Here is a 56,292-nt window from a genome sequence, read left to right as displayed (position 1 = left end):
GAGCGACGCCCGGAGCGCCGCCGGGCTGACGGTCACCGCCATCAACGACGCCGCGGGCCAGGTGGCCGACCTGAACAAGTCGATCCGGGCGCTCACCGCGGCCGGCAGCAACGTGAACTCGCTGCTCGACCAGCGCGACACGGCGGTGACGAAGCTCGCCCAGCTGACGGGCGCGACGACCCGCCCCAACGCGGACGGCACCGTGGACGTCACCGTCGGCGGGAACCTGCTGGTGTCCGGCGTGACGACCCGCAAGGTCGAGCTGACGGGCGACGCGGCCTTCTCGACGACCTCGACGACGCCCGTCGCACTGCAGTGGGCGGACACGAAGACTCCGGTCTCGCTCGACGGCGGCGAGCTCGCCGCACGCATCGCCGCGCTGCAGCCCGCGAACGCCGACGGCACCGGCGGCGTGTACGCGGAGGCCGCGAAGACCTACGACGCCATCGCCTCCTCGATCGCGACCGCGGTCAACACCGCGTCGGCGACCGGGTACACGTCGAAGGGGCAGCCCGCGGGCGACTTCTTCTCCTTCACCTCGCCCGCCGGCTCGCCCGCGCTGAACCTCACGGTGAAGGCGGCGTCCGCGGCCGACATCGCGGTCGCCGGGAAGGACCTCGGGAACTCGGACGGCACCGTCGCCGACGCGATCTCGCAGCTCGGCTCCGCTCCCGACTCCCCGGACGCGCAGTGGGCCGGGTACGTCTCCCGCATCGGGTCGCAGTCCGCGACCGCGACCGCTCGCGCGTCGACGTCGCAGACGGCCGCCGCCGCGGCGACCGACGCGCAGACCTCGGCGAGCGGGGTCGACCTCGACGAGGAGACGTCGAACCTCGTGATCTACCAGCACGCCTACCAGGCGTCCGCCCGGGTGATCAGCACGATCAACGACATCCTCGACACCTTGATCAACATGGGGGCGCGATGAGCATCGGCCGCGTCACCACGAGCCAGCTCTGGACGAGCTCGGCGACGAACGTGCAGGCGAGCAAGGCGCGCCTGTCGCAGCTGTCCGACCAGGCGAGCACCGGGCTGCTCGTCACGAAGCCCTCCGACGACCCCGCGGCGTCCGCCGCGATCCTCAAGGTGCTGTCGCAGCAGAGCGCGAACACGCAGTACAAGACGAACATCGACGACGGCATCGGCTGGCTCAGTTCGGCCGACTCCACGATGACGACCGCGGAGAACCTGACCCGGCAGGCGAAGGACCTCGTGATCCAGGCGGCGAACAGCGGGACGTCGTCCGCCACCTCCCGCCAGGCGCTGGCCACGCAGCTGGAGGGGGTGCGCGACGACCTGCTCGGCGCCGCCAACACGCAGTACAACGGTCGGTCGATCTTCGCCGGGACCTCGGACTCGCCGGCGGCGTTCGACGCCGCGTACGCCTACCAGGGGCCCGAGAGGACGACGGCGAACCCCGACGGCACCACGACGACCACCGCGGTCGGCAGCGTCCAGCGGCGCATCGGCAGCGGGCCGGGCGACGTCGTCACGGTCTCCGCCGACGGCAGGGCGGCCTTCGGCACCGGTGACGACTCCGTCTTCGCGCAGATCTCGGCGGTCATCGCAGCGCTCCGCGACCCCGGCTACGACACGGACACCCCGGACGCGACGACCGGGGTGACGCCGAAGGACGCGATCACCGCCGGCATCGACCGGCTGGGGGCGGCCCTCACGAACATCTCGGCGCAGCATGCGATCGTCGGTGCGAACTACGCACGGATGACCGGTGCGAAGGCCCAGAACGCCACGACGGCGACGGCCCTGGAGACCCAGCGGTCCGGACTGCAGGATGCGGACACGACGAAGACCCTGCTCGACCTCAAGACGCAGGAGCTCGCCTACCAGACGGCACTCCAGGTGACCGCTCAAGTGATTCAACCGACCCTGATGAGCTTCCTCCGATGATCTCCGCACTCCCCACCTCACGCGACGGCCGCCTCACCTTCACGGCGCCGCCGCCCGGGTTCGCCCCGCTCACCGACTTCGACCTCGCGGCGGTTCCCGGCGCGCCGGGGCTGTACACGCTCCGCGACACCGCCGGCGCAGACCTGCGCCTCTTCCTGCTCGATCCCACGTTCTACGTGCCCGAGTACCTGCCGGACGTGGCGGACCAGGACCTCGTGGCCCTCGGCGCCTCCTCCGTCGGGGAGGTCGACGTGTACGTCGTCGCGAACATCAGCGACGGCGCACCGGTCGTGAACCTGCTCGCGCCGATCGTCGTCAACCCGCGCTCCGGCGCCGCGACGCAGCTGATCCTCGAGGACGACTGGCCGCTGCAGGCCGAGCTCGTCACCGAAGCCGCGTAGGCGGCAGGCATGCGAAGAGGCCCCGGGGGATCCACTCCCCCGGGGCCTCTCCTCGTGCAGCGCGGGTCGGGCGTCGGGCCACTCCTCCGTCGGCCTCGACCCGCGGGTCTTCGCGGGGCGGTCAGACGCCGCCCAGATCGGCGAGCAGCAGTGCGGCCATGTGCTGCACCTTCGGTTCGACGTAGGCGTCGAGCGCGCGGAGGATGTGCGCGTGCTGGCGCGCGACCCAGCTGACGGCCTCGCGGCGCAGCTGCTCGCGCAGCCCGTGGATGGCCTCATCGCTGAGGAACGGCTGCAGCGACACCGATCGGCGCACGTGCTCGGTGATGACGGCGTCGAGGGACGTCGTCAGGGCGTGGAGCGCCCCGTGCGGGACCTCCTCGAAGCCGAGCTCGACGGCCCAGCCGGGGCAGGCGACGCACGGCGACAGCCGGCGCCTGGCGGAGGCCGGGTCCCAGCGGGGCAGCCAGTCGAGCCATTGGGCGACCGCTCGGTCGAGCTCGCGCTCGAGGCGGTACGGACGGAGCATCAGCGGGCCTCGCGCGCGTCGGCGCGGACCGGAACGGGAGCGTGGGCGCGCTCGGGCAGGGGGAGAGACATGTTCACCGTGGGTCCGGTTACAGGGGGGCAGAGCCGCGTGGGTGCACGGCTGCCGGCTGGGTGACCGGCGTCCTCCAAACCTACGGAAGCGACTGCACGCCCTGTATCCCCCGTGCTGGGGGCTTTTCGTGTCGGAGGAGAGCAGGGCACGCCACCGTGGTCCTCCTCCGACGCGAAAACGGGCCGCCCCGGAAGGGACGGCCCGTTCTCACTGCGCTCGGATCAGTTGTAGGTGCCCGGGCTGTAGTCGTCGCTCGAGAACGAGTCGAAGTCCACGAACGACAGGTCGGCGTCGTTGAACATCGAGTCGTCGCCGAAGGACCGCAGCGGGTACCGCTCGGCCTTCGCCTCCTCCGTGGGCTCCACGGCCACGTCGCGGTAGCGCGACAGACCGGTGCCGGCAGGGATCAGCTTGCCGATGATGACGTTCTCCTTGAGGCCCAGCAGCGAGTCGGACTTGCCGTCCATCGCGGCCTGCGTGAGCACCCGGGTCGTCTCCTGGAAGGAGGCGGCGGACAGCCACGACTCCGTCGCGAGCGACGCCTTCGTGATGCCCATGACCTCCTGCCGCGCGGAAGCGGTCTTGCGACCCTCCGCCAGCGCGGCGCGGTTGACGTCCTGGTAGCGCGAGCGGTCCACGAGCTCACCGGGGAGCAGGTCGGTGTCGCCGTGGTCGACGACGGTGACCTTGCGCAGCATCTGCCGCACGATGACCTCGATGTGCTTGTCGTGGATCGGCACGCCCTGGCTGCGGTACACGCCCTGGACGCCGTCCACGAGGTGCAGCTGCACCGCGCGGACGCCCTTGACCCGCAGGACCTCCTTCGGGTCGATGGACCGACGTGGAACTGCTGGCCGAGCTCGACGTGCTGCCCGTCCTCGATGAGGAGGGTGGCGCGCTTGAGCACCGGGTAGGCGAACGGCTCGTCGCCGTTGTCCGGGGTCAGGATGATCTTCCGCTGACGGTCGGTGTCCTCGATCGTGACGACACCGGCGGCCTCGGCGATCGGCGACGCGCCCTTGGGGGTGCGCGCCTCGAACAGCTCCTGCACGCGGGGCAGACCCTGCGTGATGTCGTCCGCGGACGCCACACCACCCGTGTGGAAGGTGCGCATCGTCAGCTGCGTGCCGGGCTCACCGATCGACTGGGCCGCGATGATGCCGACGGCCTCGCCGATGTCGACGAGCAGACCGGTCGCGAGCGAGCGGCCGTAGCAGGCGGCGCAGACGCCGACCGCGGACTCGCAGGTCAGGACCGAGCGCACCTTGATGTGCTCGACACCCGCCTCGACGAGCTTCGCGATCAGCACGTCGCCGACGTCGTCACCGGCGTCCGCGAGCACCTCGCCCGCAGCGTTGACGACGGCCGTCGCCAGCGTGCGGCCGTAGACGGCGTTCTCGACGTTCTCGCTGGTGGAGAGGTCGAGGCCCCGGGAGGTGCCGCAGTCGTCCTCACGGATGATGACGTCCTGCGACACGTCGACGAGACGACGCGTCAGGTAGCCGGAGTCCGCCGTGCGGAGCGCCGTGTCGGCCAGCCCCTTGCGGGCACCGTGGGTCGAGATGAAGTACTCGGCCACGGTCAGGCCCTCGCGGTACGAGTGCACGATCGGGCGCGGGATGATCTCGCCCTTCGGGTTCGACACGAGGCCGCGCATGCCGGCGATCTGCCGCACCTGCATCCAGTTGCCTCGGGCGCCGGAGGAGACCATGCGGTTGATGTTGTTGTCGACCGGCATGTTGTCCTGCATGGCCGTGGCGACCTCGCTGGTGGCCTTGTTCCACAGCTCGATGAGCTCCTGGCGGCGCTCCTCGTCCGTGATCAGACCCGTGTCGTACTGCGTCTGGACCTTCGCGGCCCGCGACTCGGCGCCCTCGAGGATCTTGCCCTTCGACGGGGGCGTCAGCACGTCGGACAGCGACACCGTCACACCGGACCGGGTGGCCCAGTAGAAGCCGGCGTCCTTGATGCGGTCCAGCGTCGCCGCGACCTCCACCTTCGGGTAGCGCTCCGCGAGGTCGTTGACGATCCGCGAGATCTCGCCCTTGTCGGCGAGCTCCTCGACGAACGGGTAGTCCGTCGGCAGCGCCTCGTTGAAGATCGCCCGGCCCAGCGTGGTCTTGACGAGCACCGGCGAACCGGCGACGTAGTCCTCGGGGGTCTGGCTCGCCGGCGGCACGACGCCCGTGAGGCGCAGCGTCACGACGGCGTTCAGGTCCAGCGCACCCGCGTCCTTGGCCATGATCGCCTCGGCGACGGAGGAGAACACGCGGCCCTCGCCCTTCGCGCCCGGCTTGATCGTGGTCAGGTGGTGCAGGCCGATGATCATGTCCTGCGAGGGCAGGGTCACCGGGCGGCCGTCGGACGGCTTCAGGATGTTGTTCGACGCGAGCATCAGGATGCGCGCCTCGGCCTGGGCCTCGACGGACAGCGGCAGGTGGACGGCCATCTGGTCGCCGTCGAAGTCCGCGTTGAACGCGGCGCAGACGAGCGGGTGCAGCTGGATCGCCTTGCCCTCCACGAGCTGCGGCTCGAACGCCTGGATGCCCAGGCGGTGGAGCGTCGGCGCGCGGTTCAGCAGCACGGGGCGCTCGCGGATGATGTCCTCGAGCACGTCCCACACCTGCGGACGCGAGCGCTCGACCATGCGCTTCGCGGCCTTGATGTTCTGCGCGTGGCTCAGGTCGATGAGGCGCTTGATGACGAACGGCTTGAAGAGCTCCAGCGCCATCTGCTTGGGCAGACCGCACTGGTGCAGCTTCAGCTGCGGGCCGACGACGATGACCGAGCGGCCGGAGTAGTCGACGCGCTTGCCGAGCAGGTTCTGACGGAACCGGCCCTGCTTGCCCTTCAGCATGTCGGACAGGCTCTTCAGTGCGCGGTTGCCGGTGCCCGTGACCGGGCGGCCGCGGCGGCCGTTGTCGAAGAGCGCGTCGACCGCCTCCTGCAGCATCCGCTTCTCGTTGTTCACGATGATCTCCGGCGCGCCCAGGTCGAGCAGGCGGCGGAGGCGGTTGTTGCGGTTGATGACGCGGCGGTACAGGTCGTTCAGGTCGGAGGTCGCGAAGCGGCCGCCGTCCAGCTGGACCATCGGACGCAGCTCCGGCGGGATCACCGGCACGACGTCGAGCACCATCGCGGCCGGCGAGTTGCCGGTGGCGAGGAAGGAGCTGACGACGCGGAGGCGCTTGATCGCGCGGATCTTCTTCGCACCCTTGCCGTCGCGGATCTGCTCGTGGAGCAGGTCGCTCTCGGCCTGGAGGTCGAACGCCTCGAGGCGGCGCTTGATCGCCTCGGCGCCCATGTAGGCCTCGAAGTAGGTGCCGTAGCGGTCCATCAGCTCGTTGTAGATCGCGTCCTCGGGCTTGAGGTCGCCGACCTTCAGGTTGCGGAAGTCGTCCCAGACCCGCTCGAGCGTCGCCACCTGGTCGTCGAAGGAGCGGCGGATCTGCGCCATCTCCTTCTCGCCCACGTCGCGCGTCCGGCGCTTCTGGTCGCTCTTCGCGCCCTCCTGCTCGAGCGCGGCGAGGTCCGTCTCCAGACGGGCGAGACGCTCGTTGATGCGCGCGTCGCGCTGGTCCGTGAGGGCCTTCATCTCGAGGCGCAGCTCGTTCTCGAGCTCGGGGAGGTCGTCGTGACGGCCCTCCTCGTCGACCTCGATGATCATGTACGCCGCGAAGTAGATGACCTTCTCGAGGTCCTTCGGCGCCATGTCGAGGAGGTAGCCGAGCCGGCTCGGCACGCCCTTGAAGTACCAGATGTGCGTGACGGGCGCGGCGAGCTCGATGTGGCCCATGCGCTCGCGGCGGACGGAGGACTTGGTGACCTCCACGCCGCAGCGCTCGCAGACGATGCCCTTGAAGCGGACGCGCTTGTACTTGCCGCAGGAGCACTCCCAGTCGCGGGAGGGCCCGAAGATCTGCTCGCCGAAGAGGCCGTCCTTCTCCGGCTTCAGCGTGCGGTAGTTGATGGTCTCCGGCTTCTTGACCTCGCCGTAGGACCAGCGACGGATGTCGTCGCCGGTGGCCAGGCCGATACGGAGCTCATCGAACGTGGTGACGTCGAGCACTGAATCTCTTCTCTACTGAATTCTGTTTCGAGAACTGGTGTCGGGGTGCCGGATCAGATGTCGTCGATCGAGGACGACTCGAAGCGGGCCGAGATGTTGATGCCGAGCTCCTCCGCCGCGCGGAACACCTCTTCGTCGTTGTCCTTGAGGCTGACGATCTGACCGTCGGCCGAGAGGACCTCGACGTTCAGGCAGAGCGACTGCATCTCCTTGATCAACACCTTGAAGGACTCGGGGATGCCCGGCTCCTGGATGTTCTCGCCCTTGACGATGGCCTCGTACACCTTCACGCGGCCGAGGATGTCGTCGGACTTGATCGTCAGGAGCTCCTGCAGGGCGTAGGCGGCGCCGTAGGCCTCGAGGGCCCACACCTCCATCTCGCCGAAGCGCTGACCGCCGAACTGCGCCTTCCCACCCAGCGGCTGCTGCGTGATCATCGAGTACGGGCCGGTCGAGCGGGCGTGGATCTTGTCGTCGACCAGGTGGTGCAGCTTCAGGATGTACATGTAGCCGACGCTCACCGGGTCCGGGAACGGCTCACCCGAGCGGCCGTCGAACAGGCGCGTCTTGCCCGTCGAGTCGATCAGGCGCTCGCCGTCGCGGTTGAGCGTCGTCGAGTCGAGCAGACCGGCGATCTCCTCCTCCGCGGCGCCGTCGAACACCGGCGTCGCGAGCTTCGAGTTCGCGGGCGCGGAGAACGCGGCCTCGGGCAGGTGGTGCGCCCACTCCGGGTTCCCGTCGACCTTCCAGCCCTGCTTCGCGATCCACCCGAGGTGGATCTCGAGGACCTGGCCGAAGTTCATCCGGCCGGGGACGCCGAGCGGGTTCAGCACGACGTCGACCGGGGTGCCGTCCGCGAGGAACGGCATGTCCTCGACGGGCAGGATCTTGGAGATGACGCCCTTGTTGCCGTGACGACCGGCGAGCTTGTCGCCCTCGGTGATCTTGCGCTTCTGGGCGATGTAGACGATGACGCGCTGGTTCACGCCGGAGCCGAGCTCGTCGTCGTTCTCCGCGGAGAACTCCTTGACCGCGATGACCGTGCCCTGCTCGCCGTGAGGCACCTTCAGGGACGTGTCGCGGACCTCGCGGCTCTTCTCGTTGAAGATCGCGCGGAGCAGGCGCTCCTCGGCCGACAGCTCGGTCTCGCCCTTCGGCGTGACCTTGCCGACGAGGATGTCGCCGGGGCTGACCTCGGCGCCGATGCGGATGATGCCGCGCTCGTCGAGGTCGGCCAGCAGGTCCGGCGCGACGTTCGGGAGGTCGCGGGTGATCTCCTCCTTGCCGAGCTTGGTGTCGCGGGCGTCGACCTCGTACTCCTCGATGTGGATCGAGGAGAGGACGTCGTCCTTCACCAGGTTCTGGCTGAGGATGATCGCGTCCTCGTAGTTGTGGCCCTCCCACGGCATGAACGCGACGAGCAGGTTCTTGCCGAGCGCGAGCTCGCCGTCCTCGGTCGCGGGACCGTCGGCGAGCACCTGGCCCACCTCGATCCGCTGGCCGGCGTCGACGATCACGCGGTGGTTGTACGACGTGCCCTGGTTCGAGCGGTCGAACTTGCGCAGGAAGTAGGTCTCGCTCCCGCCCTCGTCGAGCTGGATCGTGACCGCGTCGGCCGAGACCTCGGAGACGATGCCCGCGCCGTGCGCGGTGACCACGTCACCGGCGTCGATGGCCGCGTAGCCCTCCATGCCGGTGCCGACGACCGGGCTCTCGGAGCGCAGCAGCGGCACGGCCTGGCGCTGCATGTTCGCACCCATGAGGGCGCGGTTCGCGTCGTCGTGCTCGAGGAACGGGATGAGGGAGGTCGCGACCGACACCATCTGGCGCGGGGAGACGTCCATGTAGTGCACGCGGTCCTTGGCCACGAGCTCCACCTCGCCGCCCTTGGGGCGGACGAGCACCTGGTCCTCCGCGAAGGAGAAGTCGGCGTTCAGCGGGGCGTTGGCCTGGGCGACGAGGTACTCGTCCTCCTCGCTCGCCGTGAGGTAGTGGATGTCGTCGGTGACGACACCGTTCTCCACGCGGCGGTACGGGGTCTCGATGAACCCGAAGGAGTTGATGCGCGCGAACGACGCGAGCGAGCCGATCAGGCCGATGTTCGGGCCCTCCGGGGTCTCGATCGGGCACATGCGGCCGTAGTGGCTCGGGTGCACGTCGCGGACCTCGACGCCGGCGCGCTCGCGGGACAGACCGCCGGGGCCCAGCGCCGAGAGGCGGCGCTTGTGGGTCAGGCCCGCGAGCGGGTTGTTCTGGTCCATGAACTGCGACAGCTGCGACGTGCCGAAGAACTCCTTGATCGCCGCCACGACGGGGCGGACGTTGATCAGGGTCTGCGGCGTGATCGCCTCGATGTCCTGCGTGGTCATGCGCTCGCGGACGACGCGCTCCATGCGCGACAGACCGGTGCGGACCTGGTTCTGGATCAGCTCGCCGACCGCGCGGATGCGGCGGTTGCCGAAGTGGTCGATGTCGTCCACGTCCAGGCGCACGTCGTGCGCGGCGCCGTCGCGGTTGCCCTCGAGCGCCCAGGTCTTCTCGCCGACCTGCTTCACCGCGGGGGCCGCGGTGTCGTGGAGGGCGACCAGGTACTTGATCGTCGCGATGATGTCGTCGACGGTCAGCACGCTGTCCGTCAGCGGCGCGTCGATGCCGAGCTTCCGGTTGATCTTGTAGCGGCCGACCTTCGCGAGGTCGTAGCGCTTGCTGTTGAAGTAGAAGTTGTCGAGGAGCGCGCGAGCGGCCTCGGCGGCGACCTGCTCGCCCGGGCGCAGCTTGCGGTAGATGTCCTTGAGCGCCTCCTCCTTCGTCAGGATGTTGTCCTTCTCGAGCGTCAGCTCGATGGACGCGAACCCGTTGAAGTGCTCCATGATCTCCTCGGTCGTGAGACCGAGGGCCTTGAGGAAGACGGTGACGGACTGCTTGCGCTTGCGGTCGATGCGCACGCCGACCTGGTCGCGCTTGTCGATCTCGAACTCGAGCCAGGCGCCGCGGCTCGGGATGATGCGCGCGGAGTAGACGTCCTTGTCGGAGGTCTTCTCCTGCTGGCGCTCGAAGTAGACGCCGGGCGAGCGGACGAGCTGCGACACGACGACGCGCTCGGTGCCGTTGATGATGAACGTGCCCTTGTCGGTCATGAGCGGGAAGTCGCCCATGAAGACCGTCTGCGTCTTGATCTCACCCGTGAGGTGGTTCATGAACTCGGCCTCGACGTACAGCGGGGCCGCGTACGTCTTGCCGCGCTCCTTGCACTCCTCGAGCGTGTACTTCTTCTCCTCCAGGAACGGGTTCGTGAAGGAGAGCTGCATCGTCTCCGAGAGGTCCTCGATCGGCGAGATCTCCTCGAAGATCTCCTCGAGGCCGCTCTGGGCGGGCAGATCGTTGCGGCCGGCGGCCTGCGCCTCCTCGACGCGGGTGCGCCAGGCGTCGCTGCCCACGAGCCAGTCGAAGCTCTCCGTCTGGAGGGCCAGGAGGTCGGGGACCGTCAGGGTGTCGGTGATCTTGGCGAAGGAGAGGCGGGACGCCCCTCGACCGTTGATCGGAGTGGTGGCGTCAGGCGCGGAAACCAAGGAGATGTGACCTTTCGGCGGGACCGCGCGTGAACGGGTGCGGTCCCGATTCCTGTCGTGTCGAGCAAGAGGACGTGTGGCGCGTGCCGAGCGCTCCCCCGGTGGCGTACCGTCTGCGGGGCAGGGGCACGCCGGACCGCCGACCGCAATATGAGGGCGAGAGGTTCGGCGGCGGTGCTTGCGGGCTTTGGGCTGCAGGCACGGCCCACCGATGAGCGCGAAGATTCAGAGTAACCCCTGGTGTGCCGTTTGTCCAGCGCGCTGCTTGACCCGCCGACGGATCGTCCGCTATAACCGCGCGCCGCGGGCGCCGTCCAGGTCGCGGGGGCCGCACCCCCGGCGCCCGCACCGGGCTCCTGCACGGTCGCGGCCCTAGGGTCGGGGCGTGGCCAAGTCCGATTCGGTGCTGCTCTCGGGCGGCCAGGTGGCGACCCTCGAGCCCGACCGCTGGAACGCCGCGCGGATCGAGCTCGTCGTCGACGGCACGCCGCAGTCGAGCGTCAACCTGTCCGACCCCTCCGACCTCGCGTTCGAGTACGTGGAGCGCATCGGGCACGTCATCGACCTGATCGGCGAGCCCCGCGCGCCCCTCACGGCCGTGCACTTCGGCGCCGGCGCGCTGACGATCCCGCGCTACGTCGAGTGGACCCGCCCCGGCTCGCGCCAGCAGGTGGTGGAGCTGGAGCCGGAGCTCGTCGACCTCGTGCGCGAGCGCCTGCCCCTCCCCCGCGGCGCGTCGATCCGCGTCCGCTACGGCGACGCGCGCGAGGTGGCGGAGAAGCTGCCGGGCGGCCTGCAGGGCGCCGCGGACCTCGTCGTCGTCGACGTCTTCGCGGGGGCGACGATCCCGGCGCCGGTGACGACCGTGGAGTTCTACCGGCTCGCAGCCGGCCTGCTCAACGACCGCGGCGTGCTGGCGGTCAACGTCGCCGACGGCGCCGGGCTCCCGTTCGCCCGCGGCCAGATGGCGACGATCGCGGCCGTGCTGCCCCACGTCGCGGTCGTGGCGGAGGCGCAGGTGATGAAGGGACGGCGGTTCGGCAACCTCGTCATCGTCGGCACCCGCGACGAGGGCATGCTCGACTGGCTGCCCCGGCTCGTGGCGGCGGGGCCGCACCCGGCCCAGGCGGTGTCGGGCGACGAGCTGCGGAAGGTCGTGCGCAACGCCTCGGTGGTCACCGACGCGACCGCGTCCCCCTCCCCCGACCCGGGCCGCGGGATCTTCTCGCTCTGAGCCTCCCCGCGGTGAGCGTCGTGGGCAGGCCCTAGCCTCCCGGCGTGCTCGCTGCAGACGTGACCCGGCTGGCGGAGGCGCTGCTGTCAGCCCACCTGCCGGGCCGCGGCTGGTCGTTCGGCTTCGACCGCGCCGTGCGCCGGGCGGGCGCCTGCCACCACGGCGAGCGGCGCATCACGGTCTCGCGCCACCTCGCCGAGCGGGCGGAGGAGGACGAGGTGCGGCAGGTCCTGCTGCACGAGGTCGCGCACGCCCTCGCCGGGCACCGCGCCGCGCACGGGCCGCGCTGGCGGGCGACGGCCGCGCGCATCGGCTACACCGGCTCGCGGCTGCACGACGGCCCGGTCGCCGAGGAGCGCGCGACCTGGGTGGGCAGCTGCCCCGCGGGCCACGAGCACCGGCGGTTCCGCCGGCCGACGCGCGAGGTGTCGTGCGGGCTCTGCTCGCACCGCTTCAGCCGCGCCGCGCTCATCACCTGGCGTCGCACGGCGGCCCTCCCGAACTGAAGGTGCTCCGGGTCCGTGCCGCGCTCCACGAGGGAGGCGGCACGGATCCGGAGCACGTCCGGCACGCGGTCCGGTCACTCGGTGACGCGGACCTCCTTCCAGAACGCGACGTAGTCGCTGAAGTCCTGGCCCACGCGCTTGATGCCGCCGTCGTACGGGTGCGGGTAGCTCCACGCGCGGTCCTGCAGGCGCTGCCCGTCGACGTCCACGGTGAAGTACTGGCACTCGCCCTTCCAGGGGCAGGTGTAGGGGGTGGGGCTCTTCTCGAGCAGCTCGCTCTTCACGCTCGACGGCGGGAAGTACCAGTTGCCCTCGATGGAGATGAGGTCCTCCTTCGGGGCCTCCGCGATCACGGTGTCGCCGACCACTGCCTTCATGGGTCCTCCTTCGGTCCTGAGGAGGGCAAGTGTGGCCCCGCGCCATCTGTTCCCGCTCGGCGCGACCGCGGCGGGCAGACTCGGGGCATGGCGGTGCGAGGGAGTCGACGACCGGAGTGGCCCGAGCTGCCCGCCGACCTGCGCGAGGAGGTCGAGGCGGCGCTCGGCTCCCCCGTGGTGGCGAGCGCGAGCCGCGCCGGCGGCTGGTCGCCGGGGTCGGCCGACGTCGTGGACCTGGCGGACGGCCGCCGCGCGTTCGTGAAGACCGCGGACGCCCGCGTGAACGCGCGCACGGTGGCGATGCACCGGCGCGAGGCGGCCGTGCTGCGGCTGCTGGACCGACGCGTCGCACCGGCGCTGCTCGCGGAGGTGGACCGGCCACCGTCCTACGGGCTGGTCGTCGAGGCGGTCGACGGCCGTCACCCCGATCCCGCGTCCGCCGCGGACACCGCCGCCGTGCTCGACGCCGTCGGCGCGCTGCCGGCCGCACCGGCGGGCGGGCTGCTGCGGCCGCTGGAGGAGGAGCTCGCGGAGGACGCCCGGGGCTGGCACCGCCTGCTGGCGGACGGCGCGGCGCCGCCGGAGGCGCGGAGTGCGAGCCTGCCGCGGCTCGCAGCGCTGGCGGAGGCGATGCCCGAGGCGCTGCACGGCGAGCGCGTGGTCCACTGCGACCTGCGCGTCGACAACGCGCTCGTCGACGGGCAGGGCCGCGGCCGGCTGATCGACTGGCCGTCCGCCGCGGTCGGCGCCCCGTGGATCGACGCGGTCACCTACGTGCTCGACGTGCGCCACCTCGGCGGCCCGACGGAGGAGGCGATGCGGCACCCGGTGCTGCGCGACGCCCCTGACGAGCACGTCGACGTGCTGCTCGCGGTGCTCGGCGCCTACTTCCTCGACACGGCCCGCACGGCCGAGCCGGCGGGCCTCCCGGGCATCCGCGCCTACCAGCGGGCGCAGGGCGCGACCGTGCTCGCCTGGCTGCTCGAGCGGCGGCCCGACCTCCGCTGAGCCGCGGCGGGGATACTGGCGCCATGCGGATGGTCGTGATGCTCAAGGAGCGGCTCGAGTGCGCGCCGGAGGCCGCGTGGCGCGCGCTCCAGTCGCCGACGGTGATGCGCGAGGTCGCCGGGCCCTGGATCGCCTACGCCTCGAAGGAGGACGGCGGGTTCCCCGCGCGCTGGGAGCCGGGCGACCACCCGGTGACGCTGCTCGCCGCCGGGGTGCTGCCGATGGGCGAGCAGGAGATCTCCATCGACCTCGACACCCGGACGCACGAGGGCGTGCGGATCGTGCGCGACGACGGCCGCGGGGTCGACGGCGTGCCCGGGCTGATCCGCTCCTGGTACCACCGCATGGCGGTGGCGCCCCACCCGGACGACCCGACGGCGACGCTGTACCGCGACCGGCTCGAGTTCGCCGCGGGACCGCTCAGCCCCGCGGTGTGGGCGGGGCTGTGGCCGCTGTGGCAGTGGCGCGGCCTGCGCCTGAAGCAGCTCGCGCCCGGCTTCGACGAGGAGCGCGCGCCCGCCGACGCCTGACCGGGTCCTCGCGGATCCGCAGGAACGAGGTGACACGCCGTGGCGGGAGGGCGCGCGGTCGGCGTGTCGGCCGAGAACTGCGGATCCGCGAAAGGGGTCAGCCGACCTTGAGGAATGCGATGACCGCCGCGGCGCCGCAGACGAGGGTCGCGACGATCGTCAGCCACAGCACGCCGCTCTTCCGGGCGTTCTTCACGAGCAGCTCCACGAGCAGCACGATCGTGAGGACCACCGACAGGTAGAGCACCGGGATCGACGTCGACACGTAGGTCTGCACGGGCCCGAAGACGCGGACGAGCAGCAGCAGCCCGATCACCAGGGCGAGGATCGCCAGAATCGCGTTGCCACCGGGCCGGCGGAACCGCAGCGCCGAGTCGACGACGGCGAGCACGCCGCCCGCGATGGTCACCGCCGACGCGAGCGAGACGGTGAAGGTGGGCGTGGCGGCAGCGGCGGTCGTCAACACGACATCGGACCGTAGTGGTCCGGCACCCGCCGCCCGCGGCGAACCGCGGGCGGCGGGTCGGCGCTCAGGTGAGGCGGCCGACGGAGGCGAGCGCGGCGCGCACGAGTCCGCCGCGGCCCCCCTCCATCTCCTGCGCGACGTTCGGCGCCGCGGCCTCCTCCGGCGTCATCCACGTCAGCTCGAGCGCGTCCTGCCGCGGGTCGCAGGTGCCGGTGACCGGCACGACGTAGGCGAGCGCGACGGCGTGCTGGCGCTCGTCGGTGTACTGGCTGGGGCTCGGGGTCGGGAAGTACTCGGCGACCGAGAAGGGCACGGGGCTCAGCGGCAGCTGCGGGAACGCCATCGGCCCGAGGTCCTTCTCGAGGTGGCGGAACAGCGCGTCGCGCAGCGTCTCGCCGTAGAGCACGCGGCCCGAGACGATGGTGCGGGCGATCGTGCCGCTCGAGCCCATGCGCATGAGCAGGCCGACCTCGGTGACCCGCCCGACGCCGTCCGTGCGCACCGGCACCGCCTCCACGTACAGCAGCGGGAGCCGCTGGCGGATGGAGGCGAGCTCCTCCTCGCCGAGCCATCCCGGGTTCGGATCGGGGGTGCGCACGCTGCTCATGCCCTATTTCTACCCGGCGCGCCGCGGTGCACGGGCAGGATGCGGGGATGACGGACGCATCGATCCCCCTCCACGCGGTCGCGATGCGCCCGATCGGACGCCTCGAGGGGCGCCGTCTGCTCGTGCTGCTGCACGGCTACGGTGCGGACGAGCAGGACCTGCTGGCGGTGGGCGAGGCCGTCCGGGGCGACGACGACGCGGTCGTCTCGCTGCGGGGCCCCGTGCCGGTGGGCGCCGGCGCCGGATGGTTCGACGGACCGCGCGAGGCGGTGCTCGCCGGGGCAGGCCTCGAGGCCGCAGCCACGGCCGTGCTCGCGACGCTGAACGCGCTCGCCGCCGCCGCCGGCGAGCCGGCCGCGGTGCGGCTGCTCGGCTTCTCGCAGGGCGGCGCGCTCGCCCTCGCCCTGCTGCACGCGGCGCCGCAGCGGTTCGACCGGGTCGCCGTGCTCGCCGGCTTCCTGCCCGCGACCCTGCCCGCGCCGCCGCCCGGGGCCGCGGTGCTGTGGGCGCGCGGCGACGCCGACGCGGTGATCCCGCCCGAGGCCGTCGCGCGGACGGCCGCCGCCCTCGAGGGCCGGTCGGCGACCTCGATCAGCGTGCACCCCGGCCTCGGCCACGGGATCGACGAGGCCGAGCTCGCGGAGGTCGCCGCCTTCCTGCGCTGACGGCCCGCCCCCTCCTTGCCGAGCAACGACCCGGGCGTCCGGATCCTCGCACCGGCGTGTCGGTGGCAGGGGGCAGAATCCACCGGACCATGTCCTCCGTCCTCGACGCCTTCGGCGCGGCCACCCGCGAGTGGTTCGTCGGCGCCTTCCGCGCCCCCACCGCGGCGCAGGAGGGGGCGTGGGCGGCCATCGCGAAGGGGCAGCACGCCCTCGTGGTGGCGCCGACGGGGTCCGGCAAGACGCTCGCCTCCTTCCTGTGGGCGATCGACCGGCTGGCGAACCGGCCCGCCGACGCGCCGGCGGGCACCCGGGTGCTCTACGTCTCGCCGCTGAAGGCGCTGGGCGTCGACGTCGAGCGCAACCTGCGCAGCCCGCTGGTCGGCGTGACGCAGACCGCGAAGCGGCTCGGGCAGACGCCGCCCCGCATCACGGTGGGCGTGCGCTCGGGCGACACGAGCCAGGCCGATCGCCGGGCGCTGTCGAAGGACCCGCCCGAGATCCTCATCACGACGCCCGAGTCGCTGTTCCTGATGCTCACCTCCGCGGCCCGGGAGTCGCTGCAGAACGTCGACACGGTGATCGTGGACGAGGTGCACGCGGTCGCGGCGACCAAGCGCGGCTCGCACCTCGCCCTCTCGCTCGAGCGGCTCGACGCGATGCTCGAGCGCCCCGCGCAGCGCATCGGCCTGTCGGCGACGGTGAAGCCCGTGGAGGAGGTCGCCCGGTTCCTCGGCGGCCGCTCGCCCGTGACGATCGTGGCCCCGAAGGCGCAGAAGACGTTCGACCTCACGGTCGTCGTGCCGGTCGAGGACATGTCCGACCCCGACCTCGGCAGCGGCTGGCCCGAGGCGGGCGCGGACGCGGAGCCGCACGAGGGGTCCGCCGCGCAGGACGTGTTCGACCCCGACGACCCGCTGCCCCAGCGGAACGGGTCGATCTGGCCGTACGTCGAGTCGACGATCACGGACCTCGTGCTCGAGCACCGGTCCTCGATCGTGTTCACGAACTCCCGCCGGCAGGCCGAGCGCCTGACCGCCCGGCTGAACGAGGAGTACCAGGAGCGCGTCGAGGCGCAGGAGGCGCGCGAGGCGGTCGCCGTCGAGCAGCCGGTGCTCGAGTCCGCGCTCGCCGGGCGCGGCACCCCGGCCCCCTCCGCGATCACGGCGGCCTCGGGCTCCACCCGCGGCGCGACCGAGGTGCTCGCCCGCGCCCACCACGGCTCCGTGTCCAAGGAGCAGCGCGGGCTCATCGAGGACGACCTCAAGTCGGGCCGGCTCCGCTGCGTCGTCGCGACGTCGAGCCTCGAGCTCGGCATCGACATGGGCGCCGTCGACCTCGTCGTGCAGGTGGGCGCCCCGCCGAGCGTCGCGAGCGGCCTGCAGCGCGTCGGGCGCGCGGGCCACCAGGTCGGCGAGATCAGCACGGGGGTCGTCTTCCCGGTGCACCAGGCCGACCTGATCCACGCGGCGGTCGCGACCGACCGGATGCTGAAGGGCGAGATCGAGGCGCTGCGGGTGCCCGCGAACCCCCTCGACGTGCTCGCGCAGCAGACGGTCGCGGCCTGCGCGCTCGAGGAGCTCGAGGTGGAGGCGTGGTTCGACACCGTGCGGCGCACGGCGCCGTTCGCAGCGCTGCCCCGCTCCGCCTACGAGGCCGTGCTCGACCTGCTGGCGGGCCGCTACCCCTCCGACGAGTTCGCGGAGCTGCGCCCCCGCATCGTCTGGGACCGCGACGCCGGCACCATCACGGGCCGGCCGGGCGCGCAGCGGCTCGCCGTGACCTCCGGCGGCACCATCCCCGACCGCGGGCTCTTCGGCGTCTTCCTCGTGTCCGGCAACGAGGGCGGCGGCAACCGGGTCGGCGAGCTCGACGAGGAGATGGTCTACGAGTCGCGCGTCGGCGACGTGTTCAGCCTCGGCGCGACGAGCTGGCGGATCCAGGAGATCACCCACGACCGCGTCCTCGTGCTGCCCGCCTTCGGCGAGCCCGGCCGCGTGCCGTTCTGGAAGGGCGACGGCCTCGGCCGGCCCGCCGAGCTCGGGCGGGCGGTCGGCGCGTTCCAGCGCGACCTCGCCGCCGCGAAGGACGACGAGGCGGCGACCATCGCGGAGCGCATCGGCCTCGACCGCCGCGCGGCGGCGAACCTGATGCGGTTCATCCGTGACCAGGCGGAGGCGACGGGCGCGGTGCCGTCCGATCGCACGCTCGTGCTCGAGCGGTTCCGCGACGAGCTCGGCGACTGGCGCATCGTGCTCCATTCCCCGTTCGGCATGCAGGTGCACGCGCCCTGGGCGCTCGCGGTGGGCGCCCGGCTCGCGGAGCGCTACGGCATCGAGAACGGCGCGATGGCGGCCGACGACGGCATCGTGCTGCGCGTGCCGGACACGGACTCGGAGCCCCCGGGGGCGGACCTGTTCCTGTTCGAGCCGGACGAGCTCGACCAGGTCGTGACGACCGAGGTCACGTCGTCGGCGATCTTCGCCTCCCGGTTCCGCGAGTGCGCGGCGCGGGCGCTGCTGCTGCCCCGCTACAACCCGGGCCGCCGGTCGCCGCTGTGGCAGCAGCGGCAGCGCGCCAGCCAGCTGCTCGACGTCGCGAAGAAGTTCCCGACCTTCCCGATCATCTTCGAGACCATCCGCGAGGTGCTGCAGGACGTCTACGACCTGCCCTCGCTGAAGGAGCTCGCCGCAGGGCTGGAGGCGCGGGCCGTCCGCGTCGTCGAGGTCGAGACCCCGACCGCCTCGCCGTTCGCCCGCAGCCTGCTGTTCAGCTACGTCGGCGCCTTCCTCTACGAGGGCGACAGCCCCCTCGCCGAGCGCAAGGCGCAGGCCCTCGCGCTCGACTCGACCCTGCTGTCCGAGCTGCTCGGCCGGGTGGAGCTGCGCGAGCTGCTCGACCCCGACGTCGTCGAGACGACCGAGCGCGAGCTGCAGCGGGTGGCGGCCGACCGCCGCCTGCGCGGCGTGGAGGGGGCGGCCGACCTGCTGCGCCTGCTCGGCCCGCTCACCGTCGACGAGCTCGCGGCCCGCCTCGAGGTCGCGGAGATCCCGGCGACGAGCGAGCAGGCGGCGCAGTTCGCGCGCGAGCTCGTGACGTCGCACCGCGCGATCGAGGCGTCGTGGGGCGGTGAGCAGTGGATCGCGGGCATCGAGGACGCGAGCCGGCTGCGCGACGCGCTCGGGGTGCCGCTGCCCATCGGGGTGCCGATCGCCTTCGTCGAGCCCGTCGCCGACCCGCTCGGGGACCTCGTCGGCCGCTACGCCCGCACGCACGGCCCCTTCACCGCCGCGGGCGCGGCGCTGCGCCTCGGACTGGGCGTCGCGGTGGTCACGGACACGCTGCGCCGCCTCGCCGACGAGCGCCGCGTCACCGAGGGCGAGTTCCGCCCGGGCGGCACCGGCACGGAGTGGTGCGACGTCGAGGTGCTGCGCCGGCTGCGGCGGCGGTCCCTCGCCGCGCTGCGCAAGGAGGTCGAGCCGGTCGAGCAGGCCGCGTTCGCGCGGTTCCTGCCCGAGTGGCAGCACGTGGGCCAGAAGGCGCTGCGCGGGGTCGACGGCGTCGCCTCCGTCATCGAGCAGCTCGCGGGCGTGCCCGTGCCCGCCTCCGCGTGGGAGTCGCTGATCCTCCCCTCCCGCGTCCGCGACTACTCCCCCTCGATGCTCGACGAGCTGACGGCGACGGGCGAGGTCGTCTGGTCCGGCACCGGGCGGCTCGCCGGCAACGACGGCTGGATCGCGCTGCACCTCGCGGACGCGCTGCCCGTCACGCTGCCGGCGCTCGAGGAGGGCGATCGCACCCCGCTCGAGCAGGAGGTGCTCGCCACCCTCGGCGGCGGCGGCGCGTTCTTCTTCCGGCAGCTCGCCGACACCGTGGGCGCGACGGACGACGTCGCGCTGACGACGGCGCTCTGGAACCTGGTGTGGGACGGGCTCGTGACGAACGACACGTTCGCGCCGGTCCGCGCGCTGACCGGCAGCGGCCACACCAGCCACCGCACGCAGCGCAAGGCGCCCCGCGCGCGGTCGTACCGCGGTCGTGGGCGGCCCGTGCTGCCCGTGCGCTCCGGACCGCCCGCCGCGGCGGGCCGCTGGGCGATCCTCCCCCTGCCCGAGACCGACCCGACGGTGCGGGCCGCCGCGACCGCCGAGGTGCTGCTCGACCGCTACGGCGTCGTGACCCGCGGCGCCGTGCAGGCGGAGCAGGTGCCGGGCGGCTTCGCGCTCGTCTACAAGACGCTGGCCGCCCTGGAGGAGGCCGGTCGCGCCCGGCGCGGCTACTTCGTGGAGCACCTCGGCGCCGCCCAGTTCTCCACCGCCGGCACGATCGACCGGCTGCGCACGCACACCAGGGAGGCGGGCACCGAGGCCGAGGAGCCGGCGGTGCTGACCCTGGCGGCCACCGATCCCGCGAACCCCTACGGCGCGGCGCTGCCGTGGCCGGAGGGCGAGGGGCACCGCCCCGGGCGCAAGGCGGGCGCGCTGGTGATCCTCGTGGACGGCGCCCTCATCGCCTACGTCGAGCGCGGTGGTCGCACGGTCCTGCTGTTCGGCGCGGACGAGCCGCTGCGGGCGCGCGCGGCGGCGGGCCTCGCGGCCGTCGTGCGCAGCGGCGGCGTGCCGCAGCTCGTCGTCGAGAAGGTGGACGGCGAGTTCGTGCTCGGCACCCCGTTCGGCAAGGCGCTGGAGGCGGCCGGCTTCGCCGCGACGCCCAAGGGCCTGCGGCTGCGCGCCTCGTGAGCGACCGCGGCACGAGGGGGCGCGACCGTGCCTGAGGGCGACACCGTCTACCGGACGGCGCACAACCTGCACGCGGCGCTGGCCGGCGAGGTGCTCACCTCCTGCGACGTCCGCGTGCCGAAGTACGCGACGATCGACCTCACCGGCGAGCGCGTGACCTCCGTCGGCAGCCGCGGCAAGCACCTGCTGCTGCGCACCGAGAGGGCGCTGATCCACTCCCATCTGAAGATGGAGGGGTCCTGGCACCTCTACCGCCCCGGCACCCGGTGGCGGCGGCCGGCCTTCGAGGCCCGCATCGTGCTCGGCACCGCGCCGTGGCAGGCGGTGGGCTTCGCGCTGGGCAAGCTCGAGGTGCTGCCGCTCACGCAGGAGGAGGACGTGGTCGGGTACCTCGGCCCCGACCTGCTCGGCCCCGACTGGGACGCGGCGGAGGCGCTCCGGCGCATCGAGGAGCAGCCGGAGCGCGCGATCGGCCTCGCGCTGCTCGACCAGCGGAACCTCGCGGGCGTGGGCAACGTGTACCGGAACGAGCTCTGCTTCCTCCGCGGCGTGCTGCCGACGCGGCCGGTCGACCAGGTGCCGGACCTGCCGCGCATGGTCGACCTCGCGAAGCGCACCCTCGAGGCGAACAAGAACCGCGTCGAGCGCACCCTGACGGGCGACACGCGGTCCGGCAGGCAGGACTGGGTCTACGGACGCACGGGCAAGCCCTGCCGCCGGTGCGGCACGAGGATCCTGGGCGGCACGCTCGGCGACCCCGTGCAGCCCGGCCGTGGCGCGATGGACCGCGAGATCTACTGGTGCCCGCGCTGCCAGAGCTGACCCGGCCGACACCGGGAAGAATCGCGGCATGACGAAGCGGGCCCCGACGACCCCGGCGACGCAGGCCCTCGACCGCCTGGGCCTGCCGTACACCGCGCACCCCTACGAGCACGACCGCGCAGTGGAGGGCTACGGCCTGGAAGCGGCGCGGGAGCTCGGCGCGGCGCCCGAGCAGGTCTTCAAGACGCTCGTCGTCGAGGCGGACGACCGGCTGACCGTGGCGGTGGTGCCCGTGTCGTCGATGCTCGACCTCAAGTCGCTCGCGGCGGCCGTGGGCGCGAAGCGCGCGGTCATGGCCGCGCCGGAGGCCGCGGAACGGCGCACGGGCTACGTCGTCGGCGGCATCAGCCCGTTCGGGCAGCGCACGCGCCTGCCGCTCGTGCTCGACCGCAGCGCGGAGGGCTTCCCCACGGTGTACGTCTCGGGCGGTCGGCGCGGCTTCGACCTCGAGGTGGCCCCGCAGGACCTGCTCGCGGCCACGGACGGCGTGCTCGCCCGGATCGCGGTGGCGAAGTGAGGCGGGGGCTCGTCGCCGCCGGTGTCGCGTCCGCCGGTCTGGCCGGGTACCTCGCCTGGCTCGCCCGCCATCGGGCAGCCTGGACGGTGCTGCTGACGAACCGGATCCCCGGCCACCACGTCTACTGGGGCGAGCGGGGGAAGGCGGACCCGGAGGCGCTGCTCTACGTCGCGCTCGGGGACTCGGCGGCGCTCGGCCTCGGCGCCTCCCAGCCCGAGCGCGGCTACGTCGGCATCGTCGCGGCCGAGATCGCGCGGGTGACCGGCCGGAAGGTGCGGGTGCGGAACCTCGCCATCGACGGCGCGACCTGCGCGGTGGTGCTGAGCGACGAGCTGCACCGCATCCCGAAGGCGCCCGCCGTCGTCTGCACGATCGACGTCGGGGCGAACGACGTCTGGTCCTTCGAGCCCGAGCGGTTCCGCGACGAGTTCGACCGCGTCTGCGCGGCGCTGCCGCCGGGCTCGATCGTGGCCGACCTGCCGAGCTTCAGCCCGGTGCCGATCGCGGGGCGGATCCGCACGGCGAACCGGATCGTGCACGAGGTCGTCGCGGCGCGGGGCCACGTGCTCGCACCGCTCAACACGGTGACGCGGCGAGGCGGACCGGTGATCGCGATCCGCAACGCCGCGGGCGACCTGTTCCACCCCAACGACCGCGGCCACCGGGTGTGGGCGGAGGCGTTCCTGCCCGCCGTGCGGGCGCGGCTGGCCGAGCTGCCCGAGCGGACGGGCTGAGCCGAGCGCCGGTCAGAGCATCGAGGGGGCGGCGAGTCCGCCGGACGGTCCGGGCCGCCGGTGCCGCACGGCGCCGACCAGCGCGATCAGCAGCCAGGCGGTCGCGCCGCCGAGCGCGCCGGTCGCCCCGTCGACGAGGGCGCGGGGTGAGGACGGTACGACGGGAGCGACGGCCGGCTGGATCGCGGTCAGCGCGGTGCCCTGCCGCACGGCCGGGGCGAGCGCGCCGCCGGTGCGCGCGAGCCGGTCCTGCACCCCGTTCGCGATGCGGGAGGCCTGGGCGGCCGAGGGGTCGGTGACGGCGATGCGCAGCAGCACCGTGTCCTGGACGGTCCGTGCGCTGATGCGCTGCGCGAGCGCCTCCGGCGTCGCGGTCAGGTGCAGATCCTCGACGACGTCGGCCAGCACCGGCGTGCTCGTCGCGAGCGCCGCGTAGAGGCGCCCGGCCCTCAGCGCGGCGGACGCGCCCTGCTGCAGGCTCCCCACGGACGACGGCCGGCCGACGGAGACGAAGGACGTCGCGGACGCCGTGTACATCGGGCGCGCCGTCGCCGCCACGAGCAGCCCGGCGACCGCACCCGCCGCCACGAGCGCGGCGAGGAGCACCTGGGGGCGGCGGCGCCGGTGCTCCGTCGCCCCGCTCACGGCGCGGCGGTAGCCCCGCCGGGGCGCGGAGGAAAGGCCTCAGCCCTCCGCCGCGGGCTCCCAGCCGAGCAGCCACGTGAGCCCGTACCGGTCGCGGACCTGGCCGTCCCACGCGTGCCACGGCCGCTCGGCGAGCGGGTCGACGATCCTGCCGCCCTCCGCGAGCGCGGCGAACCAGGTGCGGAGCACTTCGGGCGAGGCGGCGCCGAGCAGGGAGAACAGCAGCCCGGTGCTGCTGAAGGCGTCCTCGTCGGGTCCGGCGTCGGCGCCGTACACGGTGACCGGTCCGTCGAGCGTGCCGTGCGCGATCGCGTCCGCGGGGCCGTCGGACCGGCCGAAGTCGCCGTAGGTGTGCAGCGCGAGGTCACCGCCGAAGATCTGCTGGTACCCCGTCAGCGCCTCCCGCGCCAGGCCGGGGAACAGGATGTACGGCTTCGGCTCGGGTCCGGGCATGTCGGCAGCGTAGGACGGCGGACCGGGCAGCGGGAGGGGCGGGAGCGCTCACGACGCCCCTTCCGGAGCGCGCAGCCCCCGATCGAGGAAGTCGACCATCCATCGGAAGCTCTCGTCGACGTCCGTGCCGTACTGGAAGCCGCCCGCGGCCTCCAGCGTCGCGAAGCCGTGCAGGACGCTGCGCAGCATGCGCAACGCGTGGATCTCCTGGGCCGGGTCCAGGCCGTATCCCCGCAGGGCGGCGGCGAAGGAGGCGAGGGTGCGCTCGAGCGCGACGGCCAGCGGGTCGTCCGGACCGGTCGGGCGGATGCCGACCGTGGCCGTGTAGCGCCCCGGGTGCTGCTGCACGTAGGCGCGGACGGTCTGCGCGGCGGCGGCGAGCGCGTCCCCGCCGGCCCGCCCCTGCATCGCGTCGCGCAGGTCGTCGCCGAGCTCGGTCGCCGCGAGGATCGCGATGCGGCGGTGCAGGTCCGGCAGCGAGTCGACGTGCTTGTAGAGGGAGGGCGCCTTCACGCCGAGCCGCTCGGCGACGACGCTCATGCTCAGCTGCGCCAGGCCGATCTCGTCGGCGAGCGCCGCGGCGGCCTCGGTGACCACCGCGGCGTCGAGACCCGCTCTAGGCATCGGTGGCCGTGCCGGTCGTCGTGAGCGTGCGGGCCAGGAACGGCTGCAGCAGCGCGACCACCCGGTCGGGCGCCTCCGCATGCGGGTAGTGCCCGACGCCGTCGAGCACCGTCAGCTCGCCGTTCCCGGCCGGCAGGTCGGCGAGGATCCGCAGCCCCTCGGCGCGCGGGTCGGCCCAGTCGGGGTCGGCGTCGCCCTCGACCACGAGCACAGGGCAGCGCACGTCCGCGAGCCGGGCGCCGGCGTCCGCCGGCGAGGTCCTCGTCATCGCGCGCAGGACCGCCATGCGCTCGGGGCGGCGCAGCGCGGTCTCGATGCGGCGGCGCTCCGCCGCCCAGTCCGCGGGCTTCGCGGGGATCGCGACGTCCAGGTAGGACAGCCAGCCCTGCACGCTGCCGGCCGCCATGACCCGGATCAGCTGCAGCGAGCCGGCGCGGTGCGCGTTCTTCAGCAACCCGACGAGGTCGACGGACTGGGCGCGGGTGAAGGGCGCGAGCTCGACGACTCCGGCGACCAGCTCCGGTGCGGACGCCGCGGCGATGGTCGCCGCGCCGCCGCTGATGGACTGCCCGACGATCACCGCGGGGCCGCCAAGGTGGCGCACCAGCGCGACGAGGTCGCGAGCCATGTCGGCGCGCTCATAGCTCCGCCAGTCGGTGCTCGAGTCGCCGCATCCGCGGATGTCGAGGTTCGCCACCCGGTAGCCGGCGGCGACCAGCTGCGGCACGACGAAGCGGTAGGAGTGCCGGCTGTCGCCCATCCCGTGCGCGAGGACCACCAGGGGTCCGCTGCCCTCGAGGTCGTAGGCGAGGGTCCCCTCGTCCGTGTGCAGCTGCTCGGTCATGTCGTCCTCCACCTGGCTAATGCGTGTAGCCAGAAGCTACGAGTATTAGCTGAGCGTGTCAACAGCACCTGTCGAGGGACGACTGCGCGCAGCATGCCTCCGAGGAGCGCTGCGCGCAGTCGAGCAGATCGGCGTCGCTCGCCTCCGTCGACGGTCGAGACTCGTGGCGCGGTGGCCCGGAACGAGCTGAGGGCCCCCGATCCGCGGATCGGGGGCCCTCAGCTGCTGGCGGTGGCGGTGGGATTTGAACCCACGGATGGTTTGAGCCATCACATGTTTTCGAGACATGCTCCTTCGGCCGCTCGGACACGCCACCGCGGACGAGTGTACGGGACGAGCGGCGCCTCCGACTCGCGCAGGGCGCGTGCCGCCCGTGGAGCCCGCGTCAGACGTCGGAGCGATCCCCGTGCTGGGGGTCGACGTGCTGCAGGATCCGCTGCCACGCCGGCGCGATGACCATGTGGCCGGCGCGCGGCAGCACGGCGAGCGTCGGCGACGCGTTCCGCAGGCGGCGCTTGAACCAGCGGCCGTGCGTGCTCGGCACGATCGGGTCCTTCGCGCCGTAGACGAGCAGCGTCGGCGCCGTCACCGCGTCGAGGTCGAAGCCCCAGTCGTCGTCGAGCGAGGACAGCAGGTCGTCCGCGAGACCGATGCTCCCCTGCTCGGCGGCGTGCTGCAGCATCCGCTCCGTGCGGCTGCGCAGACCGGGACGCTCGAGCACGTGCTGATCGGCCGCGCCGCGCGCGAGCTGTTCGATGCCGCCGGGCCCGTGCTCCTGCAGCCACTGCTGCAGCCGGCGCTTGGACTCCGGCACGGTCATGCCGGACAGCTCGCGGGCCAGCTCCTTGAACGGCCGGGAGACCCACGGCACCTCGGAGTCGGGCGCGGGCGTCGCTACGAGCGCGACCCGGTCGATGAGGCCGGGGTGCTTCGCCGCGAGGCCAGCGCGGTGCGCCCCCCGGTCCCCCAGCCGACGACGCCGAGCTTGTGCAGCGGCGTGCGACCGGTCTCGCGCGCCTGCTCGATCACGAGCTCGAGGTACTCCGCGAGGTCCTCGGCCCACAGCGAGACGGAGCCGCGCTGGAAGTCGGGCAGCGGACTGGACGAGCCGTACCCGGGCCGGTCGATCGAGACGACGTGCACGCCCCAGGACGAGGTCACCGGAGGGTCGGGGTCGAAGCCGCCCGCGCCCGGCGCGGGATGGCACAGCACGACGACGCGCTCGACGGCCGGATCGCCGAACACGGTCAGGCCGAGCCGGCGCCCGTCGCGCATCGTCACCAGTCGGTCCGCCACGGCCACTCCCTGTCGTCGCGCCCGATCCTGCCGCACCCTTCCCGAGCGTGTCTCCTGTGCGTGTCGGAGCCCGCACATATCTTCGACACATGGCCGTCGCCCGCTCCCGCCCCACCCCCGCCGGCTACCGCTGCGCGGAGTGCGGCTGGCGCACGGCGAAGTGGGTCGGCCGGTGCCCGGAGTGCCAGGCCTGGGGCTCGGTGCAGGAGGCGGAGCCCGCAGCCGGGCGCGTGCAGGCCGTCGCCGTGCCCGCGTCCCGGCAGGCCAAGCCCATCGGCGAGGTGCCCATGGACACGGTGCAGCGCCGGCGCACCGGCGAGAGCGAGCTGGACCGGGTGCTCGGGGGCGGCGTCGTGCCCGGGTCGGTGATCCTGCTCTCCGGCGAGCCCGGCGTGGGCAAGAGCACCCTGCTGCTCGCCGTCGCGTCGCACGTCGCGGCGATGGGCGCGCGCGTGCTCTACGTCAGCGCGGAGGAGTCGCTCGGCCAGGTGCGGATGCGCGCGGAGCGCACCGGCACGCTCAGCCCGAACCTGTGGCTGTCGGCGGAGACCGACCTCGCCGTGGTGCTCGGGCAGATCGACCAGGTCGAGCCGCAGCTGGTCATCGTCGACTCCGTGCAGACGGTCTCGACCGCCGACGCCACCGGCATCGCGGGCGGCCCCGGGCAGGTGCGCGAGGTGGCCGCCTCCCTCACCCGCGTCGCCAAGGAGCGGGACCTGCCGATCCTGCTCGTCGGGCACGTCACGAAGGACGGCCAGATCGCGGGCCCCCGCGTGCTCGAGCACCTCGTCGACGTCGTCTGCCACTTCGAGGGCGACCGCGGCACCGCACTCCGGTTCGTGCGCGCCGTGAAGAACCGGTTCGGGCCGACCGACGAGGTCGGCTGCTTCGAGATGACCGGCGAGGGCATCGCCGGGGTCACCGACCCGAGCGGCCTGTTCCTGTCGCGCTCCATCGGCACCGAGCCCGGCACCTGCGTGACCATCGCGCTCGAGGGCCGGCGGGCGATCCCGGTGGAGGTGCAGGCCCTCGTCGTGAAGTCGAGCTCGCCCCACCCGCGCCTCGTGGTGAACGGTGTCGACTCCGCGCGCGTCTCGATGCTCATCGCGGTGCTGCAGAAGCACGGCGGGCTCAAGAACATCGGCGACTCCGACGTCTACGTCTCCACCGTCGGCGGCGTGCGCCTCACCGAGCCCGCGGTCGACCTCGCGATCGCGCTCGCGCTGGGCTCGGCGGTGACCGGCATGCCGATCCGGGGCGACGTCGCCGTCAGCGGCGAGATCAGCCTCGCCGGCGAGATCCGGCCCGCGAACCAGGCCGCGCGGCGGGAGGCGGAGGCGAAGCGCCTCGGCTACACGACACTGCTCGGGCCCGACCTCGCCAGGCTGCGCGACGCGATCGTCGCGGCCGTCAGCAGCTGAGCCCGGCCGGGTCCCGATCGCCTCGCGGCGGTCGGGACCCGGCGGCGCTCACGGCTGGGACTCGACGTCCGGCGCGTCCCAGTCCGGCATCGTCGGAATGCTCGCGGTGAGCAGCGAGCCGTCGTCCCGGCGGGTCTCCGCCCACTGCTGGGTCGTCGGGCGCCCTTGCAGCAGCGGCCCCTGGCCGTGCAGCCGCACGCGGAGCACGGACCCGGCCTGCGCCGTGTGCTTCTCGCCCCGCACCGACAGCTCGACGTCGCCGCCCGACTGCACCGCGATCGTCAGCTCCGTGCGCGTCAGCGTCACGAGCAGGCGGCTGCCCTGCCAGCGGAGGCGGAACCGCAGGTTCGTCCAGGCGGCGGGCAGCCGCGGGTCGAACGTGAGGTGGCCGCCGGAGTCGCGCAGGCCGCCGAAGCCGTAGGCCAGCGCGCTCCACACCCCGCCCGTCGAGGCGACGTGCACGCCGTCGCTCGCGTTGTTGTGCAGGTCGTCGAGGTCGACGAACAGCGAGTGCTCGAAGTACTCCATCGCGAGGTCGCGGTAGCCGATCTCGGCCGCGATGATCGACTGGACCACGGCCGACAGCGTCGAGTCGCCCGTCGTCAGCGGGTCGTAGTAGTCGAAGTCCGCGCGCTTCATCTCATCGGAGAACTCGTCGGCGAGCAGGAACAGCGCCAGCACCACGTCCGCCTGCTTCAGCACCTGGAAGCGGTAGATCACGAGCGGGTGGTAGTGCAGCAGCAGCGGCAGCTTGTCCGGGGGCGTGTTCTCCAGGTCCCAGACCTCGCGGTCGAGGAAGTGCGCGTCCTGCGGGTGGATGGTGAAGGCCTTCGAGTAGGGGATCACCATCGCCTCGGCGGCACGCTCCCACTCCCCGATCTCCGACTCGTCGAAGCCGACGCGGTCGACCATCCGGGCGTACGCCTCCGGGAACTGGTCCGCGACCACGCGCACGCTCTCGGCGGCGTACCGGAGGTTGAAGCGCGCCATCACGTTCGTGAACAGGTTGTCGTTGACGACCGTCGTGTACTCGTCGGGCCCCGTCACGCCGTGGATGTGGAACGAGCTGCCCTCGGTGTGGCGCCAGAAGCCCAGCGTCGTCCAGAGGCGGGCGGTCTCCACGACCATGTCGATCGCGCCGCGGGCCAGGAAGTCCGCGTCGCCCGTCGCGCGCACGTACTTCGCGATGGCGTAGGTCACGTCGGCGTTGATGTGGTACTGCGCGGTGCCGGCCGCGTAGTAGGCCGACGCCTCCTCGCCGCTGATCGTGCGCCAGGGGAACAGCGCGCCGCCCTCGTTCAGCTGGCGCGCCCGCTTCCGGGCGGCGGGCAGCATCCGCTCGCGCATCTTCAACGCGTTGCGGGCGAAGAGCGGGCTCGTGTACGTGAGGAAGGGCATCACGTAGATCTCGGTGTCCCAGAAGTAGTGGCCGCTGTAGCCGCTGCCCGTGAGGCCCTTCGCCGGGATGCCGCTCGAGTCCGCGCGGGCCGACGCCTGCGCGAGCTGGAACAGGTTCCACCGCACCGCCTGCTGGATCGCCGGCTGGTCGGCGATCTCGACGTCGCTGCGCTCCCAGAACGCGTCGAGCCACTCGCGCTGGAGCTGGCGCTGCTCGTCCGCCCCGGACTCGATGACGCGGTCCAGCAGACGCTGGCCGCGGTCGATGAGCTCGCGCGGAGGCACGCTGCGGGAGGTGTGGTACGCCACGAACTTCGTGAGCTTGACCGGCACGCCCGCCTTGGCGCGCACCTGGTAGACGTTCTTCGCGATGTCGGGCGCGATCGAGGGGCGCATCTGCACCTCGTTCTCCGTCTCGATCACGTGGTCCGTGACGACGGAGAGCGTCATGTGCGAGTGCGTGACCCGGTAGCTGAGCACGCTGCGGTCGTCCTGCTGCCAGTACTCGACGGGCTGCAGCACGCGCTCGGCGAGCCGCTCCGCGCGGCGCGGGTCGAAGCCGGCCCCGCCCTCCTCCGTCGGCAGGGTGCGGCCGAACTCGTCCTCGCCGTCCTGCCGGTTGAGGCTCTGGCTCGACAGCACGACGGTGGCGTCGGCGTTCTCGACCGTGACCTCGAAGGACATCACCGCCAGGTGGCGCTCGACGAACGACACCATGCGGTCCGAGCGCACGCGCACGCGCTTGCCGGAGGGGGTGAGCCACAGCAGGTCGCGGCGCAGCACGCCGGCGCGGAAGTCGAGCGCCCGCTCGAAGGTCAGCAGCTCCGCGACGTCGAGCACGAGCGGCTCGTCGTCGACGTACAGCCGGATGATCTTCGTGTCCGGCACGTTCACGATGGTCTGGCCGACCTCCGCGAAGCCGTACGCCTGCTCGGCGTGACGGATCGGCCACACCTCGTGGAACCCGTTGATGAAGGTGCCGTGCTCGTGGGCGTCGCGCCCCTCCGAGCTGTTGCCCCGCATGCCGAGGTAGCCGTTGGCGACGGTGAAGATGGTCTCCCCGAGGCCCATCCGGTCCTCGGACCAGATGCGTTCGACGAGCTGCCACTCGTCGATGGGGAAGCGGTCGCGGTCGATCACTGCGGAGCGCCCTTCTGCTCGGCGAGCAGGTCGGCGAGGTCGCCGACCACGAGATCGGCGCCCGCATCGCGGAGCGCCGCCGACCCGACGCCGCGGTCGACGCCGACCACGAGTCCGAACCCGCCGGCCGCACCGGCTGCGACGCCCGAGACGGCGTCCTCAACGACCACGGCGTTCGCCGGGTCGACCTGCAGCCGGGCGGCGCCGGCCAGGAAGATGTCCGGCCGCGGCTTGCCGGGCAGGCCCTCGTCGTGGGCGACGACGCCGTCGACGATCACCGGGAAGCGGTCGCCGAGGTGCGCGGCGGCCAGCACCGGCACGGCGTTCTTCGAGCTGGACACCACGGCCGCGGGGATGCCGAGCGCCGCGAGCCGGTCGAGCACCGCGAGGGAGCCGGGGTAGGCGGCGATGCCCTCCGCCTCGAGCAGCGAGGAGAAGTAGCCGTTCTTCCGGTTGCCGATGCCGCAGACCGTGTCGGCGTCGTCGGGGTCGCTCGGGTCGCCCCAGGGCACCTCGATGCCGCGGGAGGCGAGCAGCGCGGCCACGCCGTCGTAGCGGGGGCGGCCGTCGAGGTGCCGGAAGTAGTCCTGGTCCGTGTACGGCGGCTGCACGCCCCGGTCGCGGAAGAGCTGCTCGAACATGCGCGCCCAGGCCCGCATGTGGACCTCGGCGGTCGGCGTGATCACGCCGTCGAGGTCGAACAGCACGGCTGCGGCGCCGAAGAACGTGAGGCGCTCGCTGCTCAACGCACTCCCCAGGGTCGGCGCGATTCCGTCAGGGTGAGCGCGAGGTCCGTCCGCGCTCCGGACCGCGGGGCAAGCCTAGACGTGCGGAGGGCCGGGGATCGCGGGTCCCAGCACCTTGAGCATCCGAGTGTTGCCGAGGGTGTTCGGCTTCACGCGCGCGAGGTCGAGGAACTCGGCCACGCCCTCGTCGCCGGAGCGCGCCAGCTCGAAGACGACGTCGGGTCCGACGATGCCCTCGCCGACGGGTGCGTACCCGTGCGCGGCGAAGAAGTCGACCTCGAAGGTGAGGCAGAAGAGCTTGTTCACGCCGAGCTCCTCGGCGTCCTCCTCGAGGCGCTCGACGAGCGCGTGCCCGACCCGGCGGCGACGCCACCCCGGGTCCACCGCGAGCGTGCGCACCTCCGCGAGGTCGTCCCACATCACGTGCAGCGCGCCGCAGCCGACGACGGCGCCGGTGTCGGCGTCCTCCGCGATCCGGAACTCCTGCACGGCGCCGTAGAACACGGCGGAGTCCTTGCCGAGCAGGATGCGCTGCTCGACGAGCGGGCCGACGAGGCGCTGGATCTCCGGCACGTCCTTCACGCGGGCACGCCGGACGAAGAAGGAGGGCTCGGGCACGTCCTCGATCCTTCCACGCCCCCTCTTTCATCTCTCCGGAGTTCTGGCAGCGGCGGAGCCGCGCCAGGACTCCGTGAGGATGAAACGACGAAGGGCGCCCCACCCTGAGGTGGAGCGCCCTTCGTCGTGACTGCGCCTGCGCGCGGGGAGTGCTACTCCGCGGCGGTGTCGCTGCCGTCGGTGATCGCACCGGCGGCCGCGCCGACCAGCTCGCCGCGCTTGCTCGTCGCGAAGACGAACTGCCCGTCCTGGTAGTCGACGTGCACGTGGTCGCCCGCGTTGAGCTCGCCGTGCAGGATCTTCTCGCTCAGCTTGTCCTCGACCTCGTGCTGCACCGCGCGGCGCAGCGGGCGGGCGCCGAGGGCCGGGTCGAACCCGACCTCGATCAGCCGCTCCTTGGCCGGGATGGTGAGCTCGACCGTGAGGTCGCGGTCCAGCATCCGGTCGCTGAGGCGCTTGATGAACAGGTCGACGATCTGCAGCAGCTCGGGCTTGGTGAGCTGCGGGAAGACGATCATCTCGTCGACGCGGTTCAGGAACTCGGGCTTGAAGTGGCGCTTCAGCTCCTCGTTCACCTTGGAGCGCATGCGGTCGTAGTCGGTGGCCGTGTCGCCCGCGGCGACGAAGCCGACCGGACCGCCCGAGATCTGGGCGGTGCCGAGGTTCGTCGTCATGATGATCACGGTGTTCTTGAAGTCGACGACGCGACCCTGACCGTCCGTCAACCGGCCCTCCTCCAGGATCTGGAGGAGCGAGTTGAAGATGTCCGGGTGGGCCTTCTCGATCTCGTCGAACAGGACCACGGAGAACGGCTTGCGGCGCACCTTCTCGGTGAGCTGCCCGCCCTCCTCGAACCCGACGAACCCGGGAGGGGCACCGAACAGGCGCGACACGGTGTGCTTCTCGCCGTACTCGCTCATGTCGAGGGAGATCAGCGCGTTCTCGTCGTCGAACAGGAACTCCGCGAGGGCCTTGGCCAGCTCCGTCTTCCCGACGCCGGTGGGGCCGGCGAAGATGAACGAGCCGGAGGGGCGCTTCGGGTCCTTCAGACCGGCGCGGGTGCGGCGGATGGTCTTGGCGAGGACCGAGATGGCCTCCTCCTGACCCACGACGCGCTCGTGCAGCGCCTTCTCCATGAAGATGAGCCGGCTCGACTCCTCCTCCGTGAGCTTGAACACCGGGATGCCGGTCGCCTGGGCGAGCACCTCGGCGATCAGGCCCTCGTCGACCTCGGCCGTCGTCTTCACGTCGCCGGAGCGCCACTGCTTCTCGAGGCGCAGCCGCTCGCCGAGGAGGTTCTTCTCCTCGTCGCGCAGGCCGGCGGCCTTCTCGAAGTCCTGGTCCTCGATCGCGGCCTCCTTGGCCGCGCGGACCAGCGCGATCTTCTCGTCGAACTCCCGCAGCTCCGGCGGCGCCGACAGGATCGACAGGCGCAGGCGGGCGCCGGCCTCGTCGATCAGGTCGATGGCCTTGTCCGGCAGGAACCGGTCGGAGATGTAGCGGTCGGCGAGGTTCGCCGCGGCGACGATCGCGCCGTCGGTGATGGACACCTTGTGGTGCGCCTCGTAGCGGTCGCGCAGCCCCTTGAGGATGTTGATCGCGTGGGGCAGCGACGGCTCCTGCACCTGGATCGGCTGGAAGCGGCGCTCGAGCGCGGCGTCCTTCTCGAAGTGCTTGCGGTACTCGTCGAGCGTGGTCGCGCCGATGGTCTGCAGCTCACCGCGGGCGAGCAGCGGCTTGAGGATCGACGCGGCGTCGATGGCCCCCTCCGCCGCACCGGCGCCGACGAGGGTGTGGATCTCGTCGATGAAGGTGATGATGTCGCCGCGGGTGCGGATCTCCTTGGTGACCTTCTTCAGGCGCTCCTCGAAGTCGCCGCGGTAGCGGGAACCGGCGATGAGCGAGCCGAGGTCGAGCGTGTAGAGCTGCTTGTCCTTCAGCGTCTCCGGCACGTCGCCGCGCACGATCGCCTGGGCGAGGCCCTCGACGACGGCGGTCTTGCCGACGCCGGGCTCGCCGATGAGGACCGGGTTGTTCTTCGAGCGGCGCGACAGGATCTGCATCACGCGCTCGATCTCCTTCTCGCGCCCGATGACCGGGTCGAGCTTGCCGTCGCGCGCGGCCTGGGTGAGGTTGCGGCCGAACTGGTCGAGGATCTGCGACCCCTGCGCCTGCTGCTGCGCCTCGCCGCCGACGGCGACCTGCTCCTTGCCCTGGTAGCCGGAGAGCAGCTGGATGACCTGCTGCCGCACGCGGTTCAGGTCCGCACCGAGCTTGACGAGCACCTGCGCGGCGACGCCCTCGCCCTCGCGGATGAGGCCGAGCAGGATGTGCTCGGTCCCGATGTAGTTGTGGCCGAGCTGCAGCGCCTCGCGGAGGGACAGCTCGAGGACCTTCTTCGCGCGGGGCGTGAAGGGGATGTGGCCGGTCGGCTGCTGCTGACCCTGGCCGATGATGTCCTGGACCTGCTCGCGCACGGCGTCCAGGGAGATGCCGAGGGACTCGAGCGCCTTCGCGGCGACTCCCTCGCCCTCGTGGATCAGGCCGAGCAGGATGTGCTCGGTCCCGATGTAGTTGTGGTTGAGCATCTTGGCCTCTTCCTGGGCCAGGACGACGACTCGGCGGGCTCGATCGGTGAAGCGCTCGAACATGCTGTGGCTCCTCGCTTGCCCGGACACCCGGGCGACGTCTGGACGCCAAGACGGTGTCCCGCCGGCGTCACAACGAGGCTACGGCGCACCCCGCCGGTGCCAGGCGCCTGTTCGCCTGGGGCTTACCCCGCGTCGCGGCCGCACCGCGGGCACCGGCCGGGCGCGTCACAGGATCGGGTGCCGCAGCACGAGGTGCGCGTTGTCGATCCACCCGGTGCGCCCCGCGATGCGGACGAGGTACCGCGTGCGCCTGCTGTCGATCACCTCCACCTTCGTGCCGGCGCGGTAGGTGCCGAGCACGCGGGAGGACCGGGACGCCGCGACGGTGAGCACCAGCCTCCCCGTCGCCCGCATCTGCTGCCGGTCGTACACGAAGGGCGCGCGGCCCGCGCCCTCGAGCTCCCGGTAGACCGCCTTCGAGATCCGGGTGATGGCGTGCGTCGTCGCGCCGTTCGACCCCATCACGACGAGCACGTACCGGCTGCGCGGGCCCCACACGACCGCGGAGTCGGTCTGCACGATCCCCGTCCTCGTCCAGAGCGTGCCCGGCTTCGACGCCTGGCGCACGCCGTCCGGCAGCCCGGGCGGGATCGCCTCCCGCCACACCTGCGTCTCGAGCAGGCGCAGGAACCGCGCGCTCGACGCCTTCGACACGAGCTGCCCGCGGGCGAGCCGGGTCAGCACCCGCGCGACGTCGGCGGTCGTCGTGGTCTTCGTGCGGTGCCCGTCGTACCAGAAGGTGGTGCCGGTGAAGCCGTGGCCGTGCAGCAGCCGGTTCAGCCATGCGGTGCCGACGCGCTGCCGCAGGTCGGTCGCGCAGTAGTTGTCCGACGGCTCGATCATCGCGCGGAGGCAGGCGCGCACCGTGAGGCCGGAGGCGAGCCGGCTGTCGTAGGAGAGCGTGCCCTGGTCGATGCGCGTGAAGACGCCGTAGGCGACGAAGAGCTTGAAGATCGAGGCCGGCTCGCGGTGCTCCGCCGCATCGATCCGCACGAGGCGGGCGCCGCCGTCGAGCTCGCGCGCCTCGACGGTGTAGCGGCCGGGCAGCCGCTTCAGCAGCGCGGCGAGCGACGCGCGGAGGCGCCGCTCGGAGGTCGCGCCGGGCTGCACGGTCGCGGGCTCCGATGCCGCAACGACCTGCTGGCCGCCGACCGTCGCGCTGACCGTCGCGGTCACGCGGTGCCCCACGTCGGACGCGGCGAGGCGCAGCCGCTCGTCCGTGCCGCCGGCGATCGTCCTGCCGTCGCGCATCCACTGCACCGAGGCGCCGGAGGCGGTGCCGCCCCAGTCGATCCGGCCCGCGTCGATGCGCAGCGTCGCGCCGTCCCGGTACGTGCCCTGCACCGCGATCGGAGCGGGCGCCGTCGAGCCCGCTCCGACCGCCTGTGCCGGTGCGACCCCGCCGAGCGTCAGCGCCACGGCGAGGACCCCACCTGTCAGCGCGATGCGCATCGTGTCCCCCGTCGGCCGCCGGGTTCCCCCGAACCGGCTGCCGAGAAGGAGCATGCCGCCTGGCGCATGCGGCCGCACCGAGCGACATCAGCCCAGTCCGGGTGAGCCCCGACCGGGTGCCCGGGGCCTCGTCGGCGGGTCAGGCGACGCGGCGGAGGAGGGTGCCGGAGCCGCCGAAGACCAGCAGCCAGCTCAGGTAGGCGTTGAAGACGGCCTTGCGCACGATGTCCCCTTCCGGCCGCTCACCCCGCGCGGCGGCCATGGAACGAGCATCGCGGCCGGCGGCGGGGGACGCACGATCCCAGTCGAGGTGCGACGCGAGGGGGTGCGACGCCGTGGGGTGCCGCTCGACGGGGTGACGCCCGAAGGAGGAGGAGCGCCGCGGAGGGGCGGGTCAGCCCCGGTGGGCGTCGCGCTCGGCCTCGGCGAGGAGGCGGGCGTCCTCCTGGGCCTCGATGCGGGCCTGCGCCTCGCGCTCGGTGCGGTCGGAGCGCAGGATCGCGCGCATCACGAACCAGAACACCAGCGAGACGGCGATGGTGGGCACGATCGCCCACAGGCCCTCGTCCCAGCCGCCGATCGCTCCCACACGGCGAGGGTACGCCCCCGGCGGGGAGCCGCCGTGCGGAGCGGCGCCCTACTTGACGAGCGGGAACAGGATCGTCTCGCGGATGCCCTCGCCCGTGAGGGCCATCAGCAGCCGGTCGACGCCCATGCCCAGCCCGCCGGTCGGCGGCATGCCGAACTCGAGGGCGCGGAGGAAGTCCTCGTCGAGCCGCATCGCCTCCGGGTCGCCGCCGGAGGCGAGCAGCGCCTGCTCGACGAAGCGCTGCCGCTGGATGATCGGGTCGGTGAGCTCGGAGTAGCCGGTCGCGAGCTCGAAGCCGCGCACGTACAGGTCGAACTTCTCGACGACGCCGGGGATCGTGCGGTGGTCGCGCACGAGCGGCGAGGTGTCGACGGGGAAGTCCATGACGAACGTGGGCCGCTGCAGGCCCGGCTTCACGAAGTGCTCCCAGAGCTCCTCGACGTACTTGCCGCGGATCGGGTGCGCGACCTCGATCTCGAGGCGGTCCGCGAGGGCGACGAGCTCCTCCGTGGGCGTCTCCGGCGTGATCTCCACGCCGGCGGCCGCCGACAGCGACGGGTACATCGAGATGCGGTCCCACTGCCCGCCGAGGTCGAACTCGGTGCCGTCGGTCCAGGTCACGGTCGTCGAGCCGCCGACCGCGAGCGCGGCGTGCTGCACGAGGTCCTGCACCAGGTCGGCGATGCCGTGGTAGTCGGAGTAGGTCTCGTAGGACTCGAGCATCGCGAACTCGGGCGAGTGCGTGGAGTCCGCGCCCTCGTTGCGGAAGTTGCGGTTGATCTCGAAGACCCGCTCGAGGCCGCCGACGACCGCGCGCTTCAGGAACAGCTCCGGTGCGATGCGGAGGAACAGGTCGGTGTCGAACGCGTTCGAGTGCGTCACGAACGGGCGGGCGGAGGCGCCGCCGTGCTGCGTCTGCAGCATCGGGGTCTCCAGCTCGATGTAGCCGCGCTCGGCGAACGTGGCGCGCATGGAGGCGACGGCGGCGGCGCGCGTGAGCACCATGCGCCGGGCCGCGGGGCGGGCGATGAGGTCGAGGTAGCGGCTGCGGACCCGCGTCTCCTCCGACAGCTCGGTGTGCAGGTTCGGCAGGGGCAGCAGCGCCTTGGCGGCGACGCGCCATTCGTGCACCATGACCGAGAGCTCGCCGCGGCGGGAGGTGATGACCTCGCCCCGCACGAACAGCTGGTCGCCGAGGTCCACGACGCCCTTCCAGTCGGCGAGGGACTCCTCCCCCACCTGCGCCAGGCTCACCATGGCCTGGATCCGGCTGCCGTCGCCGGCCTGCAGCGCCGCGAAGCAGAGCTTGCCCGTGTTGCGGAGGTGCACGATGCGGCCGGCCAGGCCGACGGTCTCGCCGGTCGCGACGTCCGTCTCGAGGTCGGCGAAGCGCTCGCGGACCGCGGCGATCGTGTCGGTCACGGGCACGCCGACCGGGTAGGCCTGCTCGCCGCGCTCGATCAGCCGGGCGCGCTTCGCGAGCCGGACCTCGCGCTGCTCGTTCGTGTCGTCGGCGGTGCGGTCATCGCCATCGGCGTCGGCCATGCGGTGCTCCAGGATCGGTCGCGGTCGCCCGTCAGCCGAGATGGACGAAGCGATTGTCGATCAGACGCGTTCCGCCGACCCGGGCGGCGACGAGCACGAGGGCACGGCCACGATACCCGTCGTCGACCGGCCGGAACGTGGCGGGGTCGACCACCGCGAGGTACTCGAGATCCGCGCCGTCCTCGCCCGCGAGCGCGCCCTGGGCGGCCGCGACCATGGCGTCGACGTCCTGGTCGGCCGACGACTCCGCGGCGTCGAGCGCCGCCGGTACCGCGCGGGCGAGCACGCGCTCGCCGGGCGCCAGGTAGGCGTTGCGGCTGGACCGCGCGAGCCCGTCGGCCTCGCGCACCGTGGCCACCACGTCGAGCGCCACGGGCACGTCGAGGTCGCGGATCATCTGCGCCACGAGGAACACCTGCTGCGCGTCCTTCTGCCCGAACACCGCCGTGTCCGGGCCGACCGCGTTGAGCAGCTTGAGCACGATCGTCAGCACGCCGTCGAAGTGCCCGGGCCGGATCCGCCCCTCCAGCGTCCCGCCGACGGGGCCGGCGACGACGCGCGTGCTCGTGCGTCCTTCCGGCAGCAGCTCCGCGGCGTCGGGCGCGAACAGCACGTCGGCACCGGCCGCGTCGAGCAGCGCGAGGTCCGCGTCGAGGTCCCGCGGGTAGCGGGCGAAGTCCTCCTTCGGCCCGAACTGCAGCGGGTTCACGAACACGGAGACGACGACGAGGTCCGCGACCTCTCGGGCCCGCGCGACGAGCGCGAGGTGCCCGTCGTGGAGGGCGCCCATGGTGGGCACGAGCGCGACGCGCCTCCCCTCCGCCTTCGCGGCCGCGACCGTGCGCCGCACCCCGTCGATGGTGGTGATGGTGCTGGTCACGGCTCGTCTCCTCGTCCAGGGCGACGGGCGCGCAGCAGCGCCCGCTCGAGCGCCGAGCGGGCGACCGGCCCGAGCACGGCGTCGGGGTCGTCGACGCCCAGGCGCACGAGCCGCGCCGCGGCGGCCCGCATCGCGCGGTCGAGGGGCTCGATCGCGTCGTCGAGCGCCGCGGCCCACGCCGCCCGGTCCTCCTCCGCGACGACGACGGGCTCGCAGCCCATCTCGACCGCCAGCGCCTGCCCGATCGGCAGCACCGGGGCCGGCGCGGTGACGGCGCAGCGGGCCTCCCGGAGGCGGACCAGGTCGACGCTCGTGCCGGTGAAGGCCATCGCCGGGGCGAGCGACACGGGGATCGCCCCGCGGCGCACGGCGGGCAGCAGCACCTCGGTGCCGTACCGGGGCGACGTGTGCACGACGAGCTGCCCGGCGACCCAGACCCCCGCCTCCGCGAGCCCCTCCACGAGCCCCGGCAGCTCGGCGTCCGGCACCGCGACGACCACGAGCTCGCTGCGCTCCACGAGGTCGGGGATCGCGAGCACCGGCACGCCGGGCAGCATCGCGTCCGCGCGGTCGCGGCTCTCCTGCGAGACCGCGGTGATGCCGACGAGCGCGTGCCCGGCCCCGGCGAGGGCCGCGCCGATCACGGGTCCGACGCGCCCCGCGCCGATCACGCCGACGCCGAGGCGGCCGGCGGGCCTCACGGGCGGGGCTCCACGTCGCCCCAGCGGTGGGAGACGTCGGTGCGGCGGGCCCCGACGCCCACGAGCGCCAGCTCCGTGAACAGCTGCTCCGCGCGGTCGACGTCGATCAGCCCGAGCCGCGTGTTCACGGGCCCGGTGACGACGTGCGGGTGCACGGTCGCGACGCGCAGCAGGCGCTGCAGCGGTCCCTGCCGGAGGGAGACGCTCTGCATCCGGGCGTCGGGCACCACCACGAGCTCGCGGTGCAGCCAGCCCGAACGCGCGAGCACCGACGCGTCGGTCATGCGGAAGCCGGTCCGGCGCCAGGCGAGCGGGCGCAGCCAGCGGGCCCGCTTCGGCGCCGTGGTGAAGTCCTCCCCGTCGCCCCGCCCGACGAGGCCCGCGAGCACCAGCTCGCGGCGGTCGCCGAGGTCGGGCACGAGCAGCGGCAGCAGCGCGAGCACCTCCGCGGTGGTGGCGACGGGAGCGAGAGAGCGCTCGGCCTCCGCGTTGCGGCGGCCGGCGGCGTGGCCCGCGCGGTTCACCGACACGCGCCACCAGCCGGCGGGGCGCCAGAGCAGCGGCTGCTCGATGCGCAGCGCGTGCACCCGGCCCGGCGGCAGCGCCTCCGTGCTGGTGCTGACGAGGCCGCTCGCGATGCGCACGCCGTCGGGGGTCGACACGACGGCGAAGCGGAGGTTCCGGCCGATGCGGCGGACCAGCACGGTGATCGAACCGATCATCAGCGGCACGAAGGAGGCGGTCGCGGGGACGCCGGCGCCGAGCGCGACGGAGACCGGCAGCACGACCGCGGCCAGCACGACGAGCACCACCACCGTCTCCGACAGCAGCACGGACCCGATGGCCCGGCCGGGGGTGACCGTGAGCACCGGCGTGCCCGTCTCGGTCAGCACGGCCACCTCCGCGGTCGGCGGCTCCCCCTCCCGCTCGCGGCGACCGGAGGCGAGCAGCAGCACGTCGCGCCGGAGGTCCTCGGCGGCGGCGTTCGCCAGGTACTCGAGGCGGACGTTGGCGTTCTGGCCCGCGACGTCGAGCTCGACCCGGGCTGCGCCGAGGATGCGCGCGAGCAGCGGGCGGGCGATCGTGACCCCCTGCACCCGGTCCAGCTGGGCCGTGCGGGTGCGGCGCAGCAGCACGCCGTACTTCACCGTGACGGCGGAGCCGTCGATGCGGAACTCGCTGGTGCGCCAGGACAACCAGAACAGGCCGACGCCGATGAGCAGCACGGCGAGCACGATCAGGGTCGCCGGGCCGACCAGGTGGTGCCGGCCGATCTCGTCGACCGGGTCGCCGCCCACGTCGGGCAGGCCGAACAGCAGACCGACCAGCCGCTCGCGGAACGTGCTGGCGACGTAGAGCAGCACGGCGACGAGGCCGATGCCGCCCCGCAGCAGCGGGGTCGCCGGGTGGAGGCGGTGCCACAGCCCGTCGACGTAGCGGCTCCGCGGCGGCGCGGCCGGGGTCGTCATGGACCTACAGTCCCACGCGGCGCTCCTCCGCCCGCGCCACGAGCGCGTCGCGGAGCTCGGCCGCCTCCTGCTCCGGCAGCCCGGGCAGCGTCACGTCGGAGGTGGCCGCCGCGGTCACGAGCCGCAGCTCGGCGAGGCCGAGGAGGCGGGCGACCGGTCCGCGGTTCACGTCGACCAGCTGCATGCGGCCGTAGGGCACCGCGACCAGCCGGGACAGCAGGATCCCCCGGCGGACGACGAGGTCGTCCTCCCGCAGGATCCAGCCGATCGCGCGGACCCGCCGGGGCGCGATCACGAGTCGGACGACCGTCGACACCACCACCACCGCGAGCACCACCGCCCCGAGCCAGTACCCGGGGACGAGCAGCAGCAGCACGACGCCGACGACGGCGCCGAACAGCGCGGACATCAGCACGGCGGCGACGTCCACCCAGACGAGCCGGTGCGAGACCCCGCGCCAGCCCGCGATGCCTGCGTCGAGCGCCCGGGGCGGCAGGACGGTCATCGCGTCTCCACCGAGCGGCCGGGCTGCTCGGCGCGGTCCTCGGGCGGGATGCGGCACCAGGACTCGACGATCAGGCCGGCGACGCCGAGCACCAGCGCACCGACGCCGGTCAGCACGTCCGGCCAGAACCCGGGCGTCGCGACCCCGGTGACGCGGGTGACGGTCCAGACGACCAGGGCGGCCGCGGCGCCGACGAGCAGCGCCCCGGTGAGGCTCGAGGCCTTGGCGAGCACGAGCACGCGCATCGCGAAGAACGGATCGACCCGACGCCGCGCCGTGCCGCGCACGAGGCGCCGCACGGGCCGCCCGAGCAGCAGCAGGCCGAAGGCGAGGATGAAGAGCACCGAGTACAGCGTCGCGGGCGGGATGAGGGACGGCGAGCCGCCGGCGACGAGGCCGACCTGCAGCAGCCATCCGATCACCGCGCCCGCCACCGCGATGCCCACGAGCGCGAGGGGGCTGGTCCGCTTCACGGCCGCTCAGCCCCCGGTGCCGGGCTCGAGGGCCGCGCCCGGCACCGCCATCAGGCGGTGGCGGGACGCGGCTTGATGCGCGGGCTGCGCTTGCGCGCCGGGGCCCCGCTGCCGTCCGAGTCGATGCCGCCGTCGACCGCTCCGGGGTCGATCGGCGCCTGCGGCTTCGGCATCGCGACCGCGGGCAGGTCGGACACGGGTCGGCGGTCGCTCGACAGCCACTGCGGACGCGGCGGCAGCTTGTTCACGTCCTTGAAGATCTCGGCGAGCTCGTTCTGGTCGAGCGTCTCCTTCTCCAGCAGGGCCGTGGCGAGCCGGTCGAGGACCGCGCGGTTCTCGAGCACGAGCTGGTACGCCTCGTCGTGCGCCGCCTCGATGAGGTTGCGCACCTCCTTGTCGACCTGCTCGGCGAGCTCGTCGGAGTAGTCGCGGCTGTGGCCCATGTCGCGGCCGAGGAACATCTCCCCGGAGGCGGCGCCGAGCTTGACCGAGCCGATGAGGGCGCTCATGCCGAACTCGGTGACCATGCGCTTCGCGGTGGCGGTCGCCTTCTCGATGTCGTTCGAGGCGCCGGAGGTGGGGTCGTGGAACACGACCTCCTCCGCCACGCGGCCCCCCATCGCGTAGGCGAGCTGGTCGAGCAGCTCGTTGCGGGTGACGGAGTACTTGTCCTCGAGGGGCAGCACCATCGTGTAGCCGAGCGCGCGGCCGCGGGGCAGGATCGTGACCTTCGTCACCGGGTCCGTGTGGTTCAGGCTCGCCGCCACCAGGGCGTGGCCGCCCTCGTGGTACGCGGTGATGAGCTTCTCCTGGTCCTTCATCACCCGGCTGCGGCGCTGCGGACCCCCGATGACGCGGTCCACGGCCTCGTCGAGCGCGCGGTTGTCGATCAGCTGCGCGTTGCTGCGCGCGGTGAGCAGCGCGGCCTCGTTGAGCACGTTCGCCAGGTCGGCACCGGTGAAGCCCGGCGTCTTGCGGGCGAGGATCTCCAGGTCGACGCCGGCGGCGAGGGGCTTGCCCTTGGAGTGCACGGTGAGGATCTGCTGGCGGCCCTTGAGGTCCGGGGCGTCGACGCCGATCTGCCGGTCGAAGCGGCCCGGGCGCAGCAGCGCCGGGTCGAGGATGTCGGGGCGGTTCGTCGCGGCGATCAGGATGACGTTCGTCTTGACGTCGAAGCCGTCCATCTCGACCAGCAGCTGGTTCAGCGTCTGCTCGCGCTCGTCGTGCCCGCCGCCCATGCCGGCGCCGCGGTGACGGCCGACCGCGTCGATCTCGTCGACGAAGATGATGGCCGGCGCGTTCTGCTTGGCCTGGTCGAACAGGTCGCGGACGCGGGAGGCGCCGACGCCGACGAACATCTCCACGAAGTCCGAGCCGGAGATCGAGTAGAACGGCACGCCCGCCTCACCCGCGACCGCGCGGGCGAGCAGGGTCTTGCCGGTCCCCGGAGGGCCGTACAGCAGCACGCCCTTCGGGATGCGGGCGCCGACGGCCTGGAACTTCGCCGGCTCCTTCAGGAAGTCCTTGATCTCGCCGAGCTCCTCGATGGCCTCGTCGGACCCGGCCACGTCGTTGAACGTGACCTTCGGGGTCTCCTTCGACACGAGCTTCGCGCGGGACTTGCCGAACTGCATCACCCGGTTGCCGCCGCCCTGCATGGACGACATGAGGAACCAGAAGATGATGCCGATGATGAGGAACGGCAGCAGGATCGAGCCGATCGACAGCAGCCAGTTGGGCTGCGGGACCTCGTCGGTCCACTCCGTGCCCTTGTTGCCGGCCGCGTTGACCGCGTCCACGATCTGCTCGCCGCGGGCGGTCACGAAGTTGAACTGCACCTGCGTGCCGTTGTTGTCGGCCGCCTTGTTCAGCACGAGGTCGACGCGGTTGTCCGTGTCGACGATCTTCGCGGTCTTGACGGCGCCGTCGTTGAGGTACTTGAGACCCTGCTCGGTCGACACGGAACGGAACCCGGTACCGGTGAGCAGGCTGCTGCCCACCCACACGACCACGATCGCGATGACGATGTAGACGAGGGGACCGCGGAAGATGCGCTTGAGGTCCATAGTCCGCTCAGGGTAACGCCCTGATGCGGGGCCTCAGGCGGCTGTTCGCCGCAGGGGGACGCTGCGATCCCTGCGCTCAGGACCCTCTTGGCCCGGGCACAGGCTGCGGGGGCCGGATCGCCCTCGCGGCGCCCTACTCGTACACGTGCGGGGCGAGCACCGCGACGTCGCGCAGGTTGCGGTACCGCTCGGCGTAGTCGAGGCCGTAGCCGATGACGAACTCGTTCGGGATGTCGAAGCCGCAGTACTGCACGTCGACGCGGATCTTCACCGCCTCCGGCTTGCGCAGGAGGGTGCACACCTCGACGCTCGCCGGCCCGCGGGAGCGCAGGTTCTCGACCAGCCAGGACAGGGTGAGGCCCGAGTCGAGGATGTCCTCGACGATCAGCACGCGCCGCCCCGCCAGCTCGGTGTCGAGGTCCTTGAGGATGCGCACGACGCCCGAGGAACGCGTGCTGGAGCCGTAGGAGCTGACGGCCATCCAGTCCATCTGCACGGGGACGCGCAGCTCGCGAGCCAGGTCCGCCATGACCATGACGGCGCCCTTCAGCACGCCCACGAGCAGCAGCGGCGTGCCGTCGGAGGCCGCGGCGTCGGCGGCCTCGATCTCGCGGCACAGCTCGGCGATGCGCTCGCGGATCCGCTGCTCGGGCAGCAGGACCTTCGCGAGGTCTCCCCGGATGTCGTCGGAATCCACGGCGGCCCTCCCCCTCAGGCGCCGGTGAACTCCAGCCGGCCGCCGGCGCGGACCACCCTAACGCCGGGCAGGTCGACGCCTCCCTGCCCGTGCCAGTCGAAGACCAGGCGGGCGACCGCCAGCGTCTGCGCCCGGCTGAGCGTGCGGCCGAACTCGTCCTCGACCGCCAGGCGGATCAGCCGGTGCACGACGGCGGGCGGGTTGGCGGCGAGCGCGGCCACCGGCAGCGCGATCCCGCCCTCGGCCAGCTCCGCCAGATCGGGCGCCAGCTCGGCGGCGAGCGCGTCGAGCGCCTCCGCGTCCTCCTGCACCTGGTCGGCCGTGCGGGCGAGCGCCTCCGCGACCCCCGGGCCGATCGCCGCCTCGAGCGCGGGCAGCGCCGTGGTGCGCAGCCGCACCCGGGGATGCCGGTCGACGGCGTTCATCGGGTCGTGCCAGGGCTCGAGGCCCTGGTCGGCGCAGGCGGCGACCGTCTCGGCCCGGCGCAGGGCGAGGAGGGGGCGGAGGTAGGGCGGCGCGTCCCGGCGCATCCCCGCGATCGCGTCGGGCCCCGATCCCCGGCCCAGGCCCAGCAGCACGGTCTCGGCCTGGTCGTCGAGCGTGTGCCCGAGCAGCACGCGTGCGGCGCCGGTCTCCCGCATCGCCTCCGCGAACGCGGCGTACCGGGCGGTGCGCGCGGCCGCCTCCGGCCCGCCGGGCCCCTCCACCCGCACGCGGCGGACCAGCACCGGGTCGAGCCCGAGCGCCCGCGCCGCTGCGGCGGCCCGGTCGGCGACCCCGGCCGACCCCTCCTGCATGCCGTGGTCGACGACGACCGCGCCGATGCGGACGCCCGCCCGGGAGCCCTCGAACGCCGCCGCCGCCGCGAGCGCCAGGGAGTCCGGGCCGCCGGAGAGCCCGACGAGCGCCGGTGCGCCGCCGAGCAGGGGCAGCGCGTCCCGCACCGCGCTGCGGGTCGCGGCGACGGCCGGCGTCAGGCGTGGCCGATCGGGCATTCGCTAACGTTATGGCCGCTTCAGCCAGAGAGGACGAGCGCACATGGCCGCGTACGACGTGATCATCGAGATCCCCAAGGGGAGCCGCAACAAGTACGAGGTCGACCACGTGACGGGCCGGGTGTACCTGGACCGCGTGCTCTTCACCTCCTTCGTCTACCCGACGGACTACGGCTTCTTCGAGAACACCCTCGGCCTCGACGGCGACCCGGTGGACGCCCTCGTGCTGCTCGAGTACCCCGCCTTCCCCGGCGTCGGCGTGAAGGTCCGCCCCGTCGGCGTGCTGAACATGAGCGACGAGGCCGGCTCGGACGCGAAGGTCGTCGTGGTCCCGCACAAGGACCCGCGCTGGCAGCACATCCAGGACATCGCCGACGTGCCGGAGCAGACCCGGAACGAGATCGAGCACTTCTTCCGCCGCTACAAGGACCTCGAGCCCGGCAAGTTCGTGAACATCGAGGGCTGGGGCGACGCCGCCGAGGCCGAGCAGATCGTCAAGGACGGCTTCACCCGCCTGCAGGACGCGGGCGCCGACCACTCCTGATCTCCATCCCGGAGGGGGATCAGGCCGCCGCCGGCAGCCGGATCCCCTCCGGGAGCGGATCAGGAGGCGGTGGCGGTCGGGCGCGCGACCTGCGACACGCGGTCGCCCGCCCGCACGGGCACCTCGCGCACCGGGACGCCCGGGTAGGGCGCCTCGATCATCATGCCGCCGCCGGAGTAGAGCGCGACGTGGTACATGTCGCCGCCGCCGTCCGTGTAGAAGATCAGGTCGCCGACGCGCACCTGCGCGTACGGGACGAGCTTGCCCTGCGACCGCGCCAGCGCGTACTGAGCGGTCGCGGAGTGCCCGCCGATGCCGATGCCGACCGACGAGTAGGCCTGCATCGTCAGCCCGCTGCAGTCCCAGCTGTCGGGGCCCGCGCCGGCGAACCGGTAGGGGTCGCCGATCTGGTCGCGGGCGAAGGCGACCGCGCTGGCCGCCTGCGCCGAGTTCGGCTCGCCGACGGGACGCGGCGCGGGTGCGGGCCGCGCCGGCTCGACCGGGGCCGGCGCTGCGCTCGGCGGCGACGCGGCCGGCGGGCGGGGCGACGCGGAGGGCGTCGGGCGCGACGAGGAGGTCGGGCGGGACGGAGGAGGCGCGGCGGCCGGAGCGCTGCTCGAGCCGCCTCCTGAGGCCGTCGTCGGCGCCGCTGGCTCCTGCGGCTCGCCCGGGCCGGCGTCGGCCGCCCGGCCCTGCGCCTGCTCCGCCCGGACGCCCGCCGCGTACTGCGCCGCCACGCGCTTGGAGGTGCCGCGCAGCTCCGCCAGCTGGGACACGAGCCGGTCGGCGTGCTGCTGCTCGGCGCCCACCGCGGTCGCCGCGACGGCGGCCGCCTGCTGGGCCCCGTCCAGCGCGGTCTTCGCCGCCGCCGCGCTGCGCGCGAGGAGGTCCGCAGCGGCGTCCGCCTGCTCGCCGAGGGCCGTCGCCTCGTTCTGGTCGGCCAGCGCCCGTCGCGTGATCTCCTGCGACTGCGCGGACAGCTGCGACACGGTCGCGAGCCGGTGCAGGAAGTCGGTCGCGCCGCCGGCGTCGAGCATCAGCTGCAGGTCCGTGCCGCCGCCGCGGGCCACGGAGGCGGCGAGGAGGCCTGCCCGCATGCGGGAGGTGCGCGCCGTCGCGGCGGCGGTGTCCGCCTGCGCGGCGAGCGCGCGGTGCCGGTCGCGCGCGGCGTCCTCGGCGAGCTTCGCGCGATGGAAGCGCTCCGCGGCGATCGCCGCCGTGCGACCGGCCGCGTCCGCCTTGTCCTGCAGGCCGCCGAGCAGGGCGGTGATGCGCGCCGACTCCGTCTCGGCCGCCGAGCGGTCCGCCTTCGCGCGCTGCACGTCGCCCCAGCTCGGGTACTGCGGGTCGTCCGCCACGGCGGGCGCGGCGACGAGCGTGGCGGTGACGGCGCCGAGCGTCACGGCGCCGACCAGCCGCGCGCCGTCCCGCCGCCGCCGAGGCGTGTCAGCCACCGAGGACGATCCCCCTCGCGGCCATGAACGGCTGCGCGTTCACCGCGACCTCGTGGAGGCGGACCTCGAAGTGCAGGTGCGGGCCGGTCGCGGCGCCGGTCGAGCCGACGGACGCGATGTTCTGCCCCGCGCTCACGCGCTGGCCGACCCGGACGAAGATGCCGCCCGGCCGGATGTGCGCGTAGCCGGTCTGGATTCCGTCGCCGTCGTCGATCTCGATCCAGTACCCGTAGGTGCCGAACCAGCCCGCGTAGGACACGGTGCCCGCGTGCGCGGCGTAGATCGGGGTGCCGAACCCGGCGGCGATGTCGGTGCCGCGGTGGAAGAGGTTCGCACCGGCGGGCTGGTCGGGGCGCGGACCGAACACGCCGGTGATCGGCCCCGGCCCGCACGGCCGCGACCACCCGGCGCCGTTGACCGACGCCGCGCCGCCCGCCGAGGTCTGCGCGGCCTTCCGCGCGGCGACGCCGGCCTGGAAGCGGCGCGCGACGGAGTCGGAGGTCGCCTGCAGCGCGTCGAGCCGCGCCTGCAGCTCCACCTGCTGGGCCTGCTCGCGCTGCACCTGCGCGTTCGCCTGCTCGCTCGCCTGCACCGCGGCCTGGAGGGCGATGCGCGCCTTCTCCTTGAGCCCGACGAGCTGGTCCTTCACCTCCTGCATCTGGGCCTGCGTGGCGGCGGCGGCGTTCTTCGCCGCGGCCGCCTCGTCGGCGATCGCGCCGTTCGACTCGGTGAGCTTCGAGAGCCGGCCGAGGCGGGCGAGGAAGTCGGAGGCGCTCGCGTCCGTGCCCGACAGCAGCAGGCTCGTCTCGACGTCCGCCCCGCCGGTGCGGGAGAGCTGCGCCGCGAGCTGGCCCGCCCGCTGCTTCGCCTGCGCGGCGCGCTCCTCGTCGGCCGCGACCTGCTTCTCGATCGTCCGGAGGTGCTGATCGGCCGACTCGACCCGGGCCTGCGCGGCCTGGTACTCGGTGCCGCGCTGCTCGGCGATCTTCTGCGCGCGCTCGGCCGCGGCCTGCGACTTCGCGAGCAGCCCCTGCAGCGTCGCGATCTCCTCGCGCTTCTTCTTGACGTTCCCGCGGGCGGCGAGCACGTCCTTCCAGCTCGGGTAGCCGGCGGCCTCGGCCGACATCGGCACGGCGACCGCGGTCACCACGCCGGCGGCGCCGAGGGCGAGCAGTCCGCGGCGGGTGTACGCCCGGCGCTGCTGGTGCGAGAGGGAGGACAGGGTGCACACCTCCTGGTCGCCGCGAGCACGCCGCGGCCGTCGGGCCCCGCGGCCGAAGCGGCAGGCTAACCCGGCGCCCGCGGTTCCCCGGGCAGGCGCCGCCGCGTGGCGCGGTCCCACCCCTCCCCCGGACCCCGCGTTCCAGCTCCGCGCGCGTCCGGTTTCGCCTTCGCCCGCGGATCACGTATGCTTTCCGATCGGTGAGCCCGGCAACGGGGGAATCCGGCCCCATCGTTTAGCGGCCTAGGACGTCGCCCTTTCACGGCGGTAGCACGGGTTCGAATCCCGTTGGGGTCACGATCCCGACGGGTCGACTCACCGGAACGGTTTCACCAGTTTGGCCCTGTAGCGCAGTTGGTTAGCGCGCCGCCCTGTCACGGCGGAGGTCGCCGGTTCAAGTCCGGTCAGGGTCGCGAAGGCGCGGCGCGAGCCGTCCCTCGGCTCTGTAGCTCAGTTGGTAGAGCGTTCGACTGAAAATCGAAAGGTCACCGGATCGACGCCGGTCGGAGCCACCAGCGAAACCCCCGGGTCTCCCCGGGGGTTTTCTCGTTCCCGGGCCGGCCTGCGCTCCCGGCAGCGCGACCTCCTGATCGCCGACGTCCTGCGCGGGCGGCCACGGCGAGCGCGGCCTCTCCTCCGTCAGCCGCCCGATCGCTCCTCCGCGCGGCGCAGCTCCGCCGCCTCCACCTCCGCGCGCAAGGCTTCACGGTCGCTCGATGCCGGCAGCAGCGCGTCCGACTGCCGCATCCGGTCGATCCAGATCGTCTCGGGATGGGTGTCGATCCCGGTCTGCACGTCGAACGCGGTGCGCAGCTTCGCGACCCTGTGCAGCAGGACGCCGAATCCGACCTTCGCGACCACGTCCGCCGCGCAGAGCAGCAGCTGACCGGTCACCGCCCAGCCGCCGCCCGAGGTCATGCCCTGCAACCCGTAGACGACGGGGTAGACGAACCACGTGATCATCAGCACGAGCATGGCCGCCCGGTACGGCGGCCGCGCCGCCGAGGGCAGCGCCGGCAGCGACGCGAGCACGGTCCTCAGCACCAGGACGTAGACGACGACGAAGAACGCCGAGCTGACGACGCCCCACACCAGCAGGGCGGTGCGGTCCTCCCCGCCGCCGATCGCGACGCCGCCGAGGTACCCGGTGGCGATCATGAGGAAGGCCGCGACGACCGCGATGCTGCGCGTGCGCTTCATCGCGGCGCCCTGCAGGTTGCTCACCGCGATCAGCTCGACGACGAGCAGCGGCACCGAGACGGCCCAGTCCAGGTACCGCGTCGACCACGCCGAGGCGGCACGGATCCCCGGGACCCAGACCGACCCGTTCCAGCTGTAGGCGCCGTCGAACTGGAAGTAGATGAGCACGTAGGACAGCGCAGCGACGGTGGTCAGCCCGAGGCTGGCCGCGATCGCGGGCCGGTAGCGGCCGCTGACCTCGCCGCGGGTCACCCAGGTGCGGACGAGCATCGCGAGCAGCGCGAACCCCGCGACCACGATCCCGAACGCGATGAGATCGTGCTCGGTCCCGGTCAGCGGCGTCCTCCACGGAGCCGTCATTTCGTGCACGCCGTCGACCTTCTTCCCGACGCGCAGAGGCGCCGGGTCATCGTACGTGCACGCCGCGCGGAGGTCCGAGGCGTCCAGTGCCCCGTGTCACTCCTCGTGCGCGAGGGGACCCGGCCAGGACCGGAGCACCCGCGATGCCGCACCGGCTCACCCCAGGCGGCGCGTCGGCCAGCGGGCCAGATCAGCGGCGAGGATCGCGGGGTCCCGGTGCGGCGCGGTCTCGTCGAGCACCTCGAGCCGCGTGATGCGCTCCAGGCGGAAGCCCCGGATCGCGCCGCGCAGCCGGCACCAGCCGACCAGCAGCCAGGACTCGCCGGCCCGGAGCAGCCCCATCGTCTCGACGTCGCGGACGGTGGTGCCGCCGCCCGGCGCGTCGTCGCGCTCCTCGCCCCGGTACTCGATCCGCACGACGCGCCGGGCCTCGACCACCTCGGCGATCGCACCGAGCGGCACGGCGCCCTCCGGGGCCTCCGCGTCGATGACGTGCATCATCGAGAGCAGCTCCTGCACCGGCGCGCGGTGCGCCTGGTCCATGACCGCCGCGATCTTCATCCGAGCGCGACGGGCCGCGCCCGCGTAGGGCGACGACTCGAGCAGGGCGAGTCCTGCCAGCACGGCCAGCGACTCGGTCCCGGTCAGGGCGAGCGGCGGCAGGGAGTAGTCGCGCAGGATCGAGTAGCCGCCCGCGGCACCCGTGTCCGCGTAGACGGGGACCCCCGCGTGCTGCAGCGCGACGACGTCCCGCTCGATGGTGCGGGAGGAGACCTCGAACTCGGCGGCGAGCCGGGAGGCGGACCACGGCCGGTCCGCCGCGCGGAGGAGGTCGACCAGGGCGTAGTGCCGCTCGGCGCGCTTCACCGGGGTCCTCCTGCCGGATGCTCGGCCATCAGTCGCGCATGCTGCGCCGGCCGCCGGCGGACCAGACCCGGCGGACCCGGCCGTCGTCGGCGAAGTCGAACACGTCGATGCCGCCCGCCCGCACACCGTCCGCCTCCACGTCCCAGATGAGCCGCCCGTGGTCGCCGTCGATCGCGTCGGCGACCGTCTCGAAGACCGTGTGCGGGTTCTGCCCGTGCCACCAGGAGAGGTACCGCGCGAAGTCCTCCGCGCTGCGGATGTCGTCGGCGGGGGCCGACCCGTCGGGCTCGGTCACCGCGAAGCGGATCCGGAAGTCGTCGGCGCAGATCCGCCGCGCGAGGTCGCCGTCGGTGTTCCACATCGTCAGCCAGAGGTCGAGGGAGCGGCGGGCGGCGGAGGGCTTCGTGTGCTCGGTCATGTGTCCACTCTCCGAGTGCGGGGCGACACCGGTGTGTCGGTGTTCCGGCGCTCAGGCCACGACGGGATGCTCCTGCGCCGGGGCCGGCTCCTCCGTCGCGCGCGAGTCGGTGAGGGACAGCGCCCCGATCGCCCCGATCGCGGCCACCAGGGCGGCGACGGCGAGGAACACGACCCGCTCGCCGGAGAAGAAGCGCTGGACGAGTGCCAAGGTCCAGGCGCCGGTCGGCAGCGCGTTCGTGACGAGGGCCGCGATCAGGGTGCCGACCACGGCCGTGCCGAGGCTGGTGCCGATCTCCTGCGCGGTGTCGTTCAACGCAGCGCCGATCGAGGTCCGGTTCGCGGGCATCGCGGCGACGAGCGCCACCGCGCAGATCGTGAGGATGGTCCGCAGCCCGACGGTGAGCACGACCATCATCGCCGCGATCGCGAGGTAGCCGCGGTCGACCGCCCAGGCCATGCCGAGCAGCGAGCCCGTCAGCAGACCGATGCCCACGAGGCAGGCCAGGCGGTGCCCGAGCCGCGCCGCGAGCTGCTCGGCGATCGGCGTCGCGGCGATCATGGTGACGATCAGGGGCAGGTTCGCCAGGCCGGCGACCATCGGGCTCCAGCCGTAGGCGTACTGGAAGTGCAGCGTGAGCCCGAAGAGCACGCCGGCCATCGCGACGTTCGCCGCGAGCTGCGTGAGCGCCGCGCCCCGCACGGGTCCGGTGCGGAGCAGCGCGAGGTCGATCATGGGCGACGCCGCGCGCCGCTCGCGGAGGACGAAGCCCCCCGCGGCCGCGACGGTCGCGAGCGCGCAGGCGAGGGTGAGCGGCGCGAGCCAGCCGTCCTGCACACCGCTCGTGAGCGTGTAGCAGCCGAGCCCGATGGCGGCGACCGTGAGCGCCGCACCGGGCAGGTCGAGCCGTTCGCCGGTGAGGTCGGCGCGACGGTCCGCGGGCACGCCGAGGCGCACGCCGATCCACGCGATCAGCGCGACCGGCGCGTTGACGACGAGCAGCCACTGCCAGCTGAACGCGCTCAGCACGGTGCCGCCGAGGAGGGGGCCGAGCACGAAGCCGGACATGCCGACGACCATCACGATCGTGATCGCACGCATGCGCAGCTTCTCGTCGTCGAACAGCCGGAAGATCAGCGACATCGTGACCGGTGCCATGGCGGCGGCCGCGCAGCCGAGCGCCGCGCGCAGCACGATGAGCTGGCCGATGTCCGTGACGAGCACGACGGCGAGGCTGATCAGCCCGAAGGCCGCGAGGCCGATGAGCAGCACCCGGCGTAGGCCGAAGCGGTCGGCGGCCGAGCCGGCGGTGAGCAGCAGGCCGCCGAAGGTGAGGGAGTAGGCGCCCGTCACCCACTGCAGGCCGGTGGTGCCGCTCTGGAGCGACCTCCCGATCGTCGGCAGGGCGATCTGCAGCAGCGTGTTGTCGATCATCTCGACGAAGAACGCGAGGCAGAGCGCCGCGAGCGGGACGGCCGCCGCACGCAGGGAGGCGTGCGCACGGGACGGGGCGGTGGTCGTCGTCGGTGTGCTCATGCGCCCGGCTCCTCTCGAACAGCGTTCGAGTCTCGAACGGTGTTCGAGAATATAGAACAGCGTTCGATACGATGCAAGACGTGTCTGCGGATCGATCGACGGAGACCGGCGCACCGAGCGGCCGGGGGCGGCGACGCGCATCGCACTCGCTCGACACCGTGCTGCGCGAGGCGATCGCGATCCTCGACGAGGCGGGCGAGCCGGCGTTGACGTTCCGCGCGCTGGCAGCGCGACTCGGCGGCGGCGTGGCGAGCATCTACTGGTACGTCGGCAGCCGCGACGAGCTCCTCGAGCTGGCGACCGAGGACGTCATGGGCGGGGTCCTCGCCGAGAGCGAGCCGCTCACGCACGGGACCGATCCGGTGGCGAACGTGCGCGCGATCGCGCTCGCCCTCTTCGACGAGTTCGTCCGGCGGCCGTGGTTCGGCCAGTTCATGCTGCGCAACAGCGGACTGCAGCCGAACTCGATGGCCATGTTCGAGCGGCTCGGCCAGCAGCTGATGCGGCTCGACCTGACGCCGAAGCAGCGGTTCCACGCCGTGTCGTCCGTCGTCAGCTACGTCGTCGGGGTCGCGATCGACCTCGCCGAGCCGCCTCCGAAGGAGTACCTGGAGAGCGGGCTGGCCCCGGCGGAGTTCCTCCGCGTGCTCGGCGACCGCTGGCGGGCGCTCGACCCCGAGGCCTTCCCGTTCGCGCACCAGGTCGCCGACGAGATGGCGACGCACGACGACGTCGACGTCTTCCGGTCCGGGCTCGACCTGCTGCTCGACGGGCTGCGCCTGCAGGCCGGGCTGCGGCCGGCGCCCCTCGACGTCGGGCGGGAGCCGTCGCGCTGAGGCGGGCCGAGGACGCCGCCGACCTCCGTCAGCTCGTGACGGCGCCCCTCGCGATCAGCAGGCCCTCGTAGTAGGCGGCGAGCGGCCGCGCTTCGATGCCGCCGATGTCCCCCTCCGCCATCGCCCAGTCCGGGAACCGTCGTGCCCGGACGATCTCGTCGGCGAGCACGGTGACCTGCTCGTGCCGCGGATCGCGCGCGATGGAGGCGAGGAGGCGCCGGACGACCGGTTCGGGTCCCTCCAGCGCCTGGAGGAACCGCCCGTCCTGCGTGAGCAGCATCCCGGTGATGCCGGACGCCCGGTTCGCGCGGCGGGCGGCGGCGAGCAGCGCGGGGAGGTCGACCTCGGGCGCGCCGGCGGCTCGGACGCTGCGGTACACGACCGACAGCAGCGGCCGGTCGACGCGGAACCGCTCGGGGTGGTGCGCGACGTTGTGCTCGCGGCAGGCGGCGACCGCGACGGCGTGCGCGGCGCCGAACGGGACCCGCAGGCGGTGCTGGGTGCAGACGACGAAGCACCCGGTGTCCGCGTGCCCGGTGTACGTGTCGGGCCGACAGGCGATGTGTGCAGCCATGACCGCCTCCAGTGCATTCGATGTCGGGTCCGAGCGGACGACGGCATCGTGCCGGAGGGAACTGCGCAGCGACTGATGGCGGCGCGCAGCCCGTCCTCAGGCGTCGTGCCGCGCGCGGAACCAGGCGATCAGCGCGCGCAGCGCCGGCAGCGACCCGCTGGTCGAGCGGTCGGAGTCGATGTCGTCGAAGGTGCGCCGGTGGCCGGGGATGTCGGCCGCCCGCGCATCGGTGTCCTCGAAGCCCATCGTCCAGTCCGGGAACCGCCGCTCGTCGATCTCGTCCTCGAGCAGCACCCGGACGGCGCCGTGCCGGTCGTCCGCCTCGATGACGCCCATCCGCTGCCGGACCGCGGCGTCCGGCCCCTCCAGCAGCTGCAGGAACCGGCCGTCGCGGTACACGAGCAGACCGGTCAGGTCGTCCTCCGCGTTGGAGCGGCGGCTCTGCTCGAGCAGGGCCGCGAGGTCGTCCCGGGAGAACCGGCGCGACGCCGCGCTGGAGTAGACGATGGAGAGCATGAGCGGGTCCTTCCGGGGCGGGGAGTAGCGAAGTCTGCAGCACCGCCGCCGGTGCTCCGATGGACGCGAGCAGCCCGACGGCGGAGGCGTCGATGCCAGGACGTCTCACAGCCCGCGCTCGGCCGGGTCCCGGCGCCGCCAGGGGCTGCTCGCAGCAGGACGGGGTCTACTCCCGAGAGGCTCCTGAGCGGAGCTCGTCACGACCGTCGACGGAGCGCACCGATGTTCACAGTCCCCGCGGGCAACGCCCTCGTCTTCTCCGACGCGGACGGCAACGTGATCGAGTCGCCCACGACCGCGCCGCTGACGCGCACGGTCACGGCCGGGTCCTCCGCCGTCCTCGACGCCTGATCGGTCAGAGGCGCCAGGCCGCGCACAATTCGCCGGCGACCTGATCGGCCCAGCGCAAGTAGGTCTGCCCGGAGAACGCGGGGCCGACCCACTCCTTGTGCATCACCGGGCCCTGCAGGCGCAGCGGCAGGGCCTGCTGGTCCGGCGTGAGCACCGACTCGGCGATCTCGGCCACCGCCCTGACCCGGTTGCCGAAGAGGCCGCCCCAGTGCAGGGGCGCGTCGCGGGCCGCGTCCTGCCACGGCAGCGAGAGGACGCGGATGACGGGCTCCGGGCCGGTCGCGCGCACCAGGGTCGCGCGGAGCGCCGCGGTGTACGCGGCCCAGTGGTCGAGCGGGATCTCGGCGAGCTGCGGACGGTAGGCGGCGGTGACGACGAGCGCGTCGTGCCGGTGCAGCTGCTCGTCCTTCAGCTGCTGCTCGAGGGCCGGCAGGTCCCAGGCCGATCCGAGCAGCG

General features: G+C 73.1%; 52 protein-coding genes, 4 tRNA genes and 1 pseudogene (2 of these 57 running past the window's edge). 19 read left to right on the top strand and 38 right to left on the bottom strand.

All coding sequences use genetic code 11. From position 1 onward, the window contains the following. The 3 genes in view from flgK to ABEA53_RS11100 are tightly spaced (each overlapping or abutting the next) and all read left to right on the top strand, a layout consistent with a single transcriptional unit that may run on beyond the window. A protein-coding gene (gene flgK / locus ABEA53_RS11110; protein ID WP_345481230.1) for a flagellar hook-associated protein FlgK crosses the window boundary here: on the top strand, window positions 1-928 show its 3' portion. The gene continues 494 nt to the left of window position 1, outside the view; only the last 928 of its 1,422 coding nucleotides appear in the window; its start codon lies beyond the left edge, outside the window; the stop codon is at window positions 926-928. Then, window positions 925-1,908: a flagellar hook-associated protein FlgL gene (flgL, locus tag ABEA53_RS11105; RefSeq protein ID WP_345481229.1), complete on the top strand. Its 984-nt coding sequence runs from the start codon at window positions 925-927 to the stop codon at window positions 1,906-1,908. The genes flgK and flgL overlap by 4 nt, the downstream gene beginning before the upstream one ends. Then, the gene (locus ABEA53_RS11100; protein WP_345481228.1) at window positions 1,905-2,309 is read left to right on the top strand and encodes a flagellar assembly protein FliW; all 405 of its coding nucleotides are present in this window, start codon (window positions 1,905-1,907) and stop codon (window positions 2,307-2,309) included. The genes flgL and ABEA53_RS11100 overlap by 4 nt, the downstream gene beginning before the upstream one ends. Before the next feature lie 121 nt (window positions 2,310-2,430). Here the strand turns inward: ABEA53_RS11100 and ABEA53_RS11095 are convergent, their stop codons facing one another. The 3 genes and pseudogenes from ABEA53_RS11095 to rpoB all read right to left on the bottom strand — a co-directional run bounded on the left by ABEA53_RS11095 (window position 2,431) and on the right by rpoB (window position 10,548). Next, on the bottom strand, window positions 2,431-2,838 hold the full coding sequence (locus ABEA53_RS11095; RefSeq protein ID WP_345481227.1) for a hypothetical protein: 408 nt from the start codon (window positions 2,836-2,838) through the stop codon (window positions 2,431-2,433). Between the two features lie 293 nt (window positions 2,839-3,131). Further along, window positions 3,132-6,979 (bottom strand): annotated as a pseudogene (locus tag ABEA53_RS11090) (DNA-directed RNA polymerase subunit beta'). A gap of 53 nt (window positions 6,980-7,032) precedes the next feature. Next, entirely contained in the window at window positions 7,033-10,548 is a 3,516-nt protein-coding gene (gene rpoB, locus ABEA53_RS11085) for a DNA-directed RNA polymerase subunit beta (RefSeq protein ID WP_345481226.1), read from the bottom strand. A gap of 385 nt (window positions 10,549-10,933) precedes the next feature. On the opposite strand from rpoB, the gene ABEA53_RS11080 reads away from it, so the two are divergent. Beyond that, on the top strand, window positions 10,934-11,782 hold the full coding sequence (locus ABEA53_RS11080) for a spermidine synthase (protein ID WP_345481225.1): 849 nt from the start codon (window positions 10,934-10,936) through the stop codon (window positions 11,780-11,782). Window positions 11,783-11,826: 44 nt separating this feature from the next. After that, window positions 11,827-12,288 carry a SprT-like domain-containing protein gene (locus tag ABEA53_RS11075; RefSeq protein ID WP_345481224.1) on the top strand — a complete coding sequence of 154 codons (462 nt, stop codon included), beginning with the start codon at window positions 11,827-11,829 and terminating at the stop codon, window positions 12,286-12,288. A gap of 74 nt (window positions 12,289-12,362) precedes the next feature. Here ABEA53_RS11075 and ABEA53_RS11070 read toward each other — a convergent pair whose 3' ends face one another. Continuing rightward, window positions 12,363-12,665, bottom strand: a complete 303-nt coding sequence (locus ABEA53_RS11070) for a DUF427 domain-containing protein (RefSeq protein ID WP_345481223.1) — start codon at window positions 12,663-12,665, stop codon at window positions 12,363-12,365. An 87-nt stretch (window positions 12,666-12,752) separates the two neighbouring features. On the opposite strand from ABEA53_RS11070, the gene ABEA53_RS11065 reads away from it, so the two are divergent. Next, on the top strand, window positions 12,753-13,673 hold the full coding sequence (locus ABEA53_RS11065; RefSeq protein WP_345481222.1) for a phosphotransferase: 921 nt from the start codon (window positions 12,753-12,755) through the stop codon (window positions 13,671-13,673). 23 nt (window positions 13,674-13,696) lie between these two features. Next, window positions 13,697-14,203 (top strand): hypothetical protein, encoded by a 507-nt coding sequence (locus tag ABEA53_RS11060; protein ID WP_345481220.1) that lies wholly within the window; start codon window positions 13,697-13,699, stop codon window positions 14,201-14,203. Window positions 14,204-14,300: 97 nt separating this feature from the next. On the opposite strand, the gene ABEA53_RS11055 is transcribed toward ABEA53_RS11060, so the two are convergent. Together ABEA53_RS11055 and ABEA53_RS11050 are read right to left on the bottom strand one after the other, a co-directional pair. After that, window positions 14,301-14,669 carry a hypothetical protein gene (locus tag ABEA53_RS11055; RefSeq protein WP_345481219.1) on the bottom strand — a complete coding sequence of 123 codons (369 nt, stop codon included), beginning with the start codon at window positions 14,667-14,669 and terminating at the stop codon, window positions 14,301-14,303. Between the two features lie 64 nt (window positions 14,670-14,733). Next, a complete protein-coding gene (locus tag ABEA53_RS11050; protein ID WP_345481218.1) occupies window positions 14,734-15,276 on the bottom strand; it encodes an NUDIX hydrolase family protein in 543 nt (180 codons plus the stop codon). A gap of 47 nt (window positions 15,277-15,323) precedes the next feature. Between ABEA53_RS11050 and ABEA53_RS11045 the strand changes: the two genes are divergently transcribed. From ABEA53_RS11045 to ABEA53_RS11025, 5 genes are all read left to right on the top strand, one after another. Next, window positions 15,324-15,941: an alpha/beta hydrolase gene (locus tag ABEA53_RS11045; protein WP_345481216.1), complete on the top strand. Its 618-nt coding sequence runs from the start codon at window positions 15,324-15,326 to the stop codon at window positions 15,939-15,941. Window positions 15,942-16,030: 89 nt separating this feature from the next. Then, window positions 16,031-20,677 (top strand): ATP-dependent helicase, encoded by a 4,647-nt coding sequence (locus ABEA53_RS11040; protein WP_345481215.1) that lies wholly within the window; start codon window positions 16,031-16,033, stop codon window positions 20,675-20,677. 27 nt (window positions 20,678-20,704) lie between these two features. After that, a complete protein-coding gene (locus ABEA53_RS11035; RefSeq protein WP_345481214.1) occupies window positions 20,705-21,499 on the top strand; it encodes a DNA-formamidopyrimidine glycosylase family protein in 795 nt (264 codons plus the stop codon). Between the two features lie 28 nt (window positions 21,500-21,527). Continuing rightward, window positions 21,528-22,016: a Cys-tRNA(Pro) deacylase gene (gene ybaK / locus ABEA53_RS11030; protein ID WP_345481213.1), complete on the top strand. Its 489-nt coding sequence runs from the start codon at window positions 21,528-21,530 to the stop codon at window positions 22,014-22,016. Then, complete coding sequence (locus tag ABEA53_RS11025; protein ID WP_345481212.1) at window positions 22,013-22,750, top strand: SGNH/GDSL hydrolase family protein; 738 nt, start codon at window positions 22,013-22,015, stop codon at window positions 22,748-22,750. Before ybaK ends, ABEA53_RS11025 begins: the two co-directional genes overlap by 4 nt. 12 nt (window positions 22,751-22,762) lie before the next feature. Here ABEA53_RS11025 and ABEA53_RS11020 read toward each other — a convergent pair whose 3' ends face one another. The 7 genes from ABEA53_RS11020 to ABEA53_RS10990 all read right to left on the bottom strand — a co-directional run bounded on the left by ABEA53_RS11020 (window position 22,763) and on the right by ABEA53_RS10990 (window position 26,612). Then, window positions 22,763-23,395: a YveK family protein gene (locus ABEA53_RS11020; protein ID WP_345481211.1), complete on the bottom strand. Its 633-nt coding sequence runs from the start codon at window positions 23,393-23,395 to the stop codon at window positions 22,763-22,765. Between the two features lie 39 nt (window positions 23,396-23,434). Then, window positions 23,435-23,848, bottom strand: a complete 414-nt coding sequence (locus tag ABEA53_RS11015; RefSeq protein WP_345481210.1) for a VOC family protein — start codon at window positions 23,846-23,848, stop codon at window positions 23,435-23,437. Window positions 23,849-23,896: 48 nt separating this feature from the next. Beyond that, entirely contained in the window at window positions 23,897-24,472 is a 576-nt protein-coding gene (locus ABEA53_RS11010; protein WP_345481209.1) for a TetR-like C-terminal domain-containing protein, read from the bottom strand. Continuing rightward, a complete protein-coding gene (locus ABEA53_RS11005) occupies window positions 24,465-25,316 on the bottom strand; it encodes an alpha/beta fold hydrolase (protein WP_345481208.1) in 852 nt (283 codons plus the stop codon). Before ABEA53_RS11005 ends, ABEA53_RS11010 begins: the two co-directional genes overlap by 8 nt. A gap of 226 nt (window positions 25,317-25,542) precedes the next feature. Further along, window positions 25,543-25,632, bottom strand: a tRNA-Ser gene (locus tag ABEA53_RS11000). 69 nt (window positions 25,633-25,701) lie between these two features. After that, entirely contained in the window at window positions 25,702-26,187 is a 486-nt protein-coding gene (locus tag ABEA53_RS10995; protein ID WP_345481207.1) for an alpha/beta fold hydrolase, read from the bottom strand. Between the two features lie 23 nt (window positions 26,188-26,210). Further along, complete coding sequence (locus ABEA53_RS10990) at window positions 26,211-26,612, bottom strand: alpha/beta fold hydrolase (protein WP_345481206.1); 402 nt, start codon at window positions 26,610-26,612, stop codon at window positions 26,211-26,213. An 89-nt stretch (window positions 26,613-26,701) separates the two neighbouring features. Between ABEA53_RS10990 and radA the strand changes: the two genes are divergently transcribed. Further along, window positions 26,702-28,033 (top strand): DNA repair protein RadA, encoded by a 1,332-nt coding sequence (gene radA / locus ABEA53_RS10985; protein WP_345481205.1) that lies wholly within the window; start codon window positions 26,702-26,704, stop codon window positions 28,031-28,033. 48 nt (window positions 28,034-28,081) lie between these two features. On the opposite strand, the gene ABEA53_RS10980 is transcribed toward radA, so the two are convergent. From ABEA53_RS10980 to tilS, 16 genes are all read right to left on the bottom strand, one after another. Continuing rightward, a complete protein-coding gene (locus ABEA53_RS10980) occupies window positions 28,082-30,571 on the bottom strand; it encodes a glycoside hydrolase family 65 protein (protein WP_345481204.1) in 2,490 nt (829 codons plus the stop codon). Next, complete coding sequence (locus tag ABEA53_RS10975; RefSeq protein WP_345481203.1) at window positions 30,568-31,317, bottom strand: HAD family hydrolase; 750 nt, start codon at window positions 31,315-31,317, stop codon at window positions 30,568-30,570. The genes ABEA53_RS10980 and ABEA53_RS10975 overlap by 4 nt, the downstream gene beginning before the upstream one ends. 75 nt (window positions 31,318-31,392) lie before the next feature. Further along, window positions 31,393-31,935 (bottom strand): amino-acid N-acetyltransferase, encoded by a 543-nt coding sequence (locus ABEA53_RS10970; protein WP_345481202.1) that lies wholly within the window; start codon window positions 31,933-31,935, stop codon window positions 31,393-31,395. A gap of 152 nt (window positions 31,936-32,087) precedes the next feature. After that, window positions 32,088-34,586 carry an ATP-dependent Clp protease ATP-binding subunit gene (locus tag ABEA53_RS10965; RefSeq protein ID WP_345481201.1) on the bottom strand — a complete coding sequence of 833 codons (2,499 nt, stop codon included), beginning with the start codon at window positions 34,584-34,586 and terminating at the stop codon, window positions 32,088-32,090. 165 nt (window positions 34,587-34,751) lie between these two features. Then, a complete protein-coding gene (locus tag ABEA53_RS10960; RefSeq protein WP_345481200.1) occupies window positions 34,752-36,038 on the bottom strand; it encodes a serine hydrolase in 1,287 nt (428 codons plus the stop codon). Between the two features lie 139 nt (window positions 36,039-36,177). Then, the gene (locus tag ABEA53_RS10955; RefSeq protein ID WP_345481199.1) at window positions 36,178-36,300 is read right to left on the bottom strand and encodes a hypothetical protein; all 123 of its coding nucleotides are present in this window, start codon (window positions 36,298-36,300) and stop codon (window positions 36,178-36,180) included. A 132-nt stretch (window positions 36,301-36,432) separates the two neighbouring features. Beyond that, the gene (locus ABEA53_RS10950; protein ID WP_345481197.1) at window positions 36,433-36,627 is read right to left on the bottom strand and encodes a hypothetical protein; all 195 of its coding nucleotides are present in this window, start codon (window positions 36,625-36,627) and stop codon (window positions 36,433-36,435) included. Window positions 36,628-36,675: 48 nt separating this feature from the next. Next, window positions 36,676-38,172, bottom strand: coding sequence for a lysine--tRNA ligase (lysS, locus tag ABEA53_RS10945; RefSeq protein ID WP_345481195.1), 1,497 nt, complete (start codon window positions 38,170-38,172; stop codon window positions 36,676-36,678). A 31-nt stretch (window positions 38,173-38,203) separates the two neighbouring features. After that, window positions 38,204-39,052 carry a pantoate--beta-alanine ligase gene (gene panC / locus ABEA53_RS10940; protein WP_345481194.1) on the bottom strand — a complete coding sequence of 283 codons (849 nt, stop codon included), beginning with the start codon at window positions 39,050-39,052 and terminating at the stop codon, window positions 38,204-38,206. After that, window positions 39,049-39,753, bottom strand: a complete 705-nt coding sequence (locus tag ABEA53_RS10935; protein WP_345481193.1) for a DUF2520 domain-containing protein — start codon at window positions 39,751-39,753, stop codon at window positions 39,049-39,051. Before ABEA53_RS10935 ends, panC begins: the two co-directional genes overlap by 4 nt. Next, entirely contained in the window at window positions 39,750-41,222 is a 1,473-nt protein-coding gene (locus ABEA53_RS10930) for a PH domain-containing protein (protein ID WP_345481192.1), read from the bottom strand. The genes ABEA53_RS10935 and ABEA53_RS10930 overlap by 4 nt, the downstream gene beginning before the upstream one ends. A gap of 4 nt (window positions 41,223-41,226) precedes the next feature. After that, complete coding sequence (locus tag ABEA53_RS10925; RefSeq protein WP_425550626.1) at window positions 41,227-41,718, bottom strand: PH domain-containing protein; 492 nt, start codon at window positions 41,716-41,718, stop codon at window positions 41,227-41,229. Between the two features lie 5 nt (window positions 41,719-41,723). Then, window positions 41,724-42,200 carry a DUF3180 domain-containing protein gene (locus tag ABEA53_RS10920; RefSeq protein WP_345481190.1) on the bottom strand — a complete coding sequence of 159 codons (477 nt, stop codon included), beginning with the start codon at window positions 42,198-42,200 and terminating at the stop codon, window positions 41,724-41,726. 50 nt (window positions 42,201-42,250) lie between these two features. Beyond that, window positions 42,251-44,266, bottom strand: coding sequence for an ATP-dependent zinc metalloprotease FtsH (gene ftsH / locus ABEA53_RS10915; RefSeq protein WP_345481189.1), 2,016 nt, complete (start codon window positions 44,264-44,266; stop codon window positions 42,251-42,253). A 133-nt stretch (window positions 44,267-44,399) separates the two neighbouring features. Next, on the bottom strand, window positions 44,400-44,963 hold the full coding sequence (gene hpt / locus ABEA53_RS10910) for a hypoxanthine phosphoribosyltransferase (protein WP_345481188.1): 564 nt from the start codon (window positions 44,961-44,963) through the stop codon (window positions 44,400-44,402). Between the two features lie 14 nt (window positions 44,964-44,977). Further along, window positions 44,978-45,958 (bottom strand): tRNA lysidine(34) synthetase TilS, encoded by a 981-nt coding sequence (tilS, locus tag ABEA53_RS10905; RefSeq protein WP_345481186.1) that lies wholly within the window; start codon window positions 45,956-45,958, stop codon window positions 44,978-44,980. A 43-nt stretch (window positions 45,959-46,001) separates the two neighbouring features. Between tilS and ABEA53_RS10900 the strand changes: the two genes are divergently transcribed. Further along, on the top strand, window positions 46,002-46,502 hold the full coding sequence (locus ABEA53_RS10900; protein WP_345481185.1) for an inorganic diphosphatase: 501 nt from the start codon (window positions 46,002-46,004) through the stop codon (window positions 46,500-46,502). A 59-nt stretch (window positions 46,503-46,561) separates the two neighbouring features. Here the strand turns inward: ABEA53_RS10900 and ABEA53_RS10895 are convergent, their stop codons facing one another. Then, window positions 46,562-47,956, bottom strand: coding sequence for a C40 family peptidase (locus ABEA53_RS10895; protein ID WP_345481184.1), 1,395 nt, complete (start codon window positions 47,954-47,956; stop codon window positions 46,562-46,564). Beyond that, the gene (locus ABEA53_RS10890; protein ID WP_345481183.1) at window positions 47,949-49,187 is read right to left on the bottom strand and encodes a M23 family metallopeptidase; all 1,239 of its coding nucleotides are present in this window, start codon (window positions 49,185-49,187) and stop codon (window positions 47,949-47,951) included. The genes ABEA53_RS10895 and ABEA53_RS10890 overlap by 8 nt, the downstream gene beginning before the upstream one ends. Window positions 49,188-49,402: 215 nt before the next feature. Here ABEA53_RS10890 and ABEA53_RS10885 point away from each other — a divergent pair. From ABEA53_RS10885 to ABEA53_RS10875, 3 genes are all read left to right on the top strand, one after another. Next, window positions 49,403-49,475 (top strand) — tRNA-Glu (locus ABEA53_RS10885). Between the two features lie 42 nt (window positions 49,476-49,517). After that, window positions 49,518-49,591 (top strand) — tRNA-Asp (locus tag ABEA53_RS10880). 26 nt (window positions 49,592-49,617) lie between these two features. After that, a tRNA-Phe gene (locus ABEA53_RS10875) sits at window positions 49,618-49,693 on the top strand. A gap of 124 nt (window positions 49,694-49,817) precedes the next feature. On the opposite strand, the gene ABEA53_RS10870 is transcribed toward ABEA53_RS10875, so the two are convergent. The 4 genes from ABEA53_RS10870 to ABEA53_RS10855 all read right to left on the bottom strand — a co-directional run bounded on the left by ABEA53_RS10870 (window position 49,818) and on the right by ABEA53_RS10855 (window position 53,559). Beyond that, window positions 49,818-50,738, bottom strand: coding sequence for a bacteriorhodopsin (locus ABEA53_RS10870; RefSeq protein ID WP_345481182.1), 921 nt, complete (start codon window positions 50,736-50,738; stop codon window positions 49,818-49,820). Between the two features lie 156 nt (window positions 50,739-50,894). Next, complete coding sequence (locus tag ABEA53_RS10865) at window positions 50,895-51,605, bottom strand: helix-turn-helix transcriptional regulator (RefSeq protein WP_345481181.1); 711 nt, start codon at window positions 51,603-51,605, stop codon at window positions 50,895-50,897. Between the two features lie 28 nt (window positions 51,606-51,633). Beyond that, a complete protein-coding gene (locus ABEA53_RS10860) occupies window positions 51,634-52,023 on the bottom strand; it encodes a nuclear transport factor 2 family protein (RefSeq protein WP_345481180.1) in 390 nt (129 codons plus the stop codon). A 51-nt stretch (window positions 52,024-52,074) separates the two neighbouring features. Further along, a complete protein-coding gene (locus ABEA53_RS10855; RefSeq protein ID WP_345481179.1) occupies window positions 52,075-53,559 on the bottom strand; it encodes an MFS transporter in 1,485 nt (494 codons plus the stop codon). Between the two features lie 80 nt (window positions 53,560-53,639). On the opposite strand from ABEA53_RS10855, the gene ABEA53_RS10850 reads away from it, so the two are divergent. Beyond that, the gene (locus ABEA53_RS10850) at window positions 53,640-54,395 is read left to right on the top strand and encodes a TetR/AcrR family transcriptional regulator (protein ID WP_345481178.1); all 756 of its coding nucleotides are present in this window, start codon (window positions 53,640-53,642) and stop codon (window positions 54,393-54,395) included. A gap of 28 nt (window positions 54,396-54,423) precedes the next feature. Here the strand turns inward: ABEA53_RS10850 and ABEA53_RS10845 are convergent, their stop codons facing one another. Both ABEA53_RS10845 and ABEA53_RS10840 read right to left on the bottom strand, forming a co-directional pair. Further along, the gene (locus tag ABEA53_RS10845; protein ID WP_345481176.1) at window positions 54,424-54,969 is read right to left on the bottom strand and encodes a BLUF domain-containing protein; all 546 of its coding nucleotides are present in this window, start codon (window positions 54,967-54,969) and stop codon (window positions 54,424-54,426) included. A gap of 96 nt (window positions 54,970-55,065) precedes the next feature. Continuing rightward, the gene (locus ABEA53_RS10840) at window positions 55,066-55,485 is read right to left on the bottom strand and encodes a BLUF domain-containing protein (protein ID WP_345481175.1); all 420 of its coding nucleotides are present in this window, start codon (window positions 55,483-55,485) and stop codon (window positions 55,066-55,068) included. A 222-nt stretch (window positions 55,486-55,707) separates the two neighbouring features. Between ABEA53_RS10840 and ABEA53_RS10835 the strand changes: the two genes are divergently transcribed. Beyond that, window positions 55,708-55,836 carry a hypothetical protein gene (locus ABEA53_RS10835; protein WP_345481174.1) on the top strand — a complete coding sequence of 43 codons (129 nt, stop codon included), beginning with the start codon at window positions 55,708-55,710 and terminating at the stop codon, window positions 55,834-55,836. Between the two features lie 4 nt (window positions 55,837-55,840). Here the strand turns inward: ABEA53_RS10835 and ABEA53_RS10830 are convergent, their stop codons facing one another. Beyond that, on the bottom strand, window positions 55,841-56,292 hold the 3' portion of the coding sequence (locus ABEA53_RS10830; protein WP_345481173.1) for an SGNH/GDSL hydrolase family protein. It continues 292 nt past the right edge of the window; the window shows 452 of its 744 coding nt (coding positions 293-744); its start codon lies off the right edge, out of view; the stop codon is at window positions 55,841-55,843.

It is taken from the genome of Amnibacterium soli, from assembly GCF_039544415.1.
GTDB lineage: Bacteria > Actinomycetota > Actinomycetes > Actinomycetales > Microbacteriaceae > Amnibacterium > Amnibacterium soli.
Note: the sequence above shows the minus strand (reverse complement) of the source record. Positions and strands in the feature narration are given on the sequence as shown.

Coding starts and splice junctions, on each gene's coding strand:
- flgL (WP_345481229.1), top strand. CDS start 925: ATGAGCATCGGCCGCGTCACCACGAGCCAGCTCTGGACGAGCTCGGCG.
- ABEA53_RS10930 (WP_345481192.1), bottom strand. CDS start 41,222: ATGACGACCCCGGCCGCGCCGCCGCGGAGCCGCTACGTCGACGGGCTG.
- ftsH (WP_345481189.1), bottom strand. CDS start 44,266: ATGGACCTCAAGCGCATCTTCCGCGGTCCCCTCGTCTACATCGTCATC.
- ABEA53_RS10845 (WP_345481176.1), bottom strand. CDS start 54,969: ATGGCTGCACACATCGCCTGTCGGCCCGACACGTACACCGGGCACGCG.
- ABEA53_RS11100 (WP_345481228.1), top strand. CDS start 1,905: ATGATCTCCGCACTCCCCACCTCACGCGACGGCCGCCTCACCTTCACG.
- ABEA53_RS10840 (WP_345481175.1), bottom strand. CDS start 55,485: ATGCTCTCCATCGTCTACTCCAGCGCGGCGTCGCGCCGGTTCTCCCGG.
- ABEA53_RS10960 (WP_345481200.1), bottom strand. CDS start 36,038: ATGCGCATCGCGCTGACAGGTGGGGTCCTCGCCGTGGCGCTGACGCTC.
- ABEA53_RS11045 (WP_345481216.1), top strand. CDS start 15,324: ATGACGGACGCATCGATCCCCCTCCACGCGGTCGCGATGCGCCCGATC.
- tilS (WP_345481186.1), bottom strand. CDS start 45,958: ATGCCCGATCGGCCACGCCTGACGCCGGCCGTCGCCGCGACCCGCAGC.
- ABEA53_RS10835 (WP_345481174.1), top strand. CDS start 55,708: ATGTTCACAGTCCCCGCGGGCAACGCCCTCGTCTTCTCCGACGCGGAC.
- ABEA53_RS11050 (WP_345481218.1), bottom strand. CDS start 15,276: ATGAGCAGCGTGCGCACCCCCGATCCGAACCCGGGATGGCTCGGCGAG.
- ABEA53_RS11070 (WP_345481223.1), bottom strand. CDS start 12,665: ATGAAGGCAGTGGTCGGCGACACCGTGATCGCGGAGGCCCCGAAGGAG.
- ABEA53_RS10860 (WP_345481180.1), bottom strand. CDS start 52,023: ATGACCGAGCACACGAAGCCCTCCGCCGCCCGCCGCTCCCTCGACCTC.
- lysS (WP_345481195.1), bottom strand. CDS start 38,172: ATGGCCGACGCCGATGGCGATGACCGCACCGCCGACGACACGAACGAG.
- radA (WP_345481205.1), top strand. CDS start 26,702: ATGGCCGTCGCCCGCTCCCGCCCCACCCCCGCCGGCTACCGCTGCGCG.
- ABEA53_RS11065 (WP_345481222.1), top strand. CDS start 12,753: ATGGCGGTGCGAGGGAGTCGACGACCGGAGTGGCCCGAGCTGCCCGCC.
- ABEA53_RS11060 (WP_345481220.1), top strand. CDS start 13,697: ATGCGGATGGTCGTGATGCTCAAGGAGCGGCTCGAGTGCGCGCCGGAG.
- ABEA53_RS10855 (WP_345481179.1), bottom strand. CDS start 53,559: ATGAGCACACCGACGACGACCACCGCCCCGTCCCGTGCGCACGCCTCC.
- ABEA53_RS11010 (WP_345481209.1), bottom strand. CDS start 24,472: ATGCCTAGAGCGGGTCTCGACGCCGCGGTGGTCACCGAGGCCGCCGCG.
- ABEA53_RS10870 (WP_345481182.1), bottom strand. CDS start 50,738: ATGACGGCTCCGTGGAGGACGCCGCTGACCGGGACCGAGCACGATCTC.
- ABEA53_RS10965 (WP_345481201.1), bottom strand. CDS start 34,586: ATGTTCGAGCGCTTCACCGATCGAGCCCGCCGAGTCGTCGTCCTGGCC.
- ABEA53_RS11005 (WP_345481208.1), bottom strand. CDS start 25,316: ATGACCGAGCAGCTGCACACGGACGAGGGGACCCTCGCCTACGACCTC.
- ABEA53_RS10955 (WP_345481199.1), bottom strand. CDS start 36,300: ATGGCCGCCGCGCGGGGTGAGCGGCCGGAAGGGGACATCGTGCGCAAG.
- ABEA53_RS11015 (WP_345481210.1), bottom strand. CDS start 23,848: ATGCCCGGACCCGAGCCGAAGCCGTACATCCTGTTCCCCGGCCTGGCG.
- ybaK (WP_345481213.1), top strand. CDS start 21,528: ATGACGAAGCGGGCCCCGACGACCCCGGCGACGCAGGCCCTCGACCGC.
- ABEA53_RS10900 (WP_345481185.1), top strand. CDS start 46,002: ATGGCCGCGTACGACGTGATCATCGAGATCCCCAAGGGGAGCCGCAAC.
- ABEA53_RS11095 (WP_345481227.1), bottom strand. CDS start 2,838: ATGCTCCGTCCGTACCGCCTCGAGCGCGAGCTCGACCGAGCGGTCGCC.
- ABEA53_RS11040 (WP_345481215.1), top strand. CDS start 16,031: ATGTCCTCCGTCCTCGACGCCTTCGGCGCGGCCACCCGCGAGTGGTTC.